Source organism: Paraburkholderia sp. SUR17 (assembly GCF_029536165.1).
GTDB lineage: Bacteria > Pseudomonadota > Gammaproteobacteria > Burkholderiales > Burkholderiaceae > Paraburkholderia > Paraburkholderia kururiensis.
The window spans coordinates 3,827,809-3,884,790 of the sequence record NZ_CP120508.1 but is presented as its reverse complement, the minus strand read 5'-3'; the positions used below and the strand labels follow the sequence as shown (position 1 = coordinate 3,884,790).

At 64.9% G+C, this 56,982-nt stretch carries 53 protein-coding genes (1 of these 53 only partly in view); 34 read left to right on the top strand and 19 right to left on the bottom strand.

Annotated elements, in window-relative coordinates; translation table 11 throughout:
* Positions 1–138 precede the first annotated feature (138 nt).
* The 4 genes from ada to P2869_RS17370 all read left to right on the top strand — a co-directional run bounded on the left by ada (position 139) and on the right by P2869_RS17370 (position 4,957).
* Entirely contained in the window at positions 139–1,323 is a 1,185-nt protein-coding gene (gene ada, locus P2869_RS17385) for a bifunctional DNA-binding transcriptional regulator/O6-methylguanine-DNA methyltransferase Ada (protein WP_277597087.1), read from the top strand.
* Between the two features lie 8 nt (positions 1,324–1,331).
* Positions 1,332–2,279, top strand: coding sequence for an AlkA N-terminal domain-containing protein (locus P2869_RS17380; protein ID WP_277598169.1), 948 nt, complete (start codon positions 1,332–1,334; stop codon positions 2,277–2,279).
* A gap of 331 nt (positions 2,280–2,610) precedes the next feature.
* Positions 2,611–4,227, top strand: a complete 1,617-nt coding sequence (gshA, locus tag P2869_RS17375; RefSeq protein ID WP_277597086.1) for a glutamate--cysteine ligase — start codon at positions 2,611–2,613, stop codon at positions 4,225–4,227.
* A gap of 226 nt (positions 4,228–4,453) precedes the next feature.
* Complete coding sequence (locus tag P2869_RS17370; RefSeq protein ID WP_277597085.1) at positions 4,454–4,957, top strand: hypothetical protein; 504 nt, start codon at positions 4,454–4,456, stop codon at positions 4,955–4,957.
* A 74-nt stretch (positions 4,958–5,031) separates the two neighbouring features.
* On the opposite strand, the gene P2869_RS17365 is transcribed toward P2869_RS17370, so the two are convergent.
* Complete coding sequence (locus P2869_RS17365) at positions 5,032–6,594, bottom strand: DHA2 family efflux MFS transporter permease subunit (protein ID WP_277597084.1); 1,563 nt, start codon at positions 6,592–6,594, stop codon at positions 5,032–5,034.
* Between the two features lie 155 nt (positions 6,595–6,749).
* Positions 6,750–7,247, bottom strand: a complete 498-nt coding sequence (locus tag P2869_RS17360) for a MarR family transcriptional regulator (RefSeq protein ID WP_277597083.1) — start codon at positions 7,245–7,247, stop codon at positions 6,750–6,752.
* A 135-nt stretch (positions 7,248–7,382) separates the two neighbouring features.
* Between P2869_RS17360 and P2869_RS17355 the strand changes: the two genes are divergently transcribed.
* The gene (locus tag P2869_RS17355) at positions 7,383–7,667 is read left to right on the top strand and encodes a hypothetical protein (RefSeq protein WP_017772294.1); all 285 of its coding nucleotides are present in this window, start codon (positions 7,383–7,385) and stop codon (positions 7,665–7,667) included.
* 221 nt (positions 7,668–7,888) lie between these two features.
* Entirely contained in the window at positions 7,889–9,565 is a 1,677-nt protein-coding gene (locus tag P2869_RS17350) for an efflux transporter outer membrane subunit (RefSeq protein WP_277597082.1), read from the top strand.
* 10 nt (positions 9,566–9,575) lie between these two features.
* Here the strand turns inward: P2869_RS17350 and P2869_RS17345 are convergent, their stop codons facing one another.
* The 8 genes from P2869_RS17345 to gspG all read right to left on the bottom strand — a co-directional run bounded on the left by P2869_RS17345 (position 9,576) and on the right by gspG (position 15,628).
* Positions 9,576–10,355: a type II secretion system protein N gene (locus P2869_RS17345; RefSeq protein WP_277597081.1), complete on the bottom strand. Its 780-nt coding sequence runs from the start codon at positions 10,353–10,355 to the stop codon at positions 9,576–9,578.
* A 22-nt stretch (positions 10,356–10,377) separates the two neighbouring features.
* Positions 10,378–10,881 (bottom strand): type II secretion system protein M, encoded by a 504-nt coding sequence (locus P2869_RS17340; RefSeq protein ID WP_017772291.1) that lies wholly within the window; start codon positions 10,879–10,881, stop codon positions 10,378–10,380.
* The gene (gene gspL, locus P2869_RS17335) at positions 10,878–12,329 is read right to left on the bottom strand and encodes a type II secretion system protein GspL (RefSeq protein WP_277597080.1); all 1,452 of its coding nucleotides are present in this window, start codon (positions 12,327–12,329) and stop codon (positions 10,878–10,880) included. Before gspL ends, P2869_RS17340 begins: the two co-directional genes overlap by 4 nt.
* 19 nt (positions 12,330–12,348) lie before the next feature.
* Positions 12,349–13,470, bottom strand: coding sequence for a type II secretion system minor pseudopilin GspK (gene gspK, locus P2869_RS17330; protein WP_277597079.1), 1,122 nt, complete (start codon positions 13,468–13,470; stop codon positions 12,349–12,351).
* 2 nt (positions 13,471–13,472) lie between these two features.
* Positions 13,473–14,093 (bottom strand): hypothetical protein, encoded by a 621-nt coding sequence (locus P2869_RS17325; RefSeq protein ID WP_346833748.1) that lies wholly within the window; start codon positions 14,091–14,093, stop codon positions 13,473–13,475.
* A 127-nt stretch (positions 14,094–14,220) separates the two neighbouring features.
* Positions 14,221–14,664, bottom strand: coding sequence for a type II secretion system minor pseudopilin GspI (gspI, locus tag P2869_RS17320; RefSeq protein ID WP_277597077.1), 444 nt, complete (start codon positions 14,662–14,664; stop codon positions 14,221–14,223).
* A 1-nt stretch (position 14,665) separates the two neighbouring features.
* A complete protein-coding gene (locus tag P2869_RS17315; RefSeq protein WP_026120945.1) occupies positions 14,666–15,145 on the bottom strand; it encodes a GspH/FimT family pseudopilin in 480 nt (159 codons plus the stop codon).
* A gap of 18 nt (positions 15,146–15,163) precedes the next feature.
* Positions 15,164–15,628, bottom strand: coding sequence for a type II secretion system major pseudopilin GspG (gspG, locus tag P2869_RS17310; RefSeq protein WP_017772284.1), 465 nt, complete (start codon positions 15,626–15,628; stop codon positions 15,164–15,166).
* Positions 15,629–15,808: 180 nt separating this feature from the next.
* Between gspG and P2869_RS17305 the strand changes: the two genes are divergently transcribed.
* A complete protein-coding gene (locus P2869_RS17305) occupies positions 15,809–16,219 on the top strand; it encodes a general secretion pathway protein GspC (protein WP_026120944.1) in 411 nt (136 codons plus the stop codon).
* A gap of 16 nt (positions 16,220–16,235) precedes the next feature.
* Here P2869_RS17305 and gspF read toward each other — a convergent pair whose 3' ends face one another.
* From gspF to gspD, 3 genes are read right to left on the bottom strand one after another with little or no spacing between them, the layout of a single operon-like run.
* Positions 16,236–17,453, bottom strand: a complete 1,218-nt coding sequence (gene gspF / locus P2869_RS17300; RefSeq protein ID WP_126878962.1) for a type II secretion system inner membrane protein GspF — start codon at positions 17,451–17,453, stop codon at positions 16,236–16,238.
* A 6-nt stretch (positions 17,454–17,459) separates the two neighbouring features.
* Positions 17,460–18,959 (bottom strand): type II secretion system ATPase GspE, encoded by a 1,500-nt coding sequence (gene gspE, locus P2869_RS17295; RefSeq protein ID WP_277598168.1) that lies wholly within the window; start codon positions 18,957–18,959, stop codon positions 17,460–17,462.
* A gap of 47 nt (positions 18,960–19,006) precedes the next feature.
* Positions 19,007–21,454, bottom strand: a complete 2,448-nt coding sequence (gene gspD, locus P2869_RS17290; protein ID WP_277597076.1) for a type II secretion system secretin GspD — start codon at positions 21,452–21,454, stop codon at positions 19,007–19,009.
* Between the two features lie 13 nt (positions 21,455–21,467).
* Here gspD and P2869_RS17285 point away from each other — a divergent pair, with 13 nt between their 5' ends.
* The 3 genes from P2869_RS17285 to zigA all read left to right on the top strand — a co-directional run bounded on the left by P2869_RS17285 (position 21,468) and on the right by zigA (position 23,876).
* Entirely contained in the window at positions 21,468–21,710 is a 243-nt protein-coding gene (locus P2869_RS17285; RefSeq protein ID WP_277597075.1) for a hypothetical protein, read from the top strand.
* A 291-nt stretch (positions 21,711–22,001) separates the two neighbouring features.
* Positions 22,002–22,454 (top strand): lytic transglycosylase domain-containing protein, encoded by a 453-nt coding sequence (locus P2869_RS17280; protein WP_126878964.1) that lies wholly within the window; start codon positions 22,002–22,004, stop codon positions 22,452–22,454.
* 153 nt (positions 22,455–22,607) lie between these two features.
* Positions 22,608–23,876, top strand: coding sequence for a zinc metallochaperone GTPase ZigA (zigA, locus tag P2869_RS17275; RefSeq protein WP_277597074.1), 1,269 nt, complete (start codon positions 22,608–22,610; stop codon positions 23,874–23,876).
* A gap of 153 nt (positions 23,877–24,029) precedes the next feature.
* On the opposite strand, the gene P2869_RS17270 is transcribed toward zigA, so the two are convergent.
* Positions 24,030–24,308, bottom strand: coding sequence for an HU family DNA-binding protein (locus P2869_RS17270; protein ID WP_006401505.1), 279 nt, complete (start codon positions 24,306–24,308; stop codon positions 24,030–24,032).
* A gap of 433 nt (positions 24,309–24,741) precedes the next feature.
* Between P2869_RS17270 and mnmC the strand changes: the two genes are divergently transcribed.
* From mnmC to P2869_RS17235, 7 genes are all read left to right on the top strand, one after another.
* Entirely contained in the window at positions 24,742–26,724 is a 1,983-nt protein-coding gene (gene mnmC / locus P2869_RS17265; RefSeq protein ID WP_277597073.1) for a bifunctional tRNA (5-methylaminomethyl-2-thiouridine)(34)-methyltransferase MnmD/FAD-dependent 5-carboxymethylaminomethyl-2-thiouridine(34) oxidoreductase MnmC, read from the top strand.
* A gap of 878 nt (positions 26,725–27,602) precedes the next feature.
* Positions 27,603–28,808 (top strand): cation:proton antiporter, encoded by a 1,206-nt coding sequence (locus tag P2869_RS17260; protein WP_277597072.1) that lies wholly within the window; start codon positions 27,603–27,605, stop codon positions 28,806–28,808.
* 129 nt (positions 28,809–28,937) lie between these two features.
* On the top strand, positions 28,938–30,053 hold the full coding sequence (locus P2869_RS17255; RefSeq protein ID WP_017772275.1) for a YbdK family carboxylate-amine ligase: 1,116 nt from the start codon (positions 28,938–28,940) through the stop codon (positions 30,051–30,053).
* Positions 30,054–30,719: 666 nt separating this feature from the next.
* Positions 30,720–31,364 (top strand): MarR family winged helix-turn-helix transcriptional regulator, encoded by a 645-nt coding sequence (locus P2869_RS17250; RefSeq protein ID WP_126878969.1) that lies wholly within the window; start codon positions 30,720–30,722, stop codon positions 31,362–31,364.
* 173 nt (positions 31,365–31,537) lie between these two features.
* Positions 31,538–32,269: a glutamine amidotransferase gene (locus P2869_RS17245; RefSeq protein ID WP_277597071.1), complete on the top strand. Its 732-nt coding sequence runs from the start codon at positions 31,538–31,540 to the stop codon at positions 32,267–32,269.
* Between the two features lie 150 nt (positions 32,270–32,419).
* Positions 32,420–33,532, top strand: a complete 1,113-nt coding sequence (locus P2869_RS17240) for an NADH:flavin oxidoreductase/NADH oxidase (RefSeq protein WP_277597070.1) — start codon at positions 32,420–32,422, stop codon at positions 33,530–33,532.
* A gap of 216 nt (positions 33,533–33,748) precedes the next feature.
* The gene (locus P2869_RS17235) at positions 33,749–34,252 is read left to right on the top strand and encodes an SET domain-containing protein-lysine N-methyltransferase (RefSeq protein WP_017772272.1); all 504 of its coding nucleotides are present in this window, start codon (positions 33,749–33,751) and stop codon (positions 34,250–34,252) included.
* 17 nt (positions 34,253–34,269) lie between these two features.
* On the opposite strand, the gene P2869_RS17230 is transcribed toward P2869_RS17235, so the two are convergent.
* Positions 34,270–35,781, bottom strand: coding sequence for a sensor histidine kinase (locus P2869_RS17230; protein ID WP_277597069.1), 1,512 nt, complete (start codon positions 35,779–35,781; stop codon positions 34,270–34,272).
* Between the two features lie 72 nt (positions 35,782–35,853).
* Positions 35,854–36,540 (bottom strand): response regulator transcription factor, encoded by a 687-nt coding sequence (locus P2869_RS17225; RefSeq protein ID WP_017772270.1) that lies wholly within the window; start codon positions 36,538–36,540, stop codon positions 35,854–35,856.
* A gap of 111 nt (positions 36,541–36,651) precedes the next feature.
* Between P2869_RS17225 and P2869_RS17220 the strand changes: the two genes are divergently transcribed.
* On the top strand, positions 36,652–36,882 hold the full coding sequence (locus tag P2869_RS17220; RefSeq protein WP_126878972.1) for a DUF3717 domain-containing protein: 231 nt from the start codon (positions 36,652–36,654) through the stop codon (positions 36,880–36,882).
* Positions 36,883–36,965: 83 nt separating this feature from the next.
* Here the strand turns inward: P2869_RS17220 and P2869_RS17215 are convergent, their stop codons facing one another.
* The gene (locus tag P2869_RS17215) at positions 36,966–37,271 is read right to left on the bottom strand and encodes a 4a-hydroxytetrahydrobiopterin dehydratase (RefSeq protein WP_126878973.1); all 306 of its coding nucleotides are present in this window, start codon (positions 37,269–37,271) and stop codon (positions 36,966–36,968) included.
* Positions 37,272–37,453: 182 nt separating this feature from the next.
* Between P2869_RS17215 and P2869_RS17210 the strand changes: the two genes are divergently transcribed.
* Positions 37,454–37,945: an Lrp/AsnC family transcriptional regulator gene (locus P2869_RS17210; RefSeq protein WP_017772267.1), complete on the top strand. Its 492-nt coding sequence runs from the start codon at positions 37,454–37,456 to the stop codon at positions 37,943–37,945.
* A 110-nt stretch (positions 37,946–38,055) separates the two neighbouring features.
* Here P2869_RS17210 and P2869_RS17205 read toward each other — a convergent pair whose 3' ends face one another.
* Positions 38,056–38,610, bottom strand: a complete 555-nt coding sequence (locus P2869_RS17205) for a class IV adenylate cyclase (RefSeq protein ID WP_277597068.1) — start codon at positions 38,608–38,610, stop codon at positions 38,056–38,058.
* On the opposite strand from P2869_RS17205, the gene P2869_RS17200 reads away from it, so the two are divergent.
* Entirely contained in the window at positions 38,609–38,770 is a 162-nt protein-coding gene (locus P2869_RS17200) for a hypothetical protein (protein WP_161978143.1), read from the top strand. The genes P2869_RS17205 and P2869_RS17200 overlap by 2 nt on opposite strands.
* Positions 38,771–38,822: 52 nt before the next feature.
* Here P2869_RS17200 and P2869_RS17195 read toward each other — a convergent pair whose 3' ends face one another.
* Positions 38,823–39,722, bottom strand: coding sequence for a LysR family transcriptional regulator (locus P2869_RS17195; protein ID WP_277597067.1), 900 nt, complete (start codon positions 39,720–39,722; stop codon positions 38,823–38,825).
* 179 nt (positions 39,723–39,901) lie between these two features.
* Here P2869_RS17195 and P2869_RS17190 point away from each other — a divergent pair, with 179 nt between their 5' ends.
* The 14 genes from P2869_RS17190 to P2869_RS17125 form a co-directional block, all read left to right on the top strand.
* The gene (locus tag P2869_RS17190; RefSeq protein WP_277597066.1) at positions 39,902–41,623 is read left to right on the top strand and encodes a choline dehydrogenase; all 1,722 of its coding nucleotides are present in this window, start codon (positions 39,902–39,904) and stop codon (positions 41,621–41,623) included.
* Positions 41,624–41,864: 241 nt separating this feature from the next.
* Positions 41,865–42,644, top strand: coding sequence for an ABC transporter ATP-binding protein (locus P2869_RS17185; protein ID WP_126878976.1), 780 nt, complete (start codon positions 41,865–41,867; stop codon positions 42,642–42,644).
* On the top strand, positions 42,641–43,399 hold the full coding sequence (locus P2869_RS17180) for an ABC transporter ATP-binding protein (protein ID WP_017772262.1): 759 nt from the start codon (positions 42,641–42,643) through the stop codon (positions 43,397–43,399). Before P2869_RS17185 ends, P2869_RS17180 begins: the two co-directional genes overlap by 4 nt.
* Before the next feature lie 91 nt (positions 43,400–43,490).
* Complete coding sequence (locus tag P2869_RS17175; RefSeq protein ID WP_017772261.1) at positions 43,491–44,708, top strand: ABC transporter substrate-binding protein; 1,218 nt, start codon at positions 43,491–43,493, stop codon at positions 44,706–44,708.
* A gap of 97 nt (positions 44,709–44,805) precedes the next feature.
* A complete protein-coding gene (locus P2869_RS17170) occupies positions 44,806–45,690 on the top strand; it encodes a branched-chain amino acid ABC transporter permease (protein ID WP_126878977.1) in 885 nt (294 codons plus the stop codon).
* Positions 45,690–46,661 (top strand): branched-chain amino acid ABC transporter permease, encoded by a 972-nt coding sequence (locus P2869_RS17165; protein ID WP_017772259.1) that lies wholly within the window; start codon positions 45,690–45,692, stop codon positions 46,659–46,661. Before P2869_RS17170 ends, P2869_RS17165 begins: the two co-directional genes overlap by 1 nt.
* Before the next feature lie 654 nt (positions 46,662–47,315).
* Entirely contained in the window at positions 47,316–48,482 is a 1,167-nt protein-coding gene (locus P2869_RS17160) for an ABC transporter substrate-binding protein (protein WP_026120938.1), read from the top strand.
* A gap of 225 nt (positions 48,483–48,707) precedes the next feature.
* Positions 48,708–49,871 (top strand): ABC transporter substrate-binding protein, encoded by a 1,164-nt coding sequence (locus P2869_RS17155; RefSeq protein WP_199544449.1) that lies wholly within the window; start codon positions 48,708–48,710, stop codon positions 49,869–49,871.
* Between the two features lie 354 nt (positions 49,872–50,225).
* Positions 50,226–51,281, top strand: coding sequence for a branched-chain amino acid ABC transporter permease (locus P2869_RS17150; protein ID WP_277597065.1), 1,056 nt, complete (start codon positions 50,226–50,228; stop codon positions 51,279–51,281).
* A 4-nt stretch (positions 51,282–51,285) separates the two neighbouring features.
* Complete coding sequence (locus tag P2869_RS17145; RefSeq protein ID WP_017772255.1) at positions 51,286–53,070, top strand: branched-chain amino acid ABC transporter ATP-binding protein/permease; 1,785 nt, start codon at positions 51,286–51,288, stop codon at positions 53,068–53,070.
* On the top strand, positions 53,070–53,837 hold the full coding sequence (locus P2869_RS17140; protein WP_277598167.1) for an ABC transporter ATP-binding protein: 768 nt from the start codon (positions 53,070–53,072) through the stop codon (positions 53,835–53,837). Before P2869_RS17145 ends, P2869_RS17140 begins: the two co-directional genes overlap by 1 nt.
* 226 nt (positions 53,838–54,063) lie before the next feature.
* A complete protein-coding gene (mnmG, locus tag P2869_RS17135) occupies positions 54,064–56,025 on the top strand; it encodes a tRNA uridine-5-carboxymethylaminomethyl(34) synthesis enzyme MnmG (protein WP_277597064.1) in 1,962 nt (653 codons plus the stop codon).
* Positions 56,022–56,771 (top strand): 16S rRNA (guanine(527)-N(7))-methyltransferase RsmG, encoded by a 750-nt coding sequence (gene rsmG / locus P2869_RS17130; RefSeq protein WP_277597063.1) that lies wholly within the window; start codon positions 56,022–56,024, stop codon positions 56,769–56,771. The genes mnmG and rsmG overlap by 4 nt, the downstream gene beginning before the upstream one ends.
* 152 nt (positions 56,772–56,923) lie before the next feature.
* A protein-coding gene (locus P2869_RS17125) for a ParA family protein (RefSeq protein WP_017772251.1) crosses the window boundary here: on the top strand, positions 56,924–56,982 show its beginning. 712 nt of this gene lie beyond the right edge of the window; 59 of the gene's 771 nt are visible here — the first part of the coding sequence; its start codon is at positions 56,924–56,926; its stop codon lies beyond the right edge, outside the window.

Genomic DNA, 56,982 nt, shown 5'->3' with positions numbered 1-56,982 from the left:
GCACTTTGCACACAGCGACCGTCCGACTAGTCCGAGGGAGCCGGGCCGGCGCGGCAATGAAACCGCAAGAACCGGAGCGCACCGCCAACGCGCCGCCGCTACATTGGAAGCGTCCAAACACATTGCAGGGGCTTTGAGATGAAAACAGCCTGGGCAACCGATACAACCGATACAACCGATACCGAGCGCTGGGACGCCATTACCCGGCGCAACGCCGAAGCCGACGGCGCCTTCTTCTATGGCGTGCGGACCACGGGCGTGTTCTGCCGTCCGTCGTGCGCCTCGCGCCTGCCGCGGCGGGAAAACGTCCAGTTCTTCGCGTCTGCCGACGCTGCACGCGCCGCCGGCTACCGCGAGTGCAAGCGCTGCCAGCCGGGCGGTCTGCCGCGCGAGCTGGAGGTCGTCAATCGCGCGTGCGCCGTGCTGGACGCCGCCGCGCACGAGCGCCTCACGCTCGCGCAATTGAGCGACGCCGTGCACTTGAGCCCGTTCCATCTTCAGCGGCTGTTCAAGCGGGTGGTGGGCGTGTCGCCGCGGCAATATCAGGCCGCGCGCCGCGCCGCCGCGTTGCGCGACGCGCTCCAGCGGGGTACCGGCGTGACGCGGGCGAGCGTGGATGCAGGCTTCGGCTCACCGTCGCGGCTGTACGACAGCGCCGGCGCCGAACTCGGCATGACGCCGTCCGTGTACCGGCGCAAGGGCGCCGGGCTCGTCGTGCGCTACGCGAGCGCGCCGACAGCACTCGGTTACGTGCTCGTTGCCGCCACGGACAAAGGCATTTGCCGGATCGCGTTCGGCGACGAGCCGGCCGCGCTTGCCGACGAGCTACGCGCCGAGTTCTCGAACGCCAGGCTGGCCGAAGACGCGGCGCGCATCGCGCCTTTCATCGCCCGGGTCGAAGCGTACCTGGGCGGCGAGCAGGAGAGTGTCGAGCTGCCCCTCGACATCGCCGCTACCGCGTTTCAGCAACGCGTCTGGGACGCCCTCCAGCGCATTCCGTACGGCGAAACACGCAGCTACTCGCAGATTGCCGAGGTTGTGGGCGCGCCTCGCGCGGTGCGCGCGGTGGCAAGCGCGTGCGCGTCGAATCCGGTGGCGCTGGCCATCCCGTGTCATCGCGTGGTGCAAAAGGGTGGCGCGCTCGCGGGTTACCGGTGGGGATTGCAGCGCAAAGCCGCATTGCTCGCCGCCGAGGCCTCGCACGGCGCCGCGCAGCCGGCCACGGCAGCGGGCAGGGGGAACGGCGATCCGGCGAGCAAGTCGGTGGCAAAAGCGGGCGGCAATCCAGTCACCGAGCCTGCTTCCTGGGATCACGCCGCTTGAGCGCCGCCATCCCGTCCACGACGTCGGCTACCTCCGCTGAAACGGGAAAAGCCACACTGGAGCTGCCGTTCAAGGCGCCGTATGACTGGCCGCGCTTACTGCGCTTCTTCGCCGGCCGCGCGACGCTGGGTGTCGAAGCAGTCGAAGACGGCGCGTACCGCCGCGCCATCGAATGGCACGGCGCCGAAGGCACGCTCACCGTGCGCCAACACCCCCGCAAACGCCGCGTCGTCGCGACGATCGAAGGCGCGGCGAGCCGTCACGCAGACGCGCTCGCCGCGCCCATCGCCCGCATGTTCGACCTGCATGCGAACCCGGCGCAGATCCACGCACACCTTGGCGCCGACGCCTGGCTCGCGCCGCTCGTCGATGCCGCGCCCGGCCTGCGCGTGCCGGGCGCGTGGTCGGGCTTCGAACTCGTGGTGCGCGCCATCGTCGGCCAGCAGGTGAGCGTAAAAGCCGCAACGACGATCATCGGACGGCTCGTGCAGCGCGCCGGTTGCCGCATCCACGATCATCCCCACGAAAGCACGGCATGGCGCTTTCCGACGCCCACCGCGCTCGCCGCCGCCAACCTCGACAAGATCGGCATGCCCGGCAAGCGCGTCGCCGCGTTGCAGGGTTTCGCGCGGGCGGTGGCATCGGGCGACGTGCCCATCGACGATACGGCGGTCGCCACGCGCGACGCCGCCGCCTTGCGCGCGGCGCTGCTCGCGTTGCCCGGCATTGGTCCGTGGACCGTGGAGTACGTCGCCATGCGGGCCTGGCGCGACCCCGACGCATGGCCCGCCACGGACCTCGTGCTGATGCAGTCGATTGCCGCACGCGACCCGTCGCTCGCGCGCGCCACGCAGCAGCGCGCGCGCACCGACGCGTGGCGGCCGTGGCGCGCCTACGCGGCCCTTCATCTGTGGAACGAGGTGGCAGACCGGGCGGGCGCGGCGCGCGGCGGTTGAAGGCCAAGGCGCGTGTGTGCAAGCGCGGCAGTTACAGATGAAGCGCTACTGGCATCTATCGCACGGGGTCGCACGGAATCGCACGAAACGCGAACCGGCCTGTAAAACAAGGCAAAAACCGCGGCAAAGGTAAGGGCAACAAGCGAGGTCGGACCGCTCCCGCACGGCCGCCAGAGCATGCAACACACGGCGCCGACCGTGCCCGAGGGCACGTCAAGCAGGGCGCGTGGCGAGATGTTAAAGTGCCCGCTACCGAAAAATTTACCGCCCGCCGCAGCCTCGCAATCACGACGCGAACCGCGCACGGACGGTACCTGCCTGACCCGACTCAATGCCAGACACGACCTCCATCCGCACGAACGACGTTCTCTCGCAGCGCCTCTCCGTGCTGAGTGCCGGGCCGCAGCGCAGCGCGCTCACGCGCGGCTTGCGCGGCATCGAAAAAGAGAGCCTGCGCGTCACGCACGACGGCCGGCTCGCCATGACGCCGCACCCGGCGGCGCTCGGCTCGGCGCTCACGCATCCGTCGCTCACCACGGACTACTCGGAAGCGCTGCTCGAACTCATCACGCCCACCGAACACGACGCGGCCGACACGCTCGCGCGCCTCGACGAACTGCATCGCTTCGTGTACGCCTCGATTGGCGACGAGATTCTGTGGAACAGCTCGATGCCGGGCCTCTTGCCCGATACCGACGACGGCATTCCCATCGCGCGTTACGGCAGCTCGAACATCGGCAGGCTCAAGTACGTGTATCGCGTGGGCCTCGCGTTGCGCTACGGGCGCACGATGCAATGCATCGCCGGCATCCACTACAACTATTCGCTGAACGAAGAAGTGTGGCGCCTGCTGCATGCGCATCATCAATCCACGGCTACAGCGGTCGATTACCAGTCCGAGCGCTACTTCGCGCTGATCCGCAACTTCCGCCGCACGAGCTGGCTGCTCATGTATCTGTTCGGCGCGTCGCCGGCGCTGGATGCGCGCTTCCTGCGCGGCCGTCCGCATACGCTGGAAACGTTCGACGCCCACACGCTCTATCGTCCCTACGCGACGAGCCTGCGCATGAGCGATCTCGGTTACTCGAACACCACGGGGCAAGCCGCGCTGCATGCCGATTACGACACGCTGCAAGGCTACCTGGATGCACTCACCGAAGCGGTGAGCCAACCGTATCCGCCGTACGAAGCCATCGGCACGCATCGCGACGGCGAGTGGATTCAGATCAACACGAACGTGCTGCAGATCGAAAACGAGTTCTACTCAACGATCCGTCCGAAGCGCATTACGTATCCCGGCGAGCGTCCCCTTCACGCGCTTGCCTCTCGCGGCGTGCAGTACGTCGAAGTGCGCTGCATGGACATCGATCCGTTCGAGCCTGTCGGCATTGCACTTTCCACGGCGCGTTTTCTGGACGCGTACCTGCTTGCGTGCGTGCTGGACGACAGCGCGCCGTTGCCGCCCGAAGCCTATGCCGAGGCGAACCGCAACTTCGGGCGCGTAACGATGGAAGGGCGCAAGCCTGGGCTCGAACTCACCCGCGACGGCAAGACGGTTTCCATGCAGGACTGGGCAGCCGAATTGCTCTCGAAGATCGACCTCGCCGCAGCCGCGCTCGACGCGGCAGCCGGCACCGACGAACACGCGCGCGCCGTAGCCATGCAGCGCGCGAAACTCGCCGACGCGTCGCTCACGCCATCGGCGCGCGTCTTGCACGCCATGCGTGAGCAGCAACAAGGCTTCCTGCAATTCAGCCTCGCGCAAAGCGAGCAGCACGCGGCGTTCTTCCGTGAAAGGCCGCTCGATGCCGCCGCGACCGCGCAATTCGAGGCGCTGGCGGCGCAGTCCATCGAGGAACAGGCAAAGATGGAGCGCGAGGAAGCAGGCTCGTTCGATGCTTTCGTCGCCGCTTATCGCGCGTACACGCTGAACCGCTTCAGCGTCTAGCGGGGCGCCGCACAGCATGCCGCCATGTGCTTCGCGGCATCCATCGTGCGGCGAAGCGCGTATCCACCGCTTCGCATGAAACGCACGCGCCTTCGCGCAGTCCAACTTTCAAGAACACGAGCGCCACTCGGCTGACCCTGGTTGGCCTTGCCTGGCCTCAATCGGCACCAGCCGCGAACCCGCGCCAGCGCGGCTCGCCGTTCCGCTCAGGGAGGGCATGAACGCAATGAAACGAATCTTTCCGGCCTTGCTGTGCGTTGCCGCAGCCGCATGCACCACGCGCGGCGAGGTCAAGCCTGAAGTGATGCAGATCGCCACCACGCCGCTCACATGCACGAGCAAGTCGCAATGCGATGCCTGGTGGCAACGGGCCCAGACCTGGGTGAAGGACCACTCGAAATACGAGTTGCAGACAGTCAACGACTCGCTGATCCAGACCGCTGGGCCCGATGGCGGCCGTCGCGCGCTTGCATTCGAGATCACGAAAACGCCGAACCCCGATGGCAGCATGACGATCGGCTTCGCCGCGCATTGCGACAGTTCGCTCGGCTGCAAGCCCGACCCATGGAACGCAGGCGCCGACTTCAAAGCCTACGTGCGCGGCAGCGGACCGGGGGGCATGCCCGCCACGCCACCTGCGCCTGCGGCCACGCAGAAGCCCGGCGCGTTGCCCGATCAACCGGCCGCGGCACCAGCGGCATCGTCAGACAGTTCTCCGCTCTCGCAATAGAGGCGGACGGCCTCGGGCCTCAGTGAGCGCGCCCGATCAAGCGCTTCATTCAACGCTCCAGGCCGCGCGCCCCATCAATGTCCCATGGACGCGGCCGCGCCCTTCTTCGGCCGCGTAATCCACACCAGCCCCGCCAGCACCAGAAAGGCGACGCACGAGATCCGGAAGAAATCGTTGGTCGCCATCATGTAGCCCTGCTGCGTGATGATCTGGTCAATCTGTGCATTCGCACTCTGGCCCGCAACGCCCAGACTCGCGAGTGCGTTGCTGAAGGAACTCGTGGTCTGCGAATAGACGCTCACCGATTCGGTCAACACTGCGTGGTGGCGAATCGCGTCGTTTTCCCAGTACGTATTGCTGATCGCCGTGCCGATCGCGCCGGAAAGCGTGCGCAGGAAGTTCGATAGGCCCGAGGCGCTTGCGAGCCGCTCATCGGGCACGCTCGAAAGCGTGATCGTTGTCATCGGCACAAAGAAGCACGCCACGCCGATACCCTGCACGAGCCGCGGCAAGATCACCTTGTCGAACGGCACGTCGAGGGTAAAGCTCGCGTTCCAATACGAGACGAACGCGAACACGAGAAACGCGAAGCACGCCACCACGCGCAGGTTCAGCCGGTCCATGTTGCGTCCGATCATGGGCGAGAGCACGAGCGCGAGCAGCCCCACCGGCGCGGTGGCAAGCCCTGCGAGGCCGGACGTGTAACCCATCACCGTCTGAAGCCACAGCGGAAAGATCACCACCGAGCCGAAGAACGCCATGTAGCCGAACGAGATGATCAACGCGCCGAGCGCGAAATTGCGGTCCTTGAAGAGCGAGAGGTCGACCACCGGCTCCTTTTCGGTCATTTCCCACACGAGCATGAACGCGATTGCGACCACCGCGATGATGGCGAGCGCCACGATGAATTTCGAACTGAACCAGTCGCGGTCCTTGCCGAGGTCCAACATCATCTGCAGGCACGACACGCCGATCACCAGCAGCGCGAGACCCACGGCATCGATGCGCTGCTTCGTCGTCTTCGTCTCGCGTCCGCGCAGAAGGAAAAACGCGCAGGTCGCGGAGAAGATGCCGATGGGCATGTTGATGTAGAAGATCCAGGGCCACGTGTAGTTGTCCGTGATCCAGCCGCCCATCACGGGCCCGAAGATGGGCGCGACGATCACCGTCATCGCCCATAGCCCGAGCGCGAGACCGCGTTTCTCGGGCGGATACGAGCGCATCAGGATAGTCTGCGAGAGCGGCACCATCGGCCCCGAAACGAGACCCTGCACGAGCCGGAACGCGATCAGCGTCTCGAAGTTGGAGGCGAACCCGCACGCCGCCGAAGCGAGCGTAAAGAGCAGCACGGAGAGCGTGAAGAGGCGCACTTCGCCCACGCGGCGCGCGAGCCAACCGGTGAGCGGCACGGCGATGGCCGAAGCCACCGAGTACGACGAAATCACCCACGTGCCTTCGCTGTTCGCCACGCCGAGGTTGCCCGAAATGGTGGGCACCGCGACGTTCGCAATCGAGGTGTCGAGCACCTCCATGAAGGTGCCGAGCGCGAGCCCGACAGTCAGCAGGGCGAGTGTGCCGCCGGAGAGCGGCGCGGGTTCCGCGGGCGCGGGCAGGGCGGATGAAGCGGTTGCGTTCATGGTCCAGTCTCTCGTTGGCCCGGCAGAATCCTGTCATGTCATGAATTCAGGCCGCGTGAGCGGCGCTGCATCCATGCAACAACACTTTCTGCCCAGACAGATAAATTCCGGCAATACGGCGCGCTGAGGTGTGATCGCGCACCGCCGTTACGTCATCAATGCGAATCTTTCCCGGCGGCTGCGGGGCAGCCGCCCGTGTCCACGTCGGGCGCGTTGGCGATGAACCGCGCAAGCAGGCCCATCAGCTGTGTCACTTCTTCTTGCGAAAAGCCGCGCAGTTGCTCATTGAGCACGCGCGCGATGATGGCCGGCAGTTGCCGGGCCGCGTCCTCGCCGGGTGCCGTGAGCGCCAGCTCCACGACGCGCCGGTCCGTACTGCTCCGGCTGCGCACGATGAAGCCCTTCTTCTCCAGCCTGTCCAGCATGCGCGTCATCGACCCGCTGTCGTACGAAAGCTCGCGCGACAGGTCATACGGCGTATTCGCGCGGCGCCACAGCAGCAGCAGCATCACGCCGATCTGCGAGGCGGTCAGCCCAAGCGGCTCGAGCGCGCGGTCCATCCGCTGCCCAAGAACGTTGCGGGCCTTGGACAGGTAGTAACCGAGACTCGACTCGAGGTTGATGTCAGCCGGGTCGTAAGGGCCATCGCTCATCGACAAAGTTCCGCAGAGAACAACACGTCACCTGATTTGGCGCAGAGTATGTTGCAAATTAATTGCATAGTCAATATTATTGAAGGCAATCAATTACGCGCACCCGATTGGACCGCGCGTGCAAGGATGTTCGCCATGCCGTACCTGAAAAACGCTCTCGGCGGCCTTGGCCGCTCTCTCACCGACATCGCGCTGGAGTCGCTCCAGAAGCCGGTGCGCTGGTGGAAGATCGCGTTGTACGCGGCGATGTTCGTGTTGCCGGGCGGCTCGCTGGCGGTGTTGTTCTTTGCCTGGGCCGAACGACGGCGGCAGCGCGAGGCGCGCCGCGGCGAGCCATGCCCCGCCGGTGCCGGCAAAACGCCCGCCTGCCGTGCGGCCACGCCCCATGCGCGGCGGTCGGCGGGCCGTAACGACGAGTAATCGTCGGACCAGCGCCGGTAACACATCCTTCACCTTCCCCGCATTAACCTTGCGGTTTCGCGCCGGTCTGCGCGCTGCGCTACCATTGCCCGATCGAATGCAGCAACGGCCGGAACGTGCCGGCCTCGCCGAACATGGGCGCGGCGGGTACGCCAGTGCCGCATTCGGCAAGCCCGGCCGGCGCCGCATGCGCGCCGCCCGCATCGACAGGAATTCATTGCATGCCGTTTCATCGAATCACGCGCGCGTCTGCCGCGGTGCCGGGTTCCGGACCGTCCAGCCGACCAGGCCAGCCGCACCTTGCCACGCTCGCGGTCATCGCCGCCGCTGCCGCGCTGCTCGCCGGCTGCGCCGTGGGCCCCGACTACCACCGTCCGGCCACGGCCGTTCCCGCCACCTACAAGGAAACGCCCGACGGCTGGAAAGTGGCGCAGCCCGCCGACCAGCACGACCGCGGCGACTGGTGGGCCATCTACAACGACGCGCAGCTGAACGCGCTGGAAGACAAGCTCAACCGCAACAACCAGTCGATCGCCCAGTTCGCGGCCGCGTATCGTCAGGCGCGGGCACTCGTCGGCGAGGCGCGCGCGTCGTATTTCCCCGTGATCACCGCGTCGGGCAGCGCGAGCCGTTCGCGCTCGCCACTGAGTTCCAGCAGCTCGTCCAGTTCGTTTTCTAGCGGCCGCTCGGGCGTCATCAGCAACAGCTACAGCGCCTCGCTCGACGCAAGCTGGGAGCCCGACCTCTGGGGCAAGGTAAGCCGTACCGTGGGCGCCCAGGAGGCGAGCCAGCAAAGCGCCGCTGCGGACCTCGCAAACGCGCGTCTCTCGGCCCAGGCCACGCTCGCGCAGACCTACTTCTCGCTGCGCTCGCTGGATGCCCAGCAGAAGCTGCTCGACGACACCGTCGCCGCCTTCCAGCGTTCCCTGCAACTGACGCAGAACCAGTACGCCCAAGGCGTGGCCGGCCGCGCCGACGTGATCCAGGCGCAAACGCAGTTGCAGTCGGCTCAGGCATCGGCCATCGACAACGGCGTGGCGCGCGCCCAGGACGAGCACGCCATCGCCGTGCTGTTGGGCGAACCGGCCTCTACGTTCTCGATTCCGCCCGCGCCGCTCGACGCCGTGCCGCCGCAGGTGCCCGTGCAGATGCCGTCGGCGCTGCTGGAACGTCGGCCGGACATAGCGTCGGCCGAGCGCAAGGCCGCCGCCGCGAACGAGGAGATCGGCGTGGCCATTGCCGCGTATTTCCCGTCGCTCACGCTGTCGGCAAGCGGCGGCTTCGAAAGCTCGGTGTTTTCGAAGCTGCTTTCCATGCCGTCGCGCTTCTGGACGCTCGGGCCGTCGCTGGCCGGCACGATCTTCGACGCGGGCCTGCGCCGCGCGCAGACGGAGGCCGCCCGCGCCGCCTACGACCAGCAGGCCGCTGCGTACCGCCAGGCGGTGCTCGCCGCGTTCCAGGACGTGGAAGACAACCTCGCGTCGCAGCGCATCCTCGCGCAGGAAATCGTCGTGCAGCAGCAGGCGGTGGAATCGGCGAAGCACGCGCTCGACATCATCACGAACGAGTACAAGGCGGGCACCGTGGCGTACTTGAACGTGCTCACGGCGCAGACCACCGCGTTCACGGCCGAGCAGAAGCTCGCGAGCCTTGCGGGGCAGCGGATGGTGTCGTCGGTAGGACTCGTGAAGGCGCTGGGCGGCGGCTGGGACGTCGCGCAGATGGATCGCGAAACGGGCGACGTGATGGCGCCCGCGGCCGCGCCGGCTTCGACGCCGGCCGCGGCGGGGCAACAATCGCCGGGTGCCGCGCCAGCCGGCGCCGGGTCGAGCCAAACGCAGGGTCAAGCGCAGGGTCAGGCGCCGAGCCAAGCGCCGGACCAAACCCCAGCGAGCTGAAAAAAAACCGTCAGCGGAAGAACACCAGCGCGACCGTTCCCGGCCCCGTGGGCCGCCCCAGCAGATTCAGCAAACCTGCCAGGTTGTCGCGCTGGTCGGGCGTCGCGCTCGCGGTGCCCTGAAACGAGGTTGACGCCGGTGACACCACGCCGTGGCCCGCGAGCATGAGCGGACCCTTCAAGGTGGAAAGATCGAGCGTCGACGAAACGCCCTGCGCCTGAAACACCACCTGGTACGTCCCCAGCGGCTTCACGAGCGACACGCGCGAGCTCATGTCGTCGAGCGTGATGGTGAGACGGCCGAACGCTTCGTTGCCGAAGGTGCGCCAGTCGGTCCAGGCGAGCCGCACGTCGCCTTGCAGATCGAGCGTATTGAACGGCGCGCCCAGGCCGCTCAGCAGCGAAGCCGGCACCGTCATCGCGCCCGCCGAAAGCACGGCGCCACGCGTGGTGGCATCCACGGTGACCGGGTCCGGCATCGCTTCGCTCTGGCGCATGCGCATCTGCACGCGCCCCGTGAAAAGCGCCCAGAATGCCGTCTGCCATTCGATGCGGCCCGGCAGCACCGTAGCGCCGGTCTCGTCGGGACCGGCCGCGAGCATCAGCGAGGCCGAGCCGTGCCACAACGAACCGGCCGGTTCCACCAGGTTCACGTGCCCGTGCGTGGCCTTCGCGAACTGCGGCGCAATCCACGCGGCCGGCAACATGGCGAGCAGCACGACGCTGCTCGAAAGCACGGCCACCACGAGCCACGGCAGCGCGGCGCGCACATGGCGCATCCAGAAGCTCATGCGAAATCCTGTGCGTCGGCCATCAATGGACGGATGGCGGCTGTAGCGACGCAGTCAGGTCCACCTGGCCGTCGGCCTTGAGCGCCGTCACGTGCGCCTCGGAAACCTGCACCTTGAACTGCTTGCGGGCGTCGTCGAGCCAGGCCACCCACGCCGGGAACGGTGCGTTCTTCATCTGCACCTGCACTGCGTTGCCGATCACCTGCACCTGCGCGGGCGGCAAGCCGTGATCGTTGAGCGAGGCGGACAAGGCGTCGCGCAGCGCGATGCCGGTGGGCGCCACGCCCTGCGCCGCAGCCGAGAGCGTGCGCGCCTCGTTGGCCTGCGCCGTCATTTGCGCGAGCTGGCGCTGCATGGCGGGCAGCGTCTCGCGCAGCTGCGCGCGGCCATCCTGGGCCGGCGACCACAGCACCGACCAGCCGATCACCACGGCCAGCACCGCGCCGCCCCACGTGATGAGCTGCTTTTCGCGCGCCGTGCGCACTTCCCAGAAACGGGCCCAGGCTTCTGCGAGTGCCGTCTTCATGATCCGCTCCTGATGGTCCACTTGCCCGTGTTGCTATCGATGGCGCCCGAGAGTCCGTTGCGTTCCAGCCGTTTGCCGAAGTCGGGGTCCACCTTGACCTCGGGCTTGAAGGTCACGTCGAGCCGACGGTCGTGGTAATCGAGCGCCGCAATGCCGTTGACGGGCACCGGCCCCAGCGAACGCGCGAGCCCATCGGAGAGCGAAAGAAAGTCCGCGGGCGACAGCTCGCCCGCCGCCACACGCAGCTGCTGGAGCTGGCGCGACATCTGGTCGGGCGCGTCGAGCACGACCGTCGTCTTCGGGAACGCGTTGAGCAGCGTTTCGGTCATCTGCGCGCTGAGCGTGTCGCGCTGGCGCGCCATCATGAGCCACTGCACGTTGGCGCCGATGATCGCCGCCACGAGCGATGCCGCCACGAGCGCGAGCGGCAGCCGCAGGCGGCGTAGCGTCGCGCGGTCGAGCCGCCACGGCTGCACCATGAACTCGAACTGGCACAGGTCGAAGCGACTTTCCGGCGCACGGCGCGCGAGCGCTTCGAACGTGAGCGGTCGCGCGTTGGGCACGGGCGGCATCGCTGCCGACGAAGCCAGTTGCGGTTCGCCCGGCAGGTCCGTCAACGTGTAGACGGTGAGCGGCGCGCCGGCCGCGAGGGCGTCGAGGGTCGCCGCCGCGCTGGACGCCGGCACGGCGAGGCCTTCGCCCTGCGCGCCACGCGCCACGGCGAGCTCCACGCGCGGCGCGGCGGCCGTGGTGGTGCCCGCGATGGTTCCCGTGATAGTGGCTGTTTCGGCGTCCGTCGCATCGGTGAAAAGGGCGGGCGAAACCTGTGCGACCTTGCCGAGCAGCGCGGCCACCACCGGCGTGGCAGCAATCGTATCGAGCGCGGTTTCTTCGGCAAGCGCCGTGTCGGCGCCGCTCGCGCCTACGTCGCTGCGCCCCGCCTGCGCCGTCTTGCCCGGCTCAGCGGCTTCACCCGCAACCGGCGCGCCGGGCGCCACTGCTTCGCCCGCGGCCGGCAGGCACCGCGTCACCGGCACCGCGTGCAGGTTGCGATGTCCGGCAGACGTGAAGGCGTCGACGAAAAAGCGGAACCACGCGCGGTCGATCACGGCCACGATCTGCCGGCCGTCCGGCAGCGGCTGCGGGTCGAGTGCGAGGTGGCAATGCTGGGGGTCCTGGATCAGGTGGTCCTCCACCACGTTGGGGAGCGCCTGGCGCAGGCGCGGCCCCTTGAGCGGCGGCACGACGGCGGGAATCATCAGCACGTCGCGCGCGGCAATCATCAGCACCGTTTGCGTGGCGCGCGGCAACAGCGCAAGCGCTGAGCGGCCCGCGCGCTGCGTGCGCCCCGCCTTGTCGACGAGCAGGAAAGGCAGCTCCGGCAGTTGCCATTCCTGCGAGGGCACGGCCGGATCTCGTGGCGGCATCAGGACAATCAGCGTGCTCAAAGGCCTCTCCCGGCGATATTCACAGTTGGTCTCGTATCCAGACAATGCGCGTCGTGTGCGTGAGCGGATCGCGCCAGATCAGCGTGGTGCGGTCCAGCTCGGCGCGCTGGTGCTGCACGCGGCCATGTACCAGAAAATAACTCGTGTTCACGTCGAACTGGTTGGGGTCCACGGCCGTCTGCTCCACGCCCGCACCGCGCAGCGCAAGCTGCACGTCCCCGACATTATGGAAAAACACCGTCTGCCGGCGCGCCACGAACGCCTGCGCGCTCGACAGGTTCATGCCCGGCACCACGGCCGCAATCACCTCGGCGGGCGCCGTGTTCATGTTCACGGCCGTCGAGGTGGGCAGCACGGTCACGAACGGACGCAGCCGCTCGACGGTGTCGCGCGTGAAGCCGGGTACGTCGAGCAGCGAATCGACGCTCGTCATCAGCAGCGGCGCGACGGCGCTGTTGTCGTTGCTGTCCTCGAGGCCCGGGTTGCTGGTGAAATTGGTGCCACCGGTGGCGCCGCCCGCGGCCAGATTCTGAAGCTGCTGCGTGGACGATTGTCCCGTGGTACTGCCAGGCGCCGTCTGCGTCTGGAAGCGCGTGGCCGAGTGCGCGAGACCCGCACGCATCTGTAGCGCCACGGCCTTCGCCAACTGCCCGTTGAGGCCGAGTATCTGGAGCAGCCGCTGGAACGACTGGATCTCCTGGACATCGAGTTGCAGCGCGCCGGGCGTCGCCGTCGAAACGAGATCGCGCAGATTGAAGCGCGCCTGCGCGTCTTCGATCGACCCCGACAGATACGTGGACGCGCCCTGCTGCGCGCCGGCATCGCCGATCTGGCCGAGAAAGTCCGACAGCCGCGTCTTCGCAATGGGCACGCCCCAGACGCCGCCCAGGTACGTCACGCCCGCGGACGTGTCGGCTTCGGAGCGCAATATCAGCCGTGTCCAGTCCGTCGCGCCGCGCGCCACCCACTGCGCCTGTGCGAGCAGACGCTGGTTTTCGATGCGACGCACCTGCACCTGCTGCCGCCACAACATGCCGGAGACCAGAATGGCCGAGAGCGCGACGACAAGCAGCGCGCTGATGATTGCGGCCCCGCGCTGGCGGCGGGCATGAAGACGACGACGAGAGTGGAGCGCACGCATCGTCACTCTCCCACCAGAAACACGCGCGTCACAGGCCGCTGCAGCGACGCCGCGCCGATGCTCACCTCAAGCCCCGTCACGGAGCGCGGCAGCGGCGCGTTGCCGAGCTGCGGCACCTTGAGGTTGTTGTCGTTCTCGGTGATCGCGCTTTGCACGTCTTTCATCTGGGTCGTCCAGCCCACCTTCGGCACAAACAGCCGCGCGTTGATGGCGCCCACGCTGCCCATCAGCGGCACGGCGCTCCACTCGTCGGTTTCGCTGCCGCGTAGCGCGCGCCGCAGTTCACCCACGTTGGCGAGCGGCGGCGACGCGTAGCGAATCACGCGACCGTTGGCGATGCGATAGCGCACCACCTGCAGCCGCGGCGCGTTGCCCTGGGGCACCGCGAAGCTGCGCACGATCTGCAGCGCGCCGCCGCTCACGGAGACCGCTGCTTCGCCCGTTTCGTCGTCCGAAGCAGCGCGCCGGGCGTCGATGCGCATCTGGTCGAACAGCTGCGCGAATACGCGCTCGTCTTCCATCGAACTCGTCACGATCTGACGGCCGCGGATAATCTGATCCAGCCCGCGCCACGACAACACCGCGATGACCGCAAGAATGGCGATGGCGACCAGCAACTCGATGAGCGTGAAGCCGCGCGAGGTATGTCGCGCGGTACGTCGTGAACTACACCGCGAAGCGCGGCGCGAAACACGCGGGCCGGCGTGCGCCGCTGATGCCGTGTCGCGGCACTCGCGGCGGCCGGCGGGATCACAAGGGCCGGCTGGTTTCATTCGCGACCACCGTCACCATTTGCGCAAGATTGCCGTCGTGCCCGGGCATCGTCACCGACACTTCCACGCGCCGGAACACCGGGTTCGGCGTAGCGCTCACGCGTTCCGTGCAAAGCAGTTGCAGGTTGCCCTGCGAGCAGTCGAAGCTCTGCTCGCCAACCTCGGGCCACGCGTGCGTGAGATACAACTGGGCGAGCGCGTTGTCCGCACTCCAGCCCGCCAGCAGGCGCCGATGCAGGTCGGCTTCACCGGCCGCGAGACTGCCCACGGCGCGCAGCGATGCCGCCAGCGCCACCGCAATGATGGCCAGCGCGACCAGCACTTCGATCATCGTGAACCCGCGCGCAGAACGGACGCGAAGGGCAGGGCGCAGCGCGCCATCCACTTCGCCACGGGTGCAGCGGCAAACCGGAGCGGCCATCTCAATGCACCTCGTAGCGGCCGTTGCCCGTGCCGACAATCGTTGCATTGCCTGCTGCGGAAAAGAGCGTGACGCGCACCGGCACATCGACGCTTTCGGTGCCGAATACGATGCGGTCCGCGCCCGTATCCGAACCCGGGTAATCGATCGAAACGCCCGTCACGCCGCCTTCCCAATGGCGCGGGCCGAGCAGGTCGTCGTCGCGCAGCGGGCGCCAGCCGTCGTCGGTGTGCACGTCGAAGCGAAAGCCGTTGTCGAGCGGCTGCCACGCGATGGGACGCGCACGCACCTGAGCCTCGTCGCCCGCCGTTTCGAACAGCAACGCGAGCCGCTGCGCTTCTTCGTTCAGATCCGTGCGCGGATTGCGCGTGAGCGAAAGCGACGCAAGCGACACCAGCAAGCCTGCGATCACCAGCACCACGAGCATTTCGAGCAGCGTGAAGCCACGTTCATGCTGCGCGCACGGCAAACCTTCTCTCATCGCTCTTTCGCTGTCTCGCTATTGCCACGAGCCTACGTCGGCGTCGTTGCCTTCGCCGCCGGCCTTGCCGTCGGCGCCGTAGCTGAACACGTCGATCTCGCCGTGCACGCCGGGGTTTAGATACTGATAGGCGTTGCCCCACGGGTCGTTAGGCAGACGTTCCAGGTACCCGCCGTCTTTCCAGTTGTTCGGCACGGGATCCACGGACGGCTTTTCGACCAGCGCGCGCAGGCCTTGCTCCTGGGTCGGATAGCGGCCGTTGTCGAGCCGGTAGAGCTTCATCGCCTGCATGATGGTGCCGATGTCCTGACGCGCCGCCACGCGCCGCGCCTCGTCGGGGCGGCTCATGATTTTCGGCACGATCAGCGCGGCGAGAATGCCGAGAATCGCGATCACGACCATGATTTCGATCAGCGTGAACCCGCGTTGGCGGCGAGCGCGCAGTGCTTCGATTTCGGCACGGCCTTTGGTCCACATTTGCATGACTTCCTACCTCGTTTGCGAAAAATTTTGAGTTCACCAATTCGGGCCGGCACGCGTGATACGCTGCGCATCACGAGCCGTACGGCGCCCGGCCGGTCATTGTAATGGCGAGGGGCGGCAAGCTTTCAGATGCTTTTCCGACGAGCCTCAAACCTTCCAATACTTCGTACAATGCGCGCCATGAACACCCTGCAAATCCGCATCCTGTCGCTCGCGCTTTTCGCCGTGTTCTGCGCGACGCTGACCTACTGGATCGTCACCCTCACCGCGCGTTCGGCGCCCGTGCCGGCCGCCGCCGTGCATGCGCCCGTTTCCGTCGATCAGGCCGCTACCCTCTTCGGCGGCCAGCTCACGCGCAGCGTGAACCAGGACGTGCGCCTCTTCGGCATTCTTGCGCTCAAGCAGGGCGCAGCGGCCATCGTCAGCGTGGGCGGCGAGCCGCCGAAGGCCGTCTCGCTGGGCGGCCCGCTCACCGAAGGCGCAAAGCTTGCCGAAGTGCGCGCGCGCTCCATCGTGATCGACCGCAACGGCGTGCATTCCGAAGTCTTCCTGCCGGCCAACGCCGCCGGTCCCACCATCTACGTGCGCTAGCCGCGCGGTTACACCCTCACTGCACGAGGTTGTTGAGTTCGATGATCGGCAGCATCACCGCCAGCACGATCACGAGCACCACACCGCCCATCGCCAGAATCAGCAGCGGCTCAAGCAGGCTCGTGAGAAACATCGTGCGCCGCTCCAGTTCGCGCGACTCGCCTTCGGCCGCGCGGTCCAGCATGGTGGTTACGTCGCCGGTCGCTTCGCCCGAACGGATCAGATGGACCAGCACGGGCGGAAACGTCTTCGTGTTGCCAAGCGCGCGTGAAAGCGACGTGCCTTCGCGCACGCGCACAATCGCATCTTCGATGTTGCCGCGCATCGCGCGATTGCTGAGCGTCTCGCCGGCCGCCTGCAACGCACGGAGAATCGGCACGCCCGCCGCCGAGAGAATGCCCAGCGTGCTCGCAAAGCGCACCGTGTTGTAGCCACGCACGAGCTTGCCCGCGAGCGGCGCGGTGAGCAGCCACCGGTCGAACGAGAGCCGCGGCCCCGGCTGCGCAAGAATGGAGCGCACCAGGTACACGAGCACCACGATGCCGATCAGCAACGCCCACCACCAGTGCCGCACGAAGCCGGAGAGCGCCATCATCACCACGGTCAGGATGGGCAGTTGCTGCTTCGTGCTCGCAAACACGTTCACCACCTGCGGCACCACATAGCTGAGCAGGAACGTGACGATGCCGAACGCGATGATCGTGACGATGGCCGGATACGTGAACGCCAGCACGATCTTCTGCTTGAGCGCGTTGCGTTGCTCGATGTAGTCGGCAAGCCGGGACAGCACGAGGCCGAGTTTGCCGGTGTGCTCGCCCGCTGCGACGAGCGCGCGGTAGATGTCCGGAAAGTCGCGCGGATGCTGCGCCAGCGCATTGGCGAGCGAGTGGCCGCCCAGCACCTCGGCGCGAATCGCGGCCATCAACTCGCGGATGTAGTCGCGCTCCGACTGGTCGGTAAGCACCGCAAGCGCCTCATCGAGCGGCAGGCCGGCCACGAGCAGGCTCGCCAGTTGCCGCGTCAGGATGGCCTGCTCGCGCTGCGACAGCCGGCGGCCAATCGCGAGGCGCTGCTGGCGCTCGCCGCGCGTGCGGCTCGCCGCGGGTTCGACGACGAGCGGCGTGAGGCCTTGCGTGCGCAGCTGCGTGCGGGCGCTGCGCGCGCTGTCCGCGTCGAGCACGCCCTTCTGCGCCTTGCCTGCCGCGTCGATCGCTTCAAAACGGAATGCCGGCATGACGCGTCAGGCTCCACCTGTCACGCGAATCACTTCTTCGAGCGACGTCATGCCCGCCGCCACCCAACGCTCGCCGTCCTCGCGCAGCGTGCGCATGCCCTGCGCGCGACCTGCGGCGAGAATCTCGGCGTCTGCCGCGTTGCGGTGGATGAGCGAGCGGATGGTGTCGTCCACGAGCAGCAGTTCGTACACGCCGCGCCGGCCCGCGTAGCCCGACTGTCCGCACTTCTCGCAGCCCACGGGATGCCAGTGCACATGGCCGTCTTCGCTGCGCTCCTGTTTGCACACCGGGCATAGCTGACGCACCAGCCGCTGCGCCAGCACGCCGAGCAACGACGACGCGAGCAAATACGGCTCCACGCCCATGTCCGTGAGACGCGTAACGGCCGAGGCCGCATCGTTCGTGTGCAGCGTCGCGAGCACGAGGTGGCCCGTGAGCGATGCCTGCACCGCGATCTGCGCGGTCTCCAGGTCGCGGATTTCACCGATCATGATGATGTCCGGGTCCTGCCGCAGAATCGAGCGCAGCGCCCGGCCGAACGTCATGCCGATACGCTCGTTCACCTGCGTCTGGCCGATGCCGCCGAGGTCGTATTCGATCGGGTCTTCCACCGTCATGATGTTGGTGGTGGCCGTCTCGAGCCGCGACATCGAGGCGTAAAGCGTCGTCGTCTTGCCCGAACCGGTCGGGCCCGTGACCAGCACGATGCCGTGCGGTCGCGAGATCAGCCGGTCGAATTTCGCGAGCGTGTCCTGCGCCATGCCGAGCGCTTCGAGATTCAGGCGCTGCGCGTCTTTTTCCAGCAGACGCAGCACGGCACGTTCGCCGTGGCCCGTGGGCAGCGTCGAGACGCGCACGTCGACAGGTCGGCCACCCACGCGCAGCGTGATGCGACCGTCCTGCGGCAGACGTTTTTCCGCGATATCCAGCTGCGCCATGATCTTGATGCGCGAAATCAGCGCGCCGTGCAGCGCCTTCTTGGGACGCACCACATCGCGCAGCGTGCCGTCCACGCGAAACCGCACCACAGACGCGTTTTCGAACGGCTCGATGTGAATGTCCGACGCCTGCTCGCGCGCGGCCTGCGTGAGCAGCGCGTTGATCATGCGGATGATCGGCGCGTCGTCTTCGGACTCCAGCAGGTCTTCCACTTCGGGAATGTCCTGCATGAGACGCGAGAGATCCACTTCGCCTTCCACTTCGCCCACCACCTGGGCGGCGCTGCCGTCCTGGCGCGCATAGGCCTGGTTGATGGCCTGGGCGAGTTCGTCGGCGGGCAAACGCACGATGGAAAGCGCCCCGAAGTTGCGTGCGATCTCGGCGAGCGCAGCGTCGTTCGTGCGTTCGCTGATCCAGACTTCGAGCGCATCGGCGTGTTGATGCGCAACGAGAATCTGGCCGTTTCGGGCAAAGCCATAGGGCACGAGCCGCGCAGCCAGTGCCGAGGGCGGCTCGCGATCAGCGGCGCCTGTCGAGGAAACGACCGACGACGCCGCGGGCGGCAGCCCCGGACGTGCGCCGCTCGAAACGCCGCCCGCCGATGCCGGTGTGTTCACGGATGCGCTCCTGGTGACGCAACGGAGTTGTTCGTGGTGTTCGGCGTTGCGTTGGTTGTTGCGTTGTCGGGTGCATTGGGTGCTGTGAGCGGCGCCTGCTGCAACGGTGCAGTCGGCGCGCTCGTGCCCATACTGGTCGACGCACCGCCCGGCACCGCGTAGCTCGACACGCCCGCGGCACTTCCCGACTGAGGTGCAGCAGGCGGCGTGCCGCCTGCCGGCGCGCCGTTCTGCTGCGCGGGCTGGCGCCGCATGCTGTTGAGATCGAACAGATTTTGCGCCGGCACGGCGCCCTCGCTCGGACCCGGCGGGGCAGGCGGCAGCATCGGAATGTTCTGATCGCGGATCAGGCGATTGTCGGTCTGATAGCCGCCTTGCTGGTCACGCAGGTAATCGTAGCGATTGAGCGTGATGGCCGAACTCGTGGCCTGATCGCGCACGATCACGGGCCGCAGGAACACCATCAGGTTGCTCTTCGTACGCGTCTTGTTTTCCGAGCGGAACAGCTGGCCCAGCCAGGGAATGTCGCCGAGCAGCGGCACCTTGCTGTTGCCGTTCGAATACTGGTCCTGCATCAAGCCACCCAGCACGATGATCTCGCCGTTGTCGCACAGCACGGTGGACTGGATGGAACGCTTGTTGATCGTCACGCCGCCCGGGTTGTTCACCGTGGTCGGGTCCACGGTCGAATCTTCCTGGTAGAGCTGCAGCTTGAGGATGCCGCCCTCGGTGATCTGCGGCTTCACGTGGAGCGTAACGCCCACGTCGATGCGGTCGAACGTGTTGAACGCGGTTACCGAGGTCGCCGCATTCGCCGTCGGCGTTGCGTAGGAGCCCGTGACAACCGGCACGTTCTGGCCCACCACGATCTTCGCTTCCTCGTTGTCGAGCGTGATCAGGTTAGGCGTGGACAGCACGTTCGAGTCGCTCGACGTGGCAAGCGCATTGAGCAGACCGCCCAGACCGAACACGCTACCGAAACGGTGCAGCAACCCGATGTTCAGGCCGTTGGGCAGCAGGTTCGACGAATTCGTGCCGAGCAGGTTGGTGTTGTTCGCAATCGCCGCGCCTTGCGCGGTGAGGTCGACGATGCTCGAACTGCCCGAGCCGAAATTCGAGCCGCCATAGACGGCGTTGTTGCCGCCCAGCAGCGCGCCTTGCCACTGAATGCCGAGGTTCGCCGCGGTCGTCGCGTTGAGTTCGACGATGAGCGCTTCGATGTAGACCTGGGCGCGGCGCGAATCGAGCTGGTCGATCACGCTGCGCAGGTTGCGGTACACCGGCTCGGGCGCCGTGATGATGAGCGAGTTGGTGGCCGCGTCGGCCTGGATCATGCCGCCGCCGGACTGGTTCTCGTCCTGGTTGTTACTGCCTTCCTTTTCGCCGAGGAACGGCGCGCTGTTGCTTCCCGTGCCCGACGAACTGCCGCCCGTCATCGAGTTGCCGAGCGACGAACTGGTCGAACCCGAGGGCAGCGGCGGCATGCCGGCCGTGCCCGTGGAACCCGACAGCCCGCCGGCCGCGCCACCCGCGTTCTGATTGAACGCGTTGGCGCCGCCGCTACTCGACGTGTCGTTGCCTGAACCCTTGCCCATCATGCCGCGCAGCGTGCGGGCAAGACGTACGGCGTCCGCGTTGCGCAGCATCACGACGTGCATGTTGCCCGGCTGACTCGTGGGCGCATCGAGCTGTTTGGCGAGCGACTTCGCCGCGGCAAGGCGCTGCGCGTTCGAGGCGCGCAGCAGCAGCGAATTGGTGCGCGGATCGGCTGTTACCGAGACTTTGAGCGTGGGGTCCGTGCTGCCGATCGTGCCGGGATCCAGCATCTTCGAAAGCTGCTGGGCCGTGTCGAGCGCGTTCGCATTCTTGAGCGCCACGACGGCGACCTGCTGACCCGCAGCCGTATCGATGCCCGCGATGATCGCTGCGAGACGTCGCACGTTGTCGGCGTAGTCGGTCACGACGAGCGCGTTGTTGCCGGGATACGCGGCAATCGTGTTGTTCGGCGAGATGAGCGGACGCAACACGGGCAGCAGGTTGTTCGCCGACTCGTTCTTGAGCTGGAAGACTTGCGTCACGACCTGGTCGCCGCGCGCGGGCGTGGTGTTGCCCACATAGGTGGGCACGCCTTGCAGCTTCGCGTCGGCCTCGGGCACAACCTTCAGTACGCCGTGGTCCTGCACCAGCGAAAAGCCCTGCATGCGCAAGGCCGACTGCAATGTTTTCAGAGCCTGTTCTTCGGGAACCGGATTTTCCGAAACCAGGTTGAGCTGACCCTTGACGCGAGGGTCCACGATAATGGTCTTGCCGGTTGCGGCACCGATGGCTTTCGCCACCTGATCGATATCCGCGTTGACGAAATTGAGTGTGACCTGCGCCTGTGCGATCTGCGCGGTGATCAGTCCACTCACGAGCAGCGCCGTGGCGACGCGACGCAATGCCATTCGGTTTCTTCTCATGGAATGTGAAGTCGATATCGACTGCGGACACGTCCGGCAGTCCTGCGCATTCAACTCGCTGCTGCGCGAAAACGATGACCGCCGATACGCCCAGGTGCCGACCCCTCTTGTCAGTCACCTGGTTATTCAAAAGGATGAACACTACCAGCTTTTTATGTCGTTTTCGTCACAAATCAAATGGGGCCGTGCAGTTCCTCTAAACCTCGCCGCGACTGTGCCGCGCTTCCGTCAAGCTGTCTGAAAGCTCGGTTCCGTGCGGGTAACAACTGGTAAGGCTTACGCCCAAAAACCCAAGGATGCCGTTTCGTTTTCTACCGGATTTTGTCGGGTAGCTAACTTGACGCGGGGATGTCTGCCGGTATGATACGGGCCGATCGGCATGCCGGGCTTGCCATGCATGAGCGGGTTTTCCCGAATGCCGAGCTTGACCAGGGCGCCCGCCCGCAGCGGTGTCCCGGTAAGTGAACGCGCCTGCGGGTACCTGGCCCGGGCGCTTCTCCGTCTCACCTGCTTCATCTGCTTAGTGGTCTTGATGAAACGCGCTTCGTCTCTCGTCGTTGCCTATGCTGCGCTCGGCCTCGCGGTCGCGAGCATGCCTGCGCGCGCGGACTGCTTCGACGAAGCCGCGAACTACCAGAAGGTCAATCCGCTGATTCTGCGCGCCATTGCATGGCAGGAATCGCACAATCATCCCGACGCGGTCCACAAGAACGCCAATGGCTCCACGGACTACGGCGTCATGCAGATCAACTCAGTGCATCTGCCCGTGCTGTCCCAATACGGCATTTCGTCGAACACGCTGATGGAGCCGTGCAAGAACGTCTACATTGCCGCCTGGCACTTGCGGCAGAAGATGAACAAGTACGGCAACACGTGGCAGGCCGTGGGCGCATACCACTCGGAAACGCCCTCGCTGCGCGACCAGTACGCGCGGCAAATCGCGGCGATTCTGCGCAAGTGGAAGCTGCTGCCCGACTCGCGTTAGGTTGGCGCCATAGTTCCCACGGTGGGCACGTGTAGCTCAGCGCCGGCCGTCACTTTCCTACCTGGTGCACAATGCGGGTTCATGCTGCCGCGACGCCTCGCCCATGACGGGTGCCGCGCCCCGCGCTTTCCTCTCTTCGCTTTGCGTACCGAAATGAACCAGCCGCCACTGCCCGTTACTGTGCTCTCCGGGTTTCTGGGCGCGGGCAAAACCACGCTCCTGAACCATATCCTCGCCAACCGCGCGGGCCTGCGCGTGGCCGTGATCGTGAACGACCTCGCCGCGGTGAACATCGACGCTGCGCTCGTGCGCGACGCGTCCGCGCTTTCGCACGTCGAGGAACGGCTCGTGGAAATGTCGAACGGCTGCATCTGCTGCACGTTACGCGACGATCTGCTGACCGAGATCCGCCGTCTTGCCGACGAAAAGCGGTTCGACGCGATACTGATCGAATCCACCGGCATCGCTGAGCCAATGCCCATCGCTGAAACCTTCACCTTCGAGGACGACGACGGCGTATCGCTCGCCGAAGTCGCGCGGCTCGACACGATGGTGACGGTGGTGGACGCCTTCAATTTCCTGCGCGATTACGCCTGTGCCGACGCGCTCGCCGAACGGGGCCTCGCGGCCACGGAAGAAGACGACCGCACGCTCGTCGAGTTGCTGGTCGAGCAGATCGAGTTCTGTGACGTGCTCGTCGTCAACAAGGCGGACCTCGTTTCGGCCGAGGAACTGGCGCGGCTGCAGCGCATTCTCGCGCGCATCAATCCGCGCGCCGTGCAGGTGGTGAGCCGCTTCGGCGCCGTGCCGCTCTCGGAGGTGCTCAATACGAAGCGCTTCGATTTCGACGCGGCGTCCAGTGCGCCGGGCTGGCTCGCGTCGCTCAACGAACATGGCCACACGCACAGCGAGGCCGACGAGTTCGGCATCGGCAACTTCGTTTATCGCGCGCGCCGCCCGTTTCATCCCGAGCGGCTATGGGCGCTGCTGCACGAAGAATGGAAAGGTGTACTGCGGACCAAGGGTTTCTTCTGGCTCGCTACGCGCAACGACGTGGTGGGTTCGCTTTCGCAGGCGGGCGGTGCGTGCCGGCATGGTCCGGCGGGCATGTGGTGGGCCGCGCAGGACCGCAGCACCTGGCCCGATGACGAAGCGCTCGAAGCGGAAATTGCAGCTGACTGGTACGGCGATGCCAGCGATATGTCGATTGGAGATCGCCGGCAGGAACTCGTGATGATCGGCGTGGATCTGGACACACAAGCGTGGCGGGCAAAGCTCGACGCGTGTCTTCTGACCGACGCGGAATACGCCGCAGGCCCCGCCGCATGGCGTCAGTTGCCCGATCCGTTTCCCGCCTGGGACATCGACGCTGAAGAGCACAGCGAAGCAGGTGATAGCGAAATCGTCCACCGCTCCGCTTGATCGTTCCCGATTCTGCTTGGGGGCAGGGGCCTGCTATGCCCCTTTCCATCCACATCGCCAGTAGTGCGAATTTGCGCACGCGAGAGGCACAGGCAAAAGGCACAGGCGAAAAAAAACCCGCCAGCGGCGGGCGTCAACCTGAGCGGCTGATATTTAGCGCTTGTTGACTGCGTCCTTGAACGCCTTGCCAGCCGTGAACTTGACGGTCTTGGCAGCCGGGATCTTGATGGTCTCGCCCGTCTTCGGGTTACGGCCCGTACGTGCTGCGCGCTTGCCCGAACCGAAGCTGCCGAAGCCGATCAGTTGCACTGCGTCACCCTTCGACACAGCCTTCTTGATCACTTCGAGAAGCGTGTCCAGCGTTTCGCCGGTTTGAGCCTTGCTAGCGCCCGTCTGTGCTGCGACGGCGTCGATCAGTTCCTGTTTGTTCATTAAAGTTCCTTTCTGAGTTTAGGTTGACACGAACAGCGCGAACGCGCCGATTATACGTGCGCGGGCCACGCCGTCGAGCAGCGCCGGTCTCCGGACACCCCGGATAAAAGCTTTGCGCAGCAAGCTGCGCTACGGCCGTGCTGCCGCTCCCTGAGCGGCGCTTGCTATGATAGCGCAGCGCAAACCCAATAACGACAAGGGTTTCGAAGATTTACAGCATGAGCCGCGCGGTTTCCCGACGACGGCAAATTTCCTCTGAGCCCCGTCAGATAAGGCTTCCAGCGTTCACCACTCGTGACATGGGGCGTTGGTTTTTGCCAACGTTTTGCCCGCAAAGCCCCGTGCGGCGGGGCTCTCCGGGCATCGGCAAGCCCTTTGCCGGACGCTGCCGCTGCGTCCTGACAGCGTCCGGCGCTCCCACTTTTTGCAGCGTATGACCGCTTCCCTGACTCCTGCCACGCTCGAGTTCAACGACAACGGCACCCCGTTCTCGCCGCTCTATGGCGACGCCTATCACAGCATCGCCGGCGCTTTTGCGCAGTCCGAAGCCGTTTTTTTGCAGGGCAACGCGCTACCTGGGCGATGGCAGCGGCGCCGAAATTTCACAATTCTAGAGACCGGCTTCGGTCTGGGCGTCAACTTCCTCGCGACGTGGAAAGCGTGGCGCGATGACGCAGCGCGGTGCCAGCGCCTCCATTTCGTATCGGTGGAAAAGCATCCGTTCGTCGCTGCGGACTTGCGACGCGCGCTCGGGCCGCTGGTTGCGGATGCATCGATTACCGAGCTCGCGCAGCAACTCGCCGACGCGTGGCCCATGCTCGTGCCGGGCACGCACCGGCTCGAATTCGAAGGAGGGCGAATCACGCTGACGCTCGTCTTCGGCGACGCCATCGAAACACTTCCTGCGCTTTGGCTGCGTGCAGACGCGTTCTATCTCGACGGTTTTGCACCCGCAAAAAATCCAGACCTCTGGTCGCCGGCCATCTTCAAGGCGCTTGCACGTGTGGCAGGCGAAGGCGCGACATTCGCCACCTGGTCGAGTTCGGGCGACGTGAAACGTGCGCTCGAACAAAGCGGCTTCGAATACCGGAAGGTGGAGGGCTTCGGCACGAAACGCGCGATGCTGGTCGGGCGTTTTGCGCCGCGCTGGCGTGTGCGGCGCTACGAGCCGCCGTTGCCTGTCGCCGTCGCCGAACGGCACGCCATCGTGATCGGCGCAGGCCTTGCCGGGTGCGCGATGGTGGAGCGGCTCGCCGCCCGCGGCTGGCGCGTCACGCTGCTGGAGCGTCACCCCGCCGCGGCGCAAGACGCCTCCGGCAATCCCGCCGGCGTGTTTCACCCAATGATCTCGCGCGACGACAGCAGCGCGTCGCGCATCACGCGCGCCGGTTTCCTGTATGCACTGCAGCGCTGGGCCGAACTCGAACGAGCCGGCCTGAATCTTTCGCGCGGCGCGGGCGGTCTGCTGCATCTCGCCGCAAACGACGAAGAAGCGCTCGCCATGAACGATGCGCTTGCAACCTTCGCGTGGCCCACCGACTACGTGAGGCCCGTCACGCGCGAAGAGGCCGAACGCATGGCCGGCGTCGCCGTCGCGCAGCCGGGCTGGTTCTATCCGCAGGGCGGCTGGATCCAGCCGGCGTCCGTTTGCGCCGCTCAATGTGAAGCGGCGGGTGGCCTGCTCGAACGGCGCTTCGGCGTGCAGGCCGCGCGTATCGAACGAGGCAGCGACGGCCAATGGACCGTGTTCGACGAAGCGAACCACGTCGTCGCCCGCGCACCCATCGTCATCTTCGCGAACGCGCACGACGCCGCACGCGTGGCCGGCCTTCGTCATGCGCCGACGCGCAGCATTCGCGGCCAGCTCACGCTGCTGCATTCCACCGGCGACGCCCGCCACGCCACCAATCCGCTCACCCCGCTGCGCATGCCGATCATCGGCGAGGGCTACGCCATTCCGCTCTCCGGCGGCATCACGCTCACCGGCGCGACCTACGAACTCGACGACCCTGAACCATCGATACGTGAGGCTGGCCACATCGAAAACATCGAACGCATATCGCAGATGCTGCCGGGCGCACGTTCGGCGCTCGAGGCGACGTTCACAGGCCGCGTCGGCTTTCGCTGCGTGACGAGCGACCGCTTGCCCATGCTCGGGCAGCTTGCCGACGAATCCGCGGCTACGCGCGATGCCGTTCGCCTGCGAGGCGCGTGGCCGCTCGACCTGCCGCGCGCCGAAGGGCTCTATGGCGCCTTCGCGTACGGATCGCGTGGACTGGTGTGGGCCGCGCTCGGCGCCGAATTGATCGCCTCGCAGATCGAAGCGGAGCCGTGGCCGCTAGAACGGGATCTGGCCGAGAGTCTGGACCCCGCCCGGTTCCTTCTGCGCGCGTTACGGCAGCAGACGCTCGTCTGAGAGCCTCGGTTCGCGCGAAGGTTATCCACGCCGGGTTGTGGATAACCGCTGGAAGGACGGGTGCAACTCGTGTGGAACCGATGTGGACGTAAACGGGGTAACTGGCGTCGTCGTTCCCAGGCCGGAAAAGTTGCCAGGAGAAGCGAGCCTGCGCCACACATGCTTTACATCCGGTTGTGCGAGCGGCAAGTCGCTGATCCCTCACGGTAAACCGGGGTTATCCACAGAAAAGTGGGCGCTTTGTTAACTTCTACTACGTATACATACAGATAAACCTGTAAACCAAGGGCTAGCCCGGACCTGTCTGGAAACACGAAAGCAGCGAGGGGGCCCTTCTGTGCACCGTCGCTCGGGTTTGCGCGCACCTCCAACACTCATCCATGAAACGAGCCTGGTCGGTCTTTTTTGCTTGATTGACAGCGACTATCCGCAGATCAATTACGTATTTACCGTTTTGAGTGCAAGTTCGTCGCAGATGGCGTCGAGTGCAAAAAAGCTGTGGCACAATCGCCGTTCTCCAGGCGCCCATGCTCAGGCAGCGGGCGCATCCAAGGAACGGTTGCCGGTCGCCCGGAATCTGAGTGCGTAGGGCATCGGGCAACGTTCATTCATCGATCGCAAACTCGTCGCTACGGCAACGCGTCTGCAAATACGCCGGTCCGGGCGTCCCTCCGCCCGGCTGGGTGTTTCCTGTTTTCCGTCTCGATCCGCTAGAGGACGACTGGCGCCGCATCGTGTATGCGCGGCGAGTATGGCGGCTGGCGGCGCGGCCGCCAGCAAACGGGCAGCGTCCACCCTGGCATCGAAAGTGCGCTTTGCCGGGACCGTGTTCTCGCGTGCGCACGCGCCGTCCTGCAAAAAAAGGAGAAACCAATACGATGAAGTCGGCGTTTTCGTTTTTTCCCGCCTGGCCCATTGCCCCGGATGCGATCTTCTGGGCCGGTCTCGCGCTGCTCGTTGCGGGTTTGTGCGGCGAGCTTTGCTACCGCGCGTGGCGTTTGCCGCGCGTTTCGGGTTATGCCGTAATCGGTCTGATTGCCGGTTCGGCGGGCTTTGGCGTGATCGACGCCGATTCCGCCAGCGCCGCGCGGCCGCTGCTCGATGTCGCGCTCGGGCTGCTGCTGTTCGAACTCGGCAGCCGGCTCGACTTGCGATGGATTCGCCGCAACCCGTCGCTGATTCTCTCGAGCATCGCTGAATCCACGCTGACCTTCGTGCTCGTGCTGACCGTTTTGCTGTTCCTGAAGGTGCCGGTCATGGTGGCGATGGTGATTTCCGCCATCGCGATGGCAACGTCGCCGGCCATGGTGATCCAGCTGAAGACCGAACTCGGCGCCGAAGGTCAGGTCACGCAGCGGCTCATGACGCTCACGGCGCTCAACAGCATGTACGCGGTGGTCGTCGAAAAACTCGCCTCCAGCTGGCTGCACCAGGAAATTTACGGCAACGTGTTCGCCACCATCCTGCAGCCGCTTTATCTGCTCGTGGGTTCGCTGTTGGTGGCGTTCCTGCTGGCGAAGGCCTGCACACTTTTTTATCGCAAGCTGAGCGCGCAGGACGAGCATTCGTTCGTCGCGCTGTTCGGTCTCGTGGTGCTGGCGGTGGCCATCGCGCATCTGCTCAAGCTCTCCACGATCCTGAGCCTGCTTGCCGCCGGCATCATCGTGAAAAATCTGGAGCCTCGTCCGCAACTGTGGCCGCAGCACTTCGGCACGGCGGGGTGGCTGCTCACCGTGATCCTGTTCGTGCTCACGCTCACCACGTTCGAGTGGCGAGACATCGCAATTGGCGGACTTGCCGCGGCCGGGCTGATCGTGGCGCGTCTCGTCGCGAAGCTGGTTGGCGTGCTTATCTTCGCGAAGCCGAGCGGATTGCACTGGAAGCAGGGCGTCGCGCTCGGGTTGTCGCTTTCGCCGATGTCGGCGCTCGCCTGGCTGCTCGTGGACGACACCTACGAGCTCTATCCGACGTTCGACCCGCAGCTGCGCGCCGTGGTCATGTGCGCAATCGTCGTGTTCCAGATTGTCGGACCGTGGCTTGTGTACCGCAGCCTCGCGCAAGTCGGGGAACGGCGCGAAGAGTAGGTTTTCCGTGGTCACGCCGCAGTACGGGCGTGGCCGTCAGCATCACCTGTCGAAACCCAACGCCGCGCAGGCGTGCCGGTTGGTGCGGATGAGTGCCGGTCGGACATGCGCGGTTGAAGCGGAAATGCCATGTCACTTGAAACTTTTGTCGATTCGAAGCCGTTCACGTTCGGCATCGAACTCGAGATGCAGATCGTCAACACCCATGACTATGATCTGACCAAAGCCGGCACCGACCTGCTGCGGCTCATCAAGGACCAGAAGATTCCGGGCAACATCACGCCCGAAATTACCGAGAGCATGATCGAGCTCTCCACGGGCATCTGCACGTCGCACGAACAGGCGCTCGGCGATCTGCGCGAGATCCGCGACACGCTCGTGGCCGCGGCCGACCGGCTCAACGTGGGCCTGTGCGGTGGCGGTACACACGCGTTCCAGCAATGGAGCGAGCGGCGCATCGTCGATTCCCCGCGCTTTCAGTACCTCTCGGAGCTTTACGGCTACCTCGCCAAGCAGTTCACGGTGTTTGGCCAGCACGTGCATATCGGCTGCCCGAACGCGGACAGCGCGCTGTTCCTGCTGCATTCCATGTCGCGCTTCATTCCGCACTTCATCGCGCTGTCGGCCTCGTCGCCTTACGTGCAGGGCGTGGACACCGGCTTCCATTCGGCCCGGCTCAACTCCGTGTTCGCGTTTCCACTGTCGGGCCGCGCGCCGTTCGTGCTGACGTGGGACAGCTTCGAAGAATATTTTTCGAAGATGGTCCACACGGGCGTGGTCAACAGCATGAAAGATTTCTACTGGGACATCCGGCCGAAGCCCGGCTTCGGCACGATCGAAGTTCGCGTCATGGATACGCCGCTTTCGGTGGACCGGGCCGCGGCGATCGCGTGCTACATCCAGACGCTCGCGCGCCATCTGCTGCTCGACAAGCCCATCACGCCGAAGGAAGACGATTACCTCGTCTACACGTTCAACCGTTTCGAGGCCTGCCGCTTCGGACTGGCGGGCAGTTGCATCAATCCGCAGACAGGCGAGCGCCGCACGATTTCGGAAGACATCATCGATACGCTCGAGCGCATTGCGCCCCATGCCGACGCGCTCGGCTCAGGCCACGCGCTTGCCGAGATCGGGATGATCGCGCGTAGTCAGGTCAACGATGCCACCTGGCTGCGCGGCGTCGTCGCCCAGGAGAAGTCGCTGCACGAAGCGGTTCGCCAGCAGTGCCTGCGCTGGCGCGAATAAGGTCGCGCTGGGGTGAAGAGACAGACCACGCGGGGCGAAAAATTCGAAAATAGATGCAAGGCAGCGTAAGCGTGAGCTATGTCACGCAGACGTCATACCGTGACATCAAAAAAATTTTCGTCCGTCGTGGCTTCTTATGATTTCAAATGTTTACGTATACAAACATCGTAGTAGTTAACAAGCATTGCGCCTGCCTGTGGATAACCGAATAATTCGCCGAAAAGTCAGACACCTGCGCAATTGGCAAGCGCATGGATTGCGACTGCGCGAGCGACGCAAAAGAGGGATAACTTTGAGGCGTGCCAATCGGTCGCGCGCTTTATCAAGAAACCGCGCACACGCAATCCCGGCCGTTTTCAACGCATTATCCACAGCCTCGTCGGGATAACTTAGCTGTGCGATTGGGCGCTCTCGCATAGAATGTCGCTTTGCCGCAGCGTGAATGATTGCGGCAAGCCCCACACGCGTAAGCAGATGGCTCGCGCGGCCCCGGGCGCGGCGCCTTGTTACCCGGCGACAGTGCAACGGAGCGGGACATTTTTGAAATGGCGTTTCCGGGACGGGAAGACGGGACAGTATCCCGATGAAGCCGTCCTTCCCCACAGGTTGCCGGCGCAACTGGCGGCCGACGATACAGCGCGAGCTGTCAATAACCAGCGAAAGACTATGAGCGAAGGCGTTTACGGAGAACTGCCGACCGGGCGTGTGACCCACAGCCTGTTGCGGCTGAGTACGGCCATGCGGAGTCAGGCATGGGAATGGGCAGAAGGAGCGGGGTTGACCCCCACGCAAGGCGAGATTCTCGTTTTGCTGATGCAGCGCAAGGGGCCGATGCGGCTCGGCGAGATTGCGCGCGAAACCGCGCTCACCGCCGCCACGACGAGCGACGCGGTGAGCACGCTCGAAAACAAGGGGCTGGTCGAAAAGCGCCGTGCGCTGGACGACGGCCGCGCGCTGGCGGTGCGCCTCACCACGCGTGGCCGCACGGCGGCCAAACGTGCGGCGCAATGGCCGGATTTTCTCGCGAAGGCAGTGAGTACGCTGCGCGACGACGAGCAGATCACGTTCTATCGCACGCTGCTCAAGACCATCCGCCAGCTCGAAGTGCAGGCGCACATTCCGGCACACCGCATGTGCCTGACGTGCGAGCACCTCGAAGCAAGCAGGAATCCGAAGAAGGCACCGCATCGCTGCGGCGCGCTCAACCTCGCGCTTGTCGACACGGACCTGCGGCTGGACTGCGGCGCGTACGATGAGGCCGACGCCGGTACGCAGAAGAAGATCTGGAAGATCTTCGCGCAGCAGGGCTGAAGCGCCCTGCCGGAAACGGAACGGCCCGCCTGCGGCGCTTTCGCTGTTGCCCGGGGACGTGAACCGCCGTCCCTGCCAGGTGCGCCGCGCTTTGCGCGTGTTTTTGCCCATTCGAGGTCTGCGGTATTCCGCGTGGCCTGTGTGAAGCGTGAACGTGAAGCGGGGAAGCGGCGATGAATCGCGAAGTGTTGGCCGTACGCCATGTGTACTTCGAGGATCTGGGCAGTCTCGAACTCGTGCTCGGGGACCGCGGGCGTCTCGTACGCTATCTCGACGTGGGCTTTGCGCGCATCGAGGCGCCGAATCCCGTCACGTCGTCGTTGATGGTGATACTGGGCGGTCCGATCAACGCCTGCGACGACGCGCACTACCCCACGCTCGCGCCGCTTGCCGCGATGGTCGAAAAGCGCATTGCTGCTGGACTGCCGACGCTCGGCATCTGTCTGGGCGCGCAGTTGATTGCGCGGGTGCTCGGCGCGCGGGTCTATCCGGCAGGCCACACCGAACTCGGCTGGACGCCGCTCACGCTCACCGACGCGGGCCGCGCCTCGCCGCTTCGTCATCTCGACGGCGCCCATACCTCGATGCTGCACTGGCACGGCGACACGTTCGACCTGCCGCAAGGCGCCACGCGGCTTGCCTCCACGCCGGTCTGTGAGAATCAGGCGTTCGTGTGGGGCGACCACGTGCTCGGTCTCCAATGCCACCCCGAAATTCGCACGGACCGGTTCGAGCCTTGGCTCGTCGGGTATGCTGGCGAACTCGCGTCACATGGCATCGACGTCAATCAGTTGCGTGCCGACACCGCGCGCTTCGGTCCGCGGCTCGAAGCGGCTGCGCATCAGATGTTCGGCGAGTGGCTCGACCAGGTGGATGCCACGATGAGTGCCAAAGTAAAGGGTTGAAGCGAAGCCGCGGGGCGTGAGCAGACGTCGGCAAGAAAGGCAACGCGTTCACCTTCTTTCGGCCGCTGCGCGCCGCGTGCAGCCTGCCTGCACCGATAAAACCCGCATGCTATTCTCGACCGCTCCTGTCATCGTCTGACGAGAGAGTCCATGAGCGCGCTGTTCACCCCCATCACGCTGCGTGGCGTGACGCTTCCGAATCGCATCGTCGTTTCGCCGATGTGCCAATACTCCGCGGAACGTGGCGAAGCAACCGCCTGGCACATGATCCATCTCGGGCAACTGGCGCTCTCTGGCGCCGGCATGCTCTGCATCGAAGCGACCGCAGTCGAACCCGACGGACGCATCACGCCCGCCGATCTGGGCTTGTGGGACGACGCCACCGAAGCGGCCCTCAAGCCGGTGCTCGCGGCCATCCGCAAGCATTCGCCCATTCGCGTCGCGATGCAGCTGTCGCACGCGGGGCGAAAGGCGTCGAGTCACGTGCCGTGGGAAGGCGGCCAGCTGATTCCGGTGGCTGAAGGCGGCTGGCAGCCTCACGCGCCCTCGCCGATTCCGCACAAGGACGGAGAAGCGCCGCCGCTCGCGCTCGATGCCGCAGGCCTTGCGCGCGTGCGCGAGGCATTCGCGGCGGCTACGCGGCGTGCGGCCCGACTCGGTATCGACGCCATCGAAGTGCACGCCGCTCACGGTTATCTGCTGCACCAGTTCCTCTCGCCGCTCGCCAACCAGCGCACCGACGAATACGGCGGCTCGCGCGAAAACCGCATGCGCTTCCCGCTCGAGATCTTCGACATCGTGCGCGCGCAGTTTCCGGCCGACAGACCGGTTGGCGTGCGCGTGTCCGCAACCGACTGGGTGGACGGTGGCTGGTCGCTGGAAGACACGATCGCCTTTGCCCACGAGTTGAAGCGACGCGGCGCCGACTGGATCGATGTCTCCTCGGGCGGCGTCTCGCCGCTGCAGAAGATTCCGCTCGAACCCGGCTACCAGGTGCCGTTTGCGCGTGAGGTCAAGAAGGCAACGGGCCTCACGACCATTGCCGTCGGGCTGATTACCGATGCGCAGCACGCCAGTCGGCTCATCGAAGAAGGCGACGCGGATCTCGTCGCCATGGCGCGCGCCATGCTCTACGATCCGCGCTGGCCGTGGCACGCGGCGGCACAATTGGGCGCCACCGTGCAGGCGCCGCCGCAATATTGGCGTTCGCAGCCGCGCGAGCAGAAGGCACTGTTCGGCGACATCTCGTTCGGCCAGCGTTAGCCGCCCGCTATTTGGCAGGTTGAACGAATCCGTATCAAGCGTGTACGATGCCGTTTGTGGCGCGATGTGCGCTACAGCGGATGACGCGGCGCCTCGGGGGCGCCGCGTTTGCTATTCGCGCCTGAGAAATGCCGCGGCATATCGCGCGCCGGCAGCGGCTAACGCGAGGTTTGCCGCCGGAATGTTCACTTCCCGTTCTTCACAAGGATTCATTCAATGAGTTCACGCAGGTTCGCCGTGCGCCAGTCGGGTGTGCACGGCAAAGGGGTGTTCGCCCTCGAACCGATTGCAGCCGGCGAGCGCCTGATCGAATACAAGGGCGAACGGATCTCGTGGAAGGAAGCCCTGCGGCGTCATCCGCACAATCCGGCAGAACCGAATCACACGTTCTATTTCGCGCTGGAAAGCGGCGACGTGATCGACGGCAAGGTGAACGGCAACAGCGCGCGCTGGATCAACCATTCGTGCGCGCCTAACTGCGAGGCCGAAGAGATCGACGGTCACGTCTACATCGAGGCACTGCGCGACATCGCCGCGGGCGAAGAGCTGTTCTACGACTATGGCCTTGTGATCGACGCGCGTCAGACGAAGAAGCTTCAGCGCGAGTACGAATGCCGGTGCGGCGCCCGCAAGTGTCGCGGCACGATGCTCGCGCCGCCCGAGAAGACGAAGAAGGGCGGCAAGGGCGAGGGCAAGTCTGCAAAGAAGAAAAAGAAGTAAGGCAGCAGCCCCTGGAATTACATGTCGATCGGCGCCTGGTGCGCCGATTTTTTTGCCTCGGCACTGTGGTCGCTCGTGGCGCGCGTGCTTTCCGTAGCGGGCGCTTGCGGCGCCAGCGGCACACGAACGACGAAGCGTGCGCCGCCTTCCGGCGCGTCCTCGTAGTGCACGGTGCCCCGGTGCAACTTCATGATGTCGTGGACGATCGCGAGGCCGAGGCCCGCGCCGCCATCCACGCCGGAGTCGCTCTGACCGTCGCCGCGGAAGAAACGCTTGAACAGGTCGGCCTGTTGGGTTTTCGGTACGCCCGGTCCATTGTCTTCCACGGCGATTTCGGCCATCGCCACGCCGTCGGTCTGCAGCTGCGTCACCGTCACGGTGATGCGTCCGCCATCCAGACGCGCGGGCGGTGCGTACTTCAACGCGTTGTCGAGCAGGTTCGCCACCACCTCGTGCAACAGCACAGGGTTGCCGCGTACGAGTAGCGGATGATCGTTCGCCGGGTCGTCGAGTCGCTGGAAACCGAGGTCCACCTGCACGGCGAGAGCGCGCGGCACCCACTCGGCGCCGGTTTCGAACGCGAGCGCAGCGAAATCGATATTGACGAAGCGCGCGGCCTGCTCGCCGGGCTCGGCGCGCGCAAGCGAAAGCAACTGGTTGGAGAGGCGCACAGCGCGGTCCGCTGCTGCGCGCAGCTCGCGCACCGCCGCCTGCACCTGTTGCGGGTCGCGTGAGACAACGGCCTGCTCCGCATGCAGCTTCACGGCCGTGAGCGGCGTGCGCAATTGATGGGCGGCGTCGGCAATGAACTTGCGCTGTGCGTCGAGAGCGGTTTTGAGTCGGCCGAGCAGCGCGTTGAGCGCGCCTGTGAGCGGGCGGATCTCAAGGGGTACGTAGGTTTCGTCGACGGGCTCGAGCGACGTATGCGTTTGCCGGTTCAGCGAATCGGCCAGATCCGTGAGCGGATTGAGCTGCTGGTTCACCACGCGCCAGACGATGGCCCAGCCCGCGAACAGCAACAGCAACAGCGGCATCATGATCGCCACGAGAAACTCGGCGGCAATACGAAAGCGGTGACGCACCGGCTGACCCACTTCCACGACGATCGGATTGCCGTGCGGCTGTTCAACCCGCACCTGCGCGACGCGTACGCCAATGCCGTTGTGCTGCGTCTCGAAGACGTACGCGAAGTGCATGCGCGTAATGTTCGTGCCCCGCAGCGGCAGCGACGGATCGCCGGCGATTTCCCTGGTGCCGTCGCTGATGCGGTACACGAGATGTTCCACCGGGTCAGAGAACATCGCCTGCGCGAGCGGTGGAACGGTAATGGGCGCGTCGCGGCCCGCAATCTGGATCTGTCTGGAAATGGCAGTCGCCAGATCGGCGAGCGAGCGGTCCACGACGTGCTGCGTGTATTGCCACGCGAGCCAGTACGCGATGAGTCCGCTCATGAGCGCAAGCAGCGAGAGCGGCGCAGCGAGACGGCGCAGCAGCGTGCGCCTCAGACTGTTCGCGGCCGGGTGGGGCATGATCGGACCTGCCGAAAAATAGGACGTGCCGTGCGAACCGGTCAGCCGGTTCGCACGGCATATACGGCTTCGTTACGAAGCCTGGCGAATCTCCTGGAGGAGATAGCCGAAGCCGCGCACGGTCACGATTTCGACGCGGCAGTTTTCGAGCTTCTTGCGCACGCGGTGCACGTAGACCTCGATCGCGGTGTCGCCGAGGTCGCCGCCGAAATGCGTGAGGTGATCCTGCAACTGGGCCTTGCTGACCACGCGGCCGTGGCGCAGCAACAGCATTTCGAGCACGGCGAATTCGCGCGGCGAGAGTTCGAGCGGCTTGTCGTCGTTGAAGATGCGACGATCCACGCCCGACAGACGCACGCCGCCCAGCGACACTTCGGGGCGCGGCACGTCGCCGTGCGGACCGCTGCGGCGCATGACGGCACGAATGCGCGCTTCGAGTTCGGCGGGCTCGAAGGGCTTCAGCATGTAGTCGTCGGCGCCGGAATTCAGGCCCTGAACGCGGTCGTTCAATTCGTCGCGCGCCGTGAGCACGATCACGGGCGTGTGGCGATTGCTCTGACGGAAGCGCGAGAGCAGCGTCATGCCGTCGATGCCGGGCAGGCCCAGATCGAGAATCACGAGTTCGTGGCGGTTCTGTGTGAGCGCCTGTTCGGCGAAGATGCCATCGTGGACCATGTCGACCGTGAAGCCGGCTTGTTCGAGGCTACTCTGGATGCCGCGTGCGATAGGGCGGTCGTCTTCGATGAGAAGGAGTCGCATGGGATTCGCTCAATTACAATGGGTTAGCTTGTCAGGCACGCGGTTCGCCGGCGCGCGGATGCACAGGAAGCACGCTGGGTAGCGTGCGGTGCCCGGATGATCACGAGAGACATGTCCGAAATTACGATCAACGAACTGGAAGCCGCGATCAACTTCTGGCGCAGCCGTTCGCCTTCCTTTGGCGACGAGCTTACCTTGTGCAAGGAGGCAAGCGCGCTCTCCAAGCCGTATGCGCTGCTGATTGTACAGCGTCGGAACGCCGTATCGCTGGATGCGCTGGAGCCTTTGGCACGCGAAGCCTGGGAAACTTACGTTCGCCTTAATATTGGGCGCACGAACTGAAGGCCCAATGGCGGTTGTCCTGCAATATCCTTTCACCCGCGGCGTTTTTTGGCCTCCATTTGCGTTTCCCGCGGTCGCCTCGCTCAATCGGGCTGCGCGCCTTTCGCGATCGAATCGATGAACTTCGCCATGAGGATGTCGCGCTCGGTGATACCGCTCGCCTCGTGCGTGGATAACGTGATCTCGACCCGGTTGTAGACGTTGAACCATTCGGGGTGATGGTCCATCTCCTGGGCTTTGATGGCGACGCGCGTCATGAAGCCAAAGGCCTCGTTGAAGTCGGCGAAGCGCAATTTCCGCTGGATGGCGTCGCGGCCGGCCATGGCCTGCCAGCCGTCGAGCTGCGGGAACTGGCTGGCGCGTTCCTCGGAAGTGAGCTTGTGGATCATCGTGTCACCTCTCGTGGGTGGGTCGTGAGAGAAGCTGAGCGTCCGGCTATTTTTCCACGGATGCCCGCATGTCGCCGGACCGCCTTCCGTCTGCGTTCCGCTGCCGGTGCACTGCTCTGCGACGTCTTGCTGCTTTATGCAATACTCATGCGAAAAGCAGTCACGAAACGCGGAGAACGTTCATGCTTGAACTGGATCACTTCGATCTCGCGCTTCTCGAGGTCTTGCAACGCTATGGACGCGCCACCCATCAGCAACTCGGCGAGCAGATTCCGCTGTCGCCGTCGCAGATCGGGCGGCGGTTGCAGCGGCTCGAGGCGGTGGGTGTGATCGATGGTTATCGCGTCGTGCTGCGGCCCGAAAAGCTTGGCCTGGGCGTGACGGCGTTCACGAGCCTCAAGCTCAAGCACCACGGCGATTCGATCATCGAGCAGTTTCAGCAGCAGATCGACATGCTGCCCGAAGTGCTGGAATGCCACGCGGTAGTGGGCGAGGCCGACTATCTGCTGCGGATCGTGGCGCCCGACCTCAATGCGCTCTCCTCGTTCGTCATGAAGAAACTCATGCGCGTGCCGGGCGTGGACAGCGTGCGCTCGAACATCGTGCTTGCTACGTTCAAGCGCAATGGCCCGCTGCCGCTCGCGCACCTGGGGCCGGGACTTTCCGCGGCTTGAGCGCATGAAGCGCGAACGGCGCGACCCATCCGGGATCGGGAATCAAAGATCAGGATCGCGCCGGTGCGAGCGTCATCGCGTTTTGCTGTGCCACGTGCCGCGCATCAGCATCAGGCGACGATGAGCGGCTCGCCCAACTCAGGTTTGTCGTCGGCCGCATTGAGCAGATCCACGTAAGCCACGGCCACGAGATCCGCTTCCGGCACGCCGAGCTTCGCGAATACCGCGTGCGCCTCCGCTTCGCCGCCTTCCTCGTCGTCGTCCGGTCCCAGCACCACTTCCAGTTCCACGAAATCGCCCAGTCCGTCCACGCGATCGAGATGAATGCGCGTGCGTCCCACCAGGTAGACGTGGCGCTCCTTCGTGACGATGCCACGCGTCGTGAGTGCCGTTGCGAGCAGCGCGTGCATGGCCTCGGGATTGGTGACGGGGCTGCGCGTGTAGTACGACGCCTTGGGGCCGTCGCGATCGTCGCGCTGATAGAAGATCAACTCGGCGGGCGTGCCGTCGTCGAACTGGCGCAGCTTGAGACGGCCGCGCGGCACGTCGTAGAAGAAGTCCTGCTGACGGAAGATGAGCGGTGCTTCGGGCGTCAACTGCGTAGCGCGCTCGCGCAACTGTTCGAAGTCACGGGCGCGGGCTTTGATCTCGATGTTGCGTGCCATGCTGAAGCTCCTGTCTGTCGATGAAACAGCAACGGCGCCGCTGGCCGTGCAAAGGCAACGCGGCGCCGCCGGAAAGAAACAGCCACCCTGGCGCGATGCAAGCCATCGATTCAAGCCAGGGACGGAAACGCGAAATCCGAATCTAGCAAAAACCGTGTGACCGTGGCGTTACGGCGCAAGTTCGTCACGTCGTCGTACGTCATGAGTGGCGCTCATATCGCCCATTGCGCCTCGATCAGCTTGAGCGCGGCCGCGATGGCGGGCTCCTCTGCACGTGCCGCAAGCGTGATGAAGGTGAGCTGCGTGGGCACGGTGATGCCTTCCACGATGGTCAGCGCGTGTGCGTGCGCCTCGGCGAGTGCCGTGGCGTCGCGCGCGAGCGAGAGGCCAACGCCCGATTTCACGAGGTCGAGCATGGAGGGCTCCTGGTCCACTTCGGCCACCTTCACCGGCGTGACGCCGGCTTCGGCGAAGCAGCGCGTGAGCAGCCGGTTATGCGCCGACGCGGGCGGCGTCCAGATCCACGGCAACGCGGCGAGGCCACGCCAGTCGTGGATACCGCGCACGCGGTCTTTCCAGCCTGCGGGCGCGAGCACCCGATATTGAAAGTGCGTGAGCGTGACGGCATGAAACGCGCTGCCGTCGCGCGGCTCGTCCTCGGCCGGCAGTCCGATGTAATAGCCGACGTCGAGTTCGCGCGAGCGCACCTGCTCCAGCACCCAGCCCGACATGCCGTGCCGCAGCGCGGTTTCGATCTGCGGCCATGTTTCCACGAGCGGTTTCAGGAAGCCGCCGAGCCGCAGGAATTCCGGGTCCAGGATCGTGCCGATGCGCAGCCTCCCGCGCACTTCGTGGCGCAGCGTGGCGGCCGCGCGCTGCACGTCGCCGGCCGCGGCGAGCGCGCGCTCCGCGTGCGGCAGCAGCGCCTGGCCGTCGCGCGTGAGTGCGAGCCCGTGCGACGTCCGCGTGAAGAGCGACACGCCGAGCGTCTCCTGAAGGTTCTTGATCTGCAGGCTCACGGCGGGCTGGGTGAGGTGCAGATGCACGGCGGCACGCGTGAGGTTGCCCTCGCGCGCCACGGTGACAAAAGCCCGGAGCAAGGTCAGGTCCATATTCCTGATATGAGTGCGCCTTATATGGCAGTTGAGCATAACTCATTGGATTGCCCCGCGGTTTCGCCGCTACGCTTGGCGAACCGTTGGCGATGCGAAGGTGAGACAGATACCCGCGCCATGCCGATTACGAAGGTGCGCCGCAGCAAAATGCAGCGCAACGGAGGAGACAACACACGATGGATCAGACCAAAGCGACGGCAGCAGGCCGCGGCGAGCCGCGCCGGCTCGAAGGCGAATTCGACTACGTGATCGTGGGCGCGGGCACCGCAGGCTGCGTGCTCGCCAACCGGCTTACGGAAGACCCCGACGTTTCCGTGCTGCTGCTCGAAGCCGGCGGTAAAGACGACTACCACTGGATTCACGTGCCGGTGGGCTACCTCTACTGCATCGGCAATCCGCGCACGGACTGGCTCTACAAGACGCAGGCCGAAGCGGGTCTCAATGGCCGGTCGCTTTCGTATCCGCGTGGTCGCGTGCTGGGTGGAAGCTCGTCGATCAACGGCATGATCTACATGCGCGGTCAGCGCGAAGACTACGACGAGTGGGCGCGCATCACGAACGACGCGTCATGGTCGTGGGATGCTGTGCTGCCGGTGTTTCGCCGCAGCGAGGACCATCACGGCGGCGCGAATACGTGGCACGGCGAAGGCGGCGAATGGCGCGTCGAACGGCAGCGCCTCAAGTGGAAGATTCTCGAAGCGTTCGCCGACGCCGCGCAGCAAACCGGCATTCCCGCCACCGACGACTTCAATCGCGGCGACAACAGCGGCGTCGGCTACTTCGAGGTGAACCAGAAGCGCGGCATTCGCTGGAATGCATCGAAGGCGTTTCTGCGTCCCGCGATGAAGCGGCCCAATCTCACCATCATCACAGGTGCGCTCACCGAGCGTGTGGTGTTCGAGGGCAAGCGCTGCGTCGGCGTGGAATATCGCGGCGATGGCGTGAGCTACATAGCAAAGGCGCGTTGCGAAGTGGTGCTAAGTGCAGGTGCTGTGAATTCGCCGCAGTTGCTCGAACTGTCGGGCGTGGGTAACGGTGCGCGGCTGCAAGAGCTGGGTATCGACGTCGTGCACGATGTGCGCGGTGTGGGCGAGAACCTTCAGGACCATCTCCAGTTGCGTATGGCGTTTCGCGTGCAGCACGTGCGCACGCTCAACACGGCCTCCGCTCACTGGTGGGGCAAGCTGATGATCGGCATGCAGTACGCGCTGTTCCAGAGCGGCCCCATGTCGATGTCTCCGTCACAACTCGGTGCGTTCGCGAAGTCGGATCCATCCGACGGGTCGCTCACACGGCCCGATCTCGAATATCACGTGCAGCCTCTCTCGCTCGATCGTTTCGGTGAACCGCTGCATCGCTTCAACGCGTTCACGGCGTCGGTGTGCCATTTGCGGCCCACTTCGCGCGGCAGCATTCATATCGCCTCGCCCGATGCCGCCGTGGCACCGGCCATCGCGCCCAATTATCTTTCCACCGACTACGACCGTCACGTCGCGGTCAACGCGCTTCGACTCACGCGGCGTATCGCGGCCGCGCCCGCGCTCGCTCCATATCGTCCGCACGAAGTCCTGCCCGGTCTCGCGTATCAGACCGAAGAAGAATTGCAGGACGCCGCAGGCAACGTGGGCACCACGATCTTTCATCCGGTAGGCACCTGCCGCATGGGCACCGCCGACGATCCCGGCGCGGTAGTGGACAGCCGCTTGCGTGTGCGCGGCGTGGAAGGGCTGCGTGTGGTGGATGCATCGGTGATGCCCGTCATCACATCGGGCAACACCAATTCGCCCACGCTCATGATCGCGGAGCGCGCGAGCGACATGCTGCGCGCCGATCGTCGCGCGCGACTCGCGGGGCGGGACGAAAAGACGAGCGCAGGCGTGCCGATGTCCGTTGCATGACGACGCGGCAGCGCGCATTTCACGCGCGTGAAATACGCACGAGGCCCTAAGTGCAAATCCCTATGATTGCGCTGCATCATTGGCGAGACAATGGCGCCATGCCGCACGGTGCCCCACGCTGCCATCCGCAGCCCTGCACTGCGCCACGGCCGATACGGGGGTGCGGTCGTCATCACGCGTTCGCGCAATCCGGTGCGCGAAGTGTCTACAAGACTTCGCCTTAATTCGCATGGAAGAGGACATGATTCTCGGCGACACGATTCTGGAGACGCGCGGACTCACGAAGGAATTCAAGGGCTTCACGGCCGTCAACGGCGTGAACCTGCGCGTGCGTCGCGGCACGATTCATGCACTCATCGGCCCGAACGGCGCGGGCAAAACAACGTGCTTCAACCTGCTCACCAAATTTCTCGAACCCAGCGCAGGGCAGATCGTATTCAACGGCATCGACATCACGCGTGAACGCCCCGCGCAGATCGCGCGGCGCGGCATCATCCGTTCGTTTCAGATTTCCGCGGTATTTCCGCATTTGACGGCATTGCAGAACGTGCGCGTGGGGTTGCAGCGCACGCTCGGCACCGCGTTCCATTTCTGGCGCAGCGAACGCACGCTGCGCGAACTCGACGACCGCGCGATGGATCTGCTCGCGCAGGTCGGCCTGACCGATTTCGCCGATGTGCGCACGGTAGAACTTGCCTACGGTCGCAAGCGCGCTCTCGAAATTGCCACCACGCTCGCGATGGAACCTGAACTCATGTTGCTCGACGAGCCCACGCAAGGCATGGGACACGAGGACGTGGATCGTGTGACCGCGCTGATCAAAAAAGTATCGGCGGGCCGCACGATTCTGATGGTGGAACACAACATGAATGTGATTGCCGGCATCTCGGACACGATCACGGTCCTGCAACGCGGCGAGGTGCTCGCCGAGGGCGCGTACGCGGAGGTCTCGAAAAACCCGCTCGTGATGCAGGCCTACATGGGCAGCGCCGACGCAGCACTTGCGGGAGCACACGCATGAACACCGTGACCGAACGCGAGAACACGGAAGTGAGCGGCGCGGCCGAAAGCACGCCCGCGCTCGCCATTGCGGGCCTGCAAGCCTGGTACGGCGAATCGCACATCCTGCACGGCGTGGACCTCACCGTGGGACGCGGCGAAGTGGTGACGCTGCTCGGCCGCAACGGCGCGGGCCGCACAACCACGCTGCGCGCCATCATGGGCCTCACGGGTCGCCGCACGGGCTCCATCCAGATTGGTGGCCGCGAAACCATCGGCATGGCGACGCATCGCATCGCGCATTGCGGTGTGGGCTACTGCCCCGAAGAGCGCGGCATTTTTTCGAGCCTCTCGTGCGAAGAGAACCTGCTGTTGCCGCCGCCCGTGAGCCGGCATGCGCACACGATGTCGCTCGACGAGATCTACCAGATGTTTCCGAATCTCAAGGAGCGTCGGCAGAGCCAGGGCACGCGTCTCTCCGGCGGCGAGCAACAGATGCTCGCAGTGGCGCGCATCCTGCGCACGGGCGCGAATCTGCTGCTGCTCGACGAGATCTCGGAGGGCTTGGCGCCAGTCATCGTGCAGACGCTTGCACGCATGATCGTCGCGCTCAAGGCGCGCGGTTACACCATCGTGATGGTCGAGCAGAACTTCCGTTTCGCGGCGCCGCTCGCGGACCGCTTCTACGTGATGGAGCACGGCCGCATCGTCGAGCATTTCGGCGCTGCCGAACTCGAAAGCAAGATGCCCGTGCTGCACGATCTGCTGGGCGTCTGAACCGAAACCCGCTTCACGGCGACACCCGCGTGCCGGGCGCGCCGCCTGATTGCCTCGCACAACCACAACGCAACGAATGAAGGAGACAGGAATGAAGAAGAACAGGACTCTCGCGCGCTTTACGTCGATCGGCATCGCGGCTGCGATGTGTGCCGCGTTCGCGGCCGGCAACGCGCGGGCAGCCGACGACGCGGTGAAGATCGGCTTCATCACGGACATGTCGGGACTCTACGCGGACATCGACGGCCAGGGGGGGCTCGAGGCCATCCGCATGGCGGTGGCCGACTTCGGCGGCAAGGTGAACGGCAAGCCGATTCAGGTGGTCTACGCGGACCATCAGAACAAGGCCGACATTGCGGCCTCGCGTGCGCGCGAATGGTTCGACCGCGACGGCGTAGACATGCTGATCGGCGGCACGAACTCGGCCACCGGGCTCTCGATGAACCAGGTCGCGGGCGAGAAGCACAAGGTGTACATCAGCATCGGCGCGGGCGCGGACACGCTCACCAACGAGCAATGCACGCCGTACACCATCCACTATGCGTACGACACGACGGCGCTCGCGAAAGGCACGGGTTCGGCCGTGACGAAGCAGGGCGGCAAGACGTGGTTCTTCCTCACGGCGGACTACGCGTTCGGCAAGGCGCTCGAAAAGAACACCGCCGATGTGGTGAAGGCCAACGGCGGCCAGGTGCTGGGCGACGTACGGCATCCGCTGTCGGCGTCGGACTTTTCGTCGTTCCTGTTGCAGGCGCAATCGTCGAAGGCTCAGATTCTGGGCCTCGCGAATGCGGGCGGCGACACGATCAACTCGATCAAGGCGGCCAAGGAATTCGGCATCACCAAGACGATGAAGCTTGCGGCGCTGCTCATCTTCATCAACGACATCCACAGCCTCGGCCTCGAAACCACGCAAGGCCTTGTGCTGACCGACAGCTGGTACTGGAACAAGGACGCGGCTTCGCGCCAGTGGGCCCAGCGCTACTTCGACAAGATGAAGAAGATGCCGTCGAGCCTGCAGGCCGCCGACTACTCCGCCACGATGACGTATCTGAAGGCCGTGCAGGCCGTGGGCTCCACGGACTCGGACAAGGTGATGGCGCAGCTCAAGAAGCAGAAGATCGACGACTTCTACGCGAAGGGCTACGTGCGTCAGGACGGCAGCATGATCCACGACATGTACCTCATGCAGGTGAAGACGCCGGCTGAATCGAAAGAGCCGTGGGACTACTACAAGATCGTCGCCACCATTCCGGGCGAGCAGGCCTTCACGACGAAGCAGGAGACGCGCTGCGCGCTGTGGAAGTAACGGCAGTGAAGTAACGGAATAGGGACGTGAACGCGGTGCGGCGGCGAAAGGCCGCCGCACTTCGCTTCGCGCCGATCTCATCTGGACGACAGGTTCAATGGAAATCTTTGGCATTCCGTTGCCGGCGATGCTGAGCCAGTTGTTGCTCGGACTCGTGAACGGCTCGTTCTACGCGATCCTGAGCCTTGGCCTTGCTGTGATCTTCGGGCTGCTCAACGTGATCAACTTCGCCCACGGCGCGCTGTTCATGCTGGGAGCGATGCTCACGTGGATGGGGCTCGCGTATTTCCACGTGCCGTATTGGGCGATGCTCGTGCTCTCGCCGCTGCTGGTGGGCGTATTCGGCATGCTGATCGAGCGGTCCATGCTGCGCTGGCTCTACAAGCTCGATCATCTCTACGGGCTCTTGCTCACCTTCGGCCTCACGCTCGTGATCGAGGGCGTGTTCCGTTCCATCTACGGTTCGTCGGGACAGCCGTACGACGTGCCGTCGGCGCTTTCGGGCGCGACCAACCTCGGCTTCATGTTCCTGCCGAACTATCGCGCGTGGGTCGTGGTGGCCTCGCTTACGGTGTGTTTCGTGACGTGGTTCGTGATCGAGCGCACGCGGTTGGGTGCGTATCTGCGTGCGGGTACCGAGAACCCGAAGCTCGTGGAGGCTTTCGGCATCAACGTACCGATGATGGTCACGCTCACCTACGGCTTCGGCGTGGCGTTGGCCGCGTTTGCGGGTGTGCTCGCTGCGCCCGTGATCCAGGTTTCGCCGCTCATGGGGCAGCCCATGATCATCACCGTGTTCGCGGTGGTCGTGATCGGTGGCATGGGCTCGATCATGGGGTCCATCGTGACGGGTTTGCTGCTGGGCGTGATAGAAGGCTTCACGCGCGTGTTCTGGCCGGAAGCGTCGGCGACTGTGGTGTTCGTCATCATGGCGATCGTGTTGCTGGTTCGTCCCGCTGGCCTCTTCGGCAAGGAAAGATGATGCAGAGAAAAGCGCTTTATGTCCTGCTGCTCGTGGGCCTGATCGTGGCGCCGCTCGCGGGCGCTTATCCGGTCTTCGTAATGAAGGTGCTGTGCTTCGCGCTCTTTGCGGCGGCGTTCAATCTGTTGATCGGCTACACGGGGCTGCTTTCGTTTGGCCACGCGATGTTTCTCGCCAGCTCGGGTTACGTGGCGGGCTACGCGATCCAGTCGATCGGGCTCACGCCGGAACTCGGCGTGCTCGCGGGCGCCGCGGCGGCCACGCTGCTCGGGCTCGTGGTGGGACTCTTTGCGATTCGCCGCCAGGGCATCTACTTCGCGATGGTCACGCTCGCGCTCGCGCAGATGGTTTATTTCGTGTTCCTGCAGGCACCCTTCACGCACGGCGAAGACGGCATGCAGGGCGTGCCGCGCGGCAAGCTGTTCGGGCTGCTGTCGCTGAGTTCGGACCTGGTGCTGTACTACGTGGTGCTCGTGGTGATGGTGCTCGCGTTTCTGCTGATCGTGCGTATCGTGCACTCGCCGTTCGGGCAGATTCTGGTGGCCATCAAGGAGAACGAGCCGCGCGCCATTTCGCTCGGTTACGACACGGACCGCTTCAAGCTACTCGCGTTCGTGCTCTCTGCGGGCATCGCGGGTCTGGCGGGCGCGTTGAAAGTGGTCGTGCTGGGCTTCGAGACGCTCGACGACGCGTACTGGACCATGTCGGGGCTCGTCATCCTGATGACGCTCGTGGGCGGCATGGGCACGCTGTTCGGGCCATTGCTGGGCGCTGCGCTGATTGTCTCGCTGGGCGATCGGCTGGGCGAGATCGGCGGGGCGCTTGCGTCGGCGACAGGCGTCGACTGGTTCCGCTCGCTCGGTGAGTCGGCGACCATCGTCACGGGGCTCATCTTCATTGCGTGCGTGCTGGCATTCCGGCGCGGAATTGTCGGCGAGATCGTGGCGCGTGTGCGGCCCTTGCGGGCTTGAGCGATAGCCAATCTGGCGCTTGTGTGGGCTACGCGATTGCTTCGGTATCCCGACGTTTTTTCGCTGAACGTGCTGCGATGCTTCGCACCGGCAGAGCCGCACGTGCAACCTTGCGGTGTCAATGTGCCCCAATTGAGTGCCGCAGTGCACCACTAGGGTAAATGCTAGTTGTCCGCAAGGCGGTGCATCTTTAATCTTGCACCCAGTTCTGATGCACCGAATTTGCAGGTGGAGAACGAGGAGACATGAGGCACTCAGTGCCCAAACGGAAAGCGCTGTTGGATAGGAATCCAACAGCGCTTTTTATATTGGTTTTTCCATCCGCATGCTTCATCCGCTGGTTTTCCCGTTATTTCCCTTCACGGCCTGAAACGGCTGCCCGTTTTTCTCTTCCTGCCCGAACTTCGGAAACAGCTTCTGGCACACAAGCCGCGGGTTTTTTCTCATTTGTCTGACGCCTGCAAATGCTTGCCGCATATGGCTTGCGTCCGCTACACTCGCCATTCGCCGACCGCCTGGTCGGCATTTGTGGGCCGTTAAAACAACTGGTCGGCGCGGTTATTTCCCGCGGAGAGGCGGCGCCTGGCCCACCGCATCCAGGCGGTTTTCGGGCGAATTTCAATCGAATAAGCAGGAAAAAAGCGAGGAGCGTCAATGTTGGCGGCAGTGCGGTGGATAAGCGCGGCGTGCGCGGTGGCGGGAGCGGGGGCCATGCTGGCGGGGACTGCGTGGGCGGATGTGAAGATCGGCGTCACGGTGTCGGCCACGGGTCCGGCGGCGTCGCTCGGCATTCCGGAGAAAAACACGGTTCAACTGCTGCCGAAGGAAATTGCCGGCCAGAAGATCGACTACATCGTGCTGGACGATGCCACCGATCCCACTCAGGCCGTGCGCAATGCACGCAAGCTCACGAGCGAAGATCACGTGGATGCGTTGATCGGTTCCACTGTCGTGCCGAACTCGCTTGCGATGATCGACGTTGCTGCCGAAACGTCCACGCCGATGATCTCGATGGCCGCGGCGGCCTCCATCGTCGAACCCATGGACGCGAAGCGCGCGTGGGTGTTCAAGACGCCGCAGAACGACATTCTGATGGCTACCGCCATCGCCCAGCACATGGCCGACCACGGCGTGAAGACGGTCGCGTTCATCGGCTTCTCGGACGCGTATGGCGAGAGCTGGTACAAGGAGTTCGGCAAGATCGCCGAACTCAAGAAGATTCGCATCGTGGCGAACGAGCGGTTCGCACGCAACGACACGTCCGTCACCGGGCAGGTGCTGCGAATGATGTCGCAGAACCCCGACGCCGTGCTGATCGCCGGCGCCGGCACGCCCGCCGCCTTGCCGCAGAAGACGCTCAAGGAGCGCGGCTACAAGGGCCGCTACTACCAGACGCACGGCGTGGCCAACAACGACTTCCTGCGCGTGTGCGGCAAGGATTGCGAGGGTACGTATCTGCCCGCGGGCCCGCTGCTCGTGGCCGACCAGTTGCCGGCATCGAACCCGGCGAAGAAGGCGGCGTTGACGTACAAGGCGGCCTATGAAAGCGCCTGGGGTGCCGGGTCGATCTCGACCTTCGGCGGTCATGCCTGGGATGCGGGGCTGCTGCTGCAACGCGCGGTGCCCATTGCGCTCAAGCAGGGGCAGCCGGGCACGAAAGCGTTTCGCGAAGGGCTGCGCGCGGCGCTGGAGAGCACGAAAGACCTTCCCGCGTCACATGGCATCTTCAACATGAGTGCCACCGACCACGCGGGCCTCGACCAGCGGGCGCGCGTGATGGTTCAGATCGTGGGCGGCAAGTGGAAGCTCGCAGGCGACTGAGGCAGGGGCAACCACAGACAGACTCTTTCGGACAAAGGCGCGGACAAGTGGACGCGCCTTTTTTGTTGTTCGCGCCGCGTGCATGAAGCGGCGCTCGCCGTAGATGCACCCGACAGGGAAAACCATGTGTCCACATGGGCGGACCCCGTCACTACACTCAGAAGCCGGCCGCGTCGCGAAGGGCCGGGACGATACGAAACAAGAGACAAGCGTTTGGAGACACAGATGAAAACGAGGACACAGTGGGTAGGGGCGACGCTCGCAGCGGCCGCACTCTTCAGCGCGAGCAGCGCGTTCGCGCAGGTCAAGATTGGCGTCACGCTGTCGGCGACGGGGCCGGCGGCATCGCTCGGCATTCCCGAGAAGAACACCATCGAGTTGTTGCCGAAAGAGATTGGCGGCAAGACCGTGCAGTACATCGTGCTCGACGACGCATCCGACACGAGCCACGCCGTGCAGAACACGCACAAGCTGATCGACGAAGACCACGTGGACGCGATCATTGGTTCCACGGTCACGCCTAACTCGCTCGCGATGATCGACGTGGTGTCGCAAGCGAAGACGCCAATGATCTCGATGGCTGCCTCGGCCGCCATCGTTTCGCCGATGGACGCCAAGCGCGCGTGGGTCTTCAAGACGCCGCAGAACGACAGCCTCATGGCCGACGCAATCGCCCAGTACATGGAGCAGCACGGCGTGAAGACGGTGGGCTTCATCGGCTTCTCCGACGCGTACGGCGAGAGCTGGTACACGGTGTTCAACGCGGCCGCGGGCGCGCGTCATCTGAAGGTGGTGGGCAACGAGCGCTATAACCGGACCGATGCGTCCGTGACGGGTCAGGTGCTCAAGCTGATGGCAGCCAACCCCGATGCGGTGCTGATCGCGGGCTCGGGTACGCCAGCGGCGCTGCCGGCAAAGACGCTCAAGGAGCGCGGCTACAAGGGCGCCATCTACCAGACGCACGGCGTCGCGAACAACGACTTCCTGCGCGTCTGCGGCAAAGACTGCGAAGGCGAACTGCTGCCCGCAGGGCCGATTCTCGTCGCCGACCAGCTGCCCGATTCGAACCCGGTGAAGAAGTCGTCCGAGGCCTACAAGAACGCGTATGAGAAGGCCTATGGCGCGGGTTCGGTCTCGACGTTCGGCGGCCATGCATGGGACGCCGGCCAGATGCTGCAGCGGGCCATTCCCGAAGCACTGAAGACAGCGCAGCCCGGTACCGTCGAGTTCCGTGAGGCGCTGCGCAGCGCGCTCGAAAGCCTCAAGGATCTGCCGGTGGCGCACGGCATCATGAACATGACGTCGGCGGATCACAACGGCCTCGATGAACGTGCCCGCGTGATCGTGCAGATCTCCGGCGGCAAGTGGAAGCTGCAGCAGGGCAAGTAAGCGGCTTCGGATCAGCGAGATCGGCAACATCGGCAGCACTTCGGGGACGCGCGCGTGGCGCGGAGCGTTGCGCGCGTCCTGCTTCTCGCGGGCGGCGATGCGGGCAAGGGCGTGTGTGAGTGTGTCGCTCGCGTAGGGCGCCATGTCCTGCCACGGTCGCCGTTGTGATTCGTCGTTGTGATCGGCACGCTCCATCATCCAGCGTGACGCGCCATGCGTTGCGCACGTATCGCCGCCAGGTCGTTCTGTTCGAGCACAATGGCGCGTTGGCCGCGCGTTCACGACGCCTTGCCGCGCGTCCACCCATCTACGCATCCCCGATTCAGGCATTCCAGAAAGACACGAAGAGGAAGTATGGATCTATCAATTGCGGCGATCCTCGCGCAAGACGGCATCACGACCGGCGCCATTTACGCGCTGCTCGCGCTCGCACTGGTGCTGGTGTTTTCCGTCACGCGGGTGATCTTCATTCCGCAGGGCGAGTTCGTTTCGTACGGCGCACTCACGCTCGCCGCGCTGCAGACACAGAAGTTTCCCGCCACGTGCTGGCTCTTGATGGCGATGGGTGCGGCGTGTTTCGTCGTCGAGATGCTCGGCCTCGCGCGGCATCCCGAGCGACGTACGCAGCTCGCGCGTACGCTCGTGATACTCGCCGGCAAGTACCTGTTGTTTCCCGTTGCCGTCTACGCGATCACGCGCGGCACATTCGGCATGCAGTTGCCCATGCTCGCGCAGATTGCGTTGACGCTCGCCATCGTGGTGCCGATGGGCCCGTTCGTGTATCGCCTCGCGTACGAACCGATTGCCGAGGCGACGACCTTGTTGCTGCTGATCGTCGCGGTGGCCGTGCACTTCGCCATGGTTGGCCTCGGGCTCGTGATGTTCGGCGCCGAAGGGTCGCGCACCAACGCGTTTTCGGACGCTACGTTCAACGTGGGTTCGCTCTCGGTTACGGGCCAGAGCTTGTGGGTGATCGGCACCGCGATCGTGCTGATCGTCGGGCTGTACGTCTATTTCGATCGCACGGTGTCGGGCAAGGCGCTGCGGGCGACTTCGGTGAACCGGCTCGGCGCGCGGCTGGTCGGCATCGGCACCACGCAGGCGGGCCGCCTCGCGTTCACGCTCGCTGCCGGGCTGGGCGCGCTGTGCGGCATCTTGGTCGCACCGCTCACCACCATCTACTACGACTCGGGCTTCCTGATCGGCTTGAAGGGATTCGTGGGGGCGATCATCGGTGGGCTCGTGAGTTATCCCGTGGCGGCCGCGGGTTCGGTGCTCGTCGGGCTGCTCGAATCGTATTCGTCGTTCTGGGCCAGTGCCTACAAGGAAGCCATTGTGTTCACGCTGATCATTCCCGTGTTGCTGTGGCGCAGTCTGGCGAGCCCGCACACCGAAGAAGAGGAGGAGTGACGCGATGAAACGCATGATTCGCAACCGCTTCTTCTGGCTGTTTCTTGCTGTGATGTTTGCACTTCCGGTGCTGCCGCATCCGCTGCGGGTGCCGGAGTACTGGATCACGCTGCTCAACTACATTGGTCTGTACGCGATCGTGGCGATCGGGCTCGTGCTGCTCACGGGCATCGGCGGCATGACGAGCTTCGGGCAGGCGGCGTTCGTGGGCGTGGGCGCGTATGCGACCGCGTATCTCACGACGCAGTTCGGCGTGTCGCCGTGGCTCGCGCTCATCGCCGGTGTCGTGCTCACGGCGCTTATTGCGCTCGTGCTGGGCGCTGTGACGATGCGCCTTTCCGGCCACTTTCTGCCGCTCGGCACCATCGCCTGGGGTCTCGCGCTGTTCTTCCTGTTCGGCAACATGGAGATGCTCGGCAAGTACGACGGCATCAACGGCATTCCGGTGCTGAACGTGTTCGGCATCGATCTGGAGTCGGGGCGGCACATCTACTACCTGATCTGGGTGGTGGTGCTGGCGTCCGTGGTATCTGTTCAGAATCTGCTTAACAGCCGGCCGGGCCGGGCGATTCGTGCGCTGCGAGGCGGCGGCGCCATGGCCGAGGCGATGGGCGTGAACACCGCGTGGATGCGCGTCGTGATCTTCGTGTATGCCGCCGTGCTCGCTGCCGTGTCGGGGTTCCTCTACGCGCACTTGCAGCGGGCGGTGAATCCCACGCCGTTTGGGCTCAATCACGGCATCGAGTACCTGTTCATGGCGGTGGTGGGCGGCGTGTCGCACGTTTGGGGCGCCGTGCTGGGCGCGGCCATCCTCACGTTGTTGCAGGACTGGCTGCAGACGCTGCTGCCGAGGCTGCTGGGTGAGAACGGCAATTTCGAGGTCATCGTCTTCGGCGTGCTGATGGTGCTGCTGCTCCAGTACGCGCGGCACGGCGTGTGGCCGTACGTGGCGCGGCTCTTCCCGCGGGGTCCGCGCGCTCACGTTCCCGATCACGCGGAGCCGTTGCCGCAGCGCAGCAAACCGGAGCCGGGCGAATTGCTGCTCACCGTCAATAAGGCGCGCAAGCAGTTCGGCGGGCTCGTGGCGGTGAACGACGTGAGTTTCGAGGTGAAGGCAGGGCAGATCGTCGGGCTGATCGGCCCGAACGGCGCCGGGAAGTCGACCACGTTCAATCTCGTCACTGGCGTGCTGCAGCCCACGGCAGGCCAGATCACCTTCCGCGGCGAACGGATCGATGCGCTGAGTTCACGTGAAATCGTGAGGCGTGGCATCGGGCGCACGTTCCAGCACGTCAAGCTGCTGCCGGGCATGACGGTGCTGGAGAACGTCGCGATCGGCGCGCATCTGCGTGGCCATGCCGGCGTGTGGCGCAGCATTGCGCGGCTCAATGCTGCGGAAGAGGCGCGGCTGATGAACGAGGCCGCAAGGCAGCTTCGCCGGGTGGGCCTCGAGCGGCACATGTACGACGAGGCGGGGAGCCTCGCGTTGGGCCAGCAGCGCGTGCTCGAGATCGCGCGGGCGCTGTGCTGCGATCCGACGCTGCTGCTGCTCGACGAACCAGCGGCCGGCCTGCGATATCAGGAAAAGCAGCAGTTGGCCGCGCTGCTGCGCAAGCTCAAGGAAGAGGGTATGAGCGTGCTGCTCGTCGAGCACGACATGGACTTCGTGATGAACCTCACCGACCGGCTGGTGGTGATGGAATTCGGCACGCGCATCGCGGAAGGGCTGCCGGCGGACGTGCAGAAGGATCCGGCGGTGCTCGAAGCGTATCTGGGCGGGGTGGAATGATGGCGGTGAAGAATGGAGCGGGCGCTGTGCCGGTGCTGGAAGTCGATGGGCTGTCCGCGCGGTACGGCAAGGTGGAGGCGCTGCATCGGGCCGCGATCAAGGTGGGCGCGGGGCAGATCGTTTCCGTGATCGGCCCGAACGGCGCCGGCAAGTCAACACTGCTCAACGCGATCATGGGCGCGCTGCCGACGGGCGGTCACGCGAGTGGACACGTGCGCTACCTGGGCGAAGAGGTGGGCGCGCTGGCGATCGAAAAGCGTGTCGCCCGTGGAATGTGCCTCGTGCCGGAGAAGCGGGAACTGTTCGCGTCGATGTCCGTTGAGGACAATCTCCTGCTGGGTGCCTATCGCCGCAAGCGGGCGGGGGAAAAGGCATGGCTCGATCAGCTCGAACCGGTCTTCACGCTGTTTCCGCGGCTGAAGGAACGTCGGCGACAGGCGGCCGGTACGCTGTCCGGCGGTGAGCGTCAGATGCTGGCGGTGGGTCGTGCGCTGATGGGAAAGCCGGATCTGCTGATGCTCGATGAGCCGAGTCTCGGCCTGGCCCCGCTGATCGTGAAGGAGATTTTTCACATCATCAGCGCGCTGCGGCAGACCGGTGTAGCGACCTTGCTGATCGAACAGAACGCGCGTGCCGCGCTCCAGATCTCGGATTACGGGTACGTGCTGGAGACGGGCGAAATGGCGCTCGAAGGCCGGGCCAGTGAGCTTGCGCAGAATCCGCAGGTGATCGAGACATATCTGGGGCTGACGAGGAAGGCGGCTTAGCAGTTGTCGACTGCGGTTCATTCGCCGCGCTGAGAGCAGCGGCGCCGCGTGGGCGCAGCGAGAGGGTGTTTCATGTTTCACGTGAAACACCCTCTTTTTTCGTCCGCGGCCTGCCTTTTGGAAGGGAACCAAATTCGGACCGGAACGGCCGAAAACGCTAACCCGCTATAATTCGCGCATACCCATTTTCTCGAAAGGCTCACGCAGGTTCATGCGTGGGATCACCATGCTTTATCCAACAGAATTCGACGTCATCGTCGTCGGCGGCGGTCATGCCGGCACGGAGGCCGCGCTTGCCGCCGCCCGCATGGGCGTCAAGACGCTCCTGCTGACGCACAACATCGAAACGCTCGGCCAGATGAGCTGCAATCCGTCGATTGGCGGCATCGGCAAGGGCCATCTCGTGAAAGAGGTGGATGCGCTGGGCGGCGCGATGGCGGCAGCCACGGACGAGGGCGGCATCCAGTTCCGCATTCTCAATTCCTCGAAGGGGCCTGCGGTGCGCGCCACGCGTGCGCAGGCGGACCGGCTGCTGTACAAGCAGGCCATTCGTCGACGCCTCGAAAATCAGCCGAATCTTTGGCTGTTCCAGCAGGCCGTTGAAGATTTGATGGTGGAGGGCGACCGCGTCGTGGGCGCCGTGACGCAGGTTGGCCTTCGGTTCCGTGCGCGCGCCGTCGTGCTGACGGCTGGGACGTTCCTGGATGGGAAGATTCACGTCGGGCTCAACAACTACACTGGTGGACGTGCCGGCGATCCGGCGGCTGTCACGCTGTCGGCGCGACTTAAAGAGCTGAAGCTGCCGCAAGGGCGGCTCAAGACCGGCACGCCGCCGCGCATCGATGGGCGGACGATCGATTTCTCGAAGCTCGAGGAGCAGCCCGGCAATCTCGATCCGATACCGGTGTTCTCGTTCCTTGGCCGTGCGGAGCAGCATCCGCAGCAGGTGCCGTGCTGGGTGACGCATACGAATGCGCAGACGCATGACATCATTCGCGGCGGCCTGGACCGGTCACCGATGTACACCGGGGTGATCGAAGGCGTGGGCCCGCGTTATTGCCCGTCCATCGAAGACAAGATTCATCGCTTCGCGTCGAAGGAGTCGCATCAGATTTTCCTGGAGCCCGAAGGGCTGACGACGAACGAGTTCTACCCCAATGGCATTTCGACAAGCCTGCCGTTCGACGTGCAGCTTGAACTAGTGCGCTCCATGCGTGGGTTGGAGCACGCGCATATCCTGCGGCCTGGCTACGCAATCGAGTACGACTACTTCGATCCACGTGGGTTGAAGGCGTCGCTGGAAACCAAGGTGATCAGCGGCCTGTTCTTTGCGGGTCAGATCAATGGCACGACCGGATATGAAGAAGCGGCCGCGCAAGGGTTGCTGGCTGGCGTCAATGCCGGTTTGCAGGTGCAAGGCAAAGACGCGTGGTGCCCGCGCCGAGACCAGGCTTATCTCGGCGTGCTCGTGGATGACCTCGTTACGCGCGGCGTGTCGGAGCCGTATCGCATGTTCACGAGTCGGGCGGAGTATCGCCTGAGCCTGCGGGAAGACAACGCCGACATGCGGCTCACCGAGATCGGCCGTGAGCTGGGTGTCGTCGACGACGCGCGTTGGGACGCTTTTAGTCGCAAGCGCGACGCTGTTTCACGTGAAACAGAGCGGCTGCGGACAGCCTGGGTGAACCCGAAGACTCTCTCCGCCGAAGAGGCGACTGCGCTGCTCGGCAAGCCGATCGATCGCGAGTACAACCTTGCTGATCTGCTGCGTCGCCCGGGTGTGAGCTACGACGGCGTGTGCGGTCTGCAAGACGGCGCGTGTCGACCGGAAACGTCGCTTGCCGACGACGAAGTGCTGCTCGCGCAGATCAAGGAGCAGATCGAGATTGGCATCAAATATCAGGGCTACATCGATCGCCAGGCCGACGAGATCGAGCGTAATGGCGCGCACGAGAACACCCGGCTGCCTGAAGGCATCGATTACGCCGAAGTGCGTGGCCTCTCGTTCGAGGCCCGCCAGAAGCTGAATCAGTTCCGTCCCGAGACCATCGGGCAGGCCTCGCGCATTTCGGGCATTACGCCGGCTGCGATTTCGCTGCTCATGGTTCATCTGAAGCGCGGCTTGGGTCGACGCCGCCAGGCGGCGGGCGAGCAGGGCAACGACAGCGGCACGTCGGTGGCCCAATGACGGGTCGCCACGGACGCCTTTCTTCCGTTGTCGATCGTGAAGCGCTCGCCGCCATGCTGGCGGAGGGGGCGGATCGACTGCGTATCGACCTGACGGACGCGCAGCGAATGGCGCTGCTCGATTATGTCGCGCTGCTCGCAAAGTGGAACGCCGTCTACAACCTGACGGCGATTCGCGATCCGCGCCAGATGCTGATCCAGCATGTGCTCGATTCGCTCGCCATCGTGCCGCACCTCGCGCCCGAGTTGCCGCGCGACAGCGCCGTGTCTGTACTGGACGTCGGTTCCGGCGGCGGGTTGCCGGGAATCGTGCTCGCTATCGCGCTGCCGCAGTGGTCCATTACGCTGAACGACATCGTCCACAAGAAGACGGCCTTTCAGTCGCAGGCCAAGGCCGAGCTTGGTCTCACCAATCTTTCTGTCGTGACTGGCCGTGTCGAGTCGCTTCGTCCCGGCATCGAAGTGCCGGGAAAATTCGACGTGATCGTCTCGCGCGCATTCGCAGAACTCGCGGATTTCGTTACACTTGCCCGCAACCTTGTTTCCGATCGCGGTGCGATCTGGGCTATGAAGGGCGTGCGGCCCGATGCGGAGATCGCTCGCCTGCCAGCCGGCTCGCGCGCGACCCGGGTCGTGCGTCTCGACGTGCCGTTTCTGGACGCTGAGCGGCATCTTGTCGAGGTACGGGTCGATGCGGGCGGCATTGCGCCAATGAGCGTGAGCGGAAAGACTGAAGATGGCAGTTGAAGCAAGAAAAAGGCGTGATTTGCCATAAGAAGGCCGGGGATGGCGACTATTAGGTACCGCCGCTACCAGGCTTCGCAGCAATCGGACGAGAAACAGCGACACCCAGGCAGCATTCACGCAGCAAACCAGCAGCAAACAGGGACACACAAACGATGGCAAAAATCTTCTGCGTGGCGAACCAGAAGGGCGGAGTCGGGAAGACGACGACAAC

Bases quoted from the DNA above. Each gene is read 5' to 3' on its own strand.
- ada (WP_277597087.1), top strand. From the start codon at position 139: ATGAAAACAGCCTGGGCAACCGATACAACCGATACAACCGATACCGAG.
- gshA (WP_277597086.1), top strand. From the start codon at position 2,611: ATGCCAGACACGACCTCCATCCGCACGAACGACGTTCTCTCGCAGCGC.
- P2869_RS17370 (WP_277597085.1), top strand. From the start codon at position 4,454: ATGAAACGAATCTTTCCGGCCTTGCTGTGCGTTGCCGCAGCCGCATGC.
- P2869_RS17365 (WP_277597084.1), bottom strand. From the start codon at position 6,594: ATGAACGCAACCGCTTCATCCGCCCTGCCCGCGCCCGCGGAACCCGCG.
- P2869_RS17360 (WP_277597083.1), bottom strand. From the start codon at position 7,247: ATGAGCGATGGCCCTTACGACCCGGCTGACATCAACCTCGAGTCGAGT.
- P2869_RS17355 (WP_017772294.1), top strand. From the start codon at position 7,383: ATGCCGTACCTGAAAAACGCTCTCGGCGGCCTTGGCCGCTCTCTCACC.
- P2869_RS17350 (WP_277597082.1), top strand. From the start codon at position 7,889: ATGCCGTTTCATCGAATCACGCGCGCGTCTGCCGCGGTGCCGGGTTCC.
- P2869_RS17345 (WP_277597081.1), bottom strand. From the start codon at position 10,355: ATGAGCTTCTGGATGCGCCATGTGCGCGCCGCGCTGCCGTGGCTCGTG.
- P2869_RS17340 (WP_017772291.1), bottom strand. From the start codon at position 10,881: ATGAAGACGGCACTCGCAGAAGCCTGGGCCCGTTTCTGGGAAGTGCGC.
- gspK (WP_277597079.1), bottom strand. From the start codon at position 13,470: ATGCGTGCGCTCCACTCTCGTCGTCGTCTTCATGCCCGCCGCCAGCGC.
- gspI (WP_277597077.1), bottom strand. From the start codon at position 14,664: ATGGCCGCTCCGGTTTGCCGCTGCACCCGTGGCGAAGTGGATGGCGCG.
- P2869_RS17315 (WP_026120945.1), bottom strand. From the start codon at position 15,145: ATGAGAGAAGGTTTGCCGTGCGCGCAGCATGAACGTGGCTTCACGCTG.
- gspG (WP_017772284.1), bottom strand. From the start codon at position 15,628: ATGCAAATGTGGACCAAAGGCCGTGCCGAAATCGAAGCACTGCGCGCT.
- P2869_RS17305 (WP_026120944.1), top strand. From the start codon at position 15,809: ATGAACACCCTGCAAATCCGCATCCTGTCGCTCGCGCTTTTCGCCGTG.
- gspF (WP_126878962.1), bottom strand. From the start codon at position 17,453: ATGCCGGCATTCCGTTTTGAAGCGATCGACGCGGCAGGCAAGGCGCAG.
- gspD (WP_277597076.1), bottom strand. From the start codon at position 21,454: ATGGCATTGCGTCGCGTCGCCACGGCGCTGCTCGTGAGTGGACTGATC.
- P2869_RS17285 (WP_277597075.1), top strand. From the start codon at position 21,468: ATGGAATGTGAAGTCGATATCGACTGCGGACACGTCCGGCAGTCCTGC.
- P2869_RS17280 (WP_126878964.1), top strand. From the start codon at position 22,002: ATGAAACGCGCTTCGTCTCTCGTCGTTGCCTATGCTGCGCTCGGCCTC.
- zigA (WP_277597074.1), top strand. From the start codon at position 22,608: ATGAACCAGCCGCCACTGCCCGTTACTGTGCTCTCCGGGTTTCTGGGC.
- P2869_RS17270 (WP_006401505.1), bottom strand. From the start codon at position 24,308: ATGAACAAACAGGAACTGATCGACGCCGTCGCAGCACAGACGGGCGCT.
- mnmC (WP_277597073.1), top strand. From the start codon at position 24,742: ATGACCGCTTCCCTGACTCCTGCCACGCTCGAGTTCAACGACAACGGC.
- P2869_RS17260 (WP_277597072.1), top strand. From the start codon at position 27,603: ATGAAGTCGGCGTTTTCGTTTTTTCCCGCCTGGCCCATTGCCCCGGAT.
- P2869_RS17255 (WP_017772275.1), top strand. From the start codon at position 28,938: ATGTCACTTGAAACTTTTGTCGATTCGAAGCCGTTCACGTTCGGCATC.
- P2869_RS17250 (WP_126878969.1), top strand. From the start codon at position 30,720: ATGAGCGAAGGCGTTTACGGAGAACTGCCGACCGGGCGTGTGACCCAC.
- P2869_RS17245 (WP_277597071.1), top strand. From the start codon at position 31,538: ATGAATCGCGAAGTGTTGGCCGTACGCCATGTGTACTTCGAGGATCTG.
- P2869_RS17240 (WP_277597070.1), top strand. From the start codon at position 32,420: ATGAGCGCGCTGTTCACCCCCATCACGCTGCGTGGCGTGACGCTTCCG.
- P2869_RS17235 (WP_017772272.1), top strand. From the start codon at position 33,749: ATGAGTTCACGCAGGTTCGCCGTGCGCCAGTCGGGTGTGCACGGCAAA.
- P2869_RS17230 (WP_277597069.1), bottom strand. From the start codon at position 35,781: ATGCCCCACCCGGCCGCGAACAGTCTGAGGCGCACGCTGCTGCGCCGT.
- P2869_RS17225 (WP_017772270.1), bottom strand. From the start codon at position 36,540: ATGCGACTCCTTCTCATCGAAGACGACCGCCCTATCGCACGCGGCATC.
- P2869_RS17220 (WP_126878972.1), top strand. From the start codon at position 36,652: ATGTCCGAAATTACGATCAACGAACTGGAAGCCGCGATCAACTTCTGG.
- P2869_RS17215 (WP_126878973.1), bottom strand. From the start codon at position 37,271: ATGATCCACAAGCTCACTTCCGAGGAACGCGCCAGCCAGTTCCCGCAG.
- P2869_RS17210 (WP_017772267.1), top strand. From the start codon at position 37,454: ATGCTTGAACTGGATCACTTCGATCTCGCGCTTCTCGAGGTCTTGCAA.
- P2869_RS17200 (WP_161978143.1), top strand. From the start codon at position 38,609: ATGCTGAAGCTCCTGTCTGTCGATGAAACAGCAACGGCGCCGCTGGCC.
- P2869_RS17205 (WP_277597068.1), bottom strand. From the start codon at position 38,610: ATGGCACGCAACATCGAGATCAAAGCCCGCGCCCGTGACTTCGAACAG.
- P2869_RS17195 (WP_277597067.1), bottom strand. From the start codon at position 39,722: ATGGACCTGACCTTGCTCCGGGCTTTTGTCACCGTGGCGCGCGAGGGC.
- P2869_RS17190 (WP_277597066.1), top strand. From the start codon at position 39,902: ATGGATCAGACCAAAGCGACGGCAGCAGGCCGCGGCGAGCCGCGCCGG.
- P2869_RS17185 (WP_126878976.1), top strand. From the start codon at position 41,865: ATGATTCTCGGCGACACGATTCTGGAGACGCGCGGACTCACGAAGGAA.
- P2869_RS17180 (WP_017772262.1), top strand. From the start codon at position 42,641: ATGAACACCGTGACCGAACGCGAGAACACGGAAGTGAGCGGCGCGGCC.
- P2869_RS17175 (WP_017772261.1), top strand. From the start codon at position 43,491: ATGAAGAAGAACAGGACTCTCGCGCGCTTTACGTCGATCGGCATCGCG.
- P2869_RS17170 (WP_126878977.1), top strand. From the start codon at position 44,806: ATGGAAATCTTTGGCATTCCGTTGCCGGCGATGCTGAGCCAGTTGTTG.
- P2869_RS17165 (WP_017772259.1), top strand. From the start codon at position 45,690: ATGCAGAGAAAAGCGCTTTATGTCCTGCTGCTCGTGGGCCTGATCGTG.
- P2869_RS17160 (WP_026120938.1), top strand. From the start codon at position 47,316: ATGTTGGCGGCAGTGCGGTGGATAAGCGCGGCGTGCGCGGTGGCGGGA.
- P2869_RS17155 (WP_199544449.1), top strand. From the start codon at position 48,708: ATGAAAACGAGGACACAGTGGGTAGGGGCGACGCTCGCAGCGGCCGCA.
- P2869_RS17150 (WP_277597065.1), top strand. From the start codon at position 50,226: ATGGATCTATCAATTGCGGCGATCCTCGCGCAAGACGGCATCACGACC.
- P2869_RS17145 (WP_017772255.1), top strand. From the start codon at position 51,286: ATGAAACGCATGATTCGCAACCGCTTCTTCTGGCTGTTTCTTGCTGTG.
- P2869_RS17140 (WP_277598167.1), top strand. From the start codon at position 53,070: ATGGCGGTGAAGAATGGAGCGGGCGCTGTGCCGGTGCTGGAAGTCGAT.
- mnmG (WP_277597064.1), top strand. From the start codon at position 54,064: ATGCTTTATCCAACAGAATTCGACGTCATCGTCGTCGGCGGCGGTCAT.
- rsmG (WP_277597063.1), top strand. From the start codon at position 56,022: ATGACGGGTCGCCACGGACGCCTTTCTTCCGTTGTCGATCGTGAAGCG.